The organism is Sinomicrobium pectinilyticum, from assembly GCF_003725735.1.
GTDB lineage: Bacteria > Bacteroidota > Bacteroidia > Flavobacteriales > Flavobacteriaceae > Sinomicrobium > Sinomicrobium pectinilyticum.
Map to the genome: position 1 here is coordinate 1 of NZ_RJTM01000122.1, position 57,671 is coordinate 57,671.

Here is a 57,671-nt window from a genome sequence, read left to right on the forward strand (position 1 = left end):
CGAAACACTGACCATTTTAGAAGCCGGCGATAACGCTAGTCTTAATTATACAGATGAAGATGGTGAAATTACAGCGATAAAAGCCGTTATGCCGAAGTTCTTTTATATGCCGTCGGTAGCAGTACCCACAGAAATTAGAAGCACCCCGCAAACACTTGATTTATACGGTATGTACAACAACCAGTTCGGAAGTCCTATGGCCAAGAACCCGGCATCCGGCACCGCTACTTTGCCGGTATTACCTGCAGGTGAATTGAATTATTATATAACGTATTTCGATGCCAATGTATTTGAAAGTGTTTCTGTAAGTGATGCAGGGATATTGACCTATACTGTTAAGGCAGATGCAGAGATGTCTTTAGCAAGTTTTATGAATATCGTATTTGAAGTGAAATAAGATTGAAAGATGAAAAAAATAACATATATCGCAGCCATTATATGTCTGTGCTTTCTATGGAAAGGGCAGGCCCAGAACACCAAAATAGTTTCTTTGGAAAAGAAGCAAAGTACTTCCGGTAAACAGGAGGGCAAAGATTTGGAATACCTGAAGGCAGGAACACCTTATAAACTATCTTTTACAAAAGAAAGCGGCCCTTTATATGCATGGAATAAGGAAGGAGGGGTTGAAGTAGTGGAATTTGAGGATGTTTCTTTATTACATGAATTGAAGAATGCCAGGCATGCTAAAGATTTCAATGCTGCAAAATTGCTGATCATTAATTGGAACAATAATGGAGATATTGGTATAGCGGAAGACGATCTGGCTATGTTTCAAAACCTGCGCTACATTCTTATCAGGAGTTATCAGCCGTTAAACGAAAATCTCGTGGCCGGTCTCATTCATTCATTACGACCTTCTGAGATAAGAGAGAACAAAATAGAAATCCTGTTTGAAACATTGGAAGCAGCAAACTAACCCCCGATTCTATGAAAACTGATTTTTATAAAATTAAAGCTTTACGGGTTGTTTGCCTCTTGTTTTTGTTCATGGCCGGTTTTTCGGGTTTTGCCCAGGTTATTGTGCCTTTTGAACCCAGGAAATCAGACAAGGCCCCCGCACCGTATACGAATGTGACCAATTATAACCTGCAAGGGGATTTCACTATGATCGGTAATACCAATATGACCCTTGTTAATTACTCTAATACCGCCGGTAACAATGCGGATATGAAATATGTGGACGTAGATGGAGATCAGAGTACACTCAATTCTTCTTCAGCTACACTTACCCTGGAAGGAGAGGATGAATGTTCCGAAATTATTTATGCGGGGTTATATTGGTCGGGAAGAGCACATAATGGAAATAGTCCCAATACATTTACAGTTGGAGAAAAACAATTGGATAAGCGAAAGGTCAGGTTAAAAAAAGCAGGAGATACCTACCAGGAGATCACAGCTGCTGAGGATGATATTTATTATCCTACTACTTCTCATGGCTATATGTATTCTGCTTATGCCGATGTGACCGATTATGTGAGAGAGAATGGAGCGGGAGAATACTTTGTAGCTGATATGGCCCTCCGGGAAGGAAACGGAGGAGGAACCGGTTACTATGGGGGGTGGGGCATGGTCGTAATTTATAAAAATCCCTCTATGAAATGGCGTGATATCACTGTGTTTGACGGACATGGCTATGTCACCGGTTCGGCAACAGTCAGTCATGAATTATCGGTATCCGGTTTCCGGGCCGCACAGAATGGAGATGTAGCGGTAACATTGGGTATGATGGCAGGTGAAGGGGACGTTGGTATTCCGGGAGATTATTTTCAGATCAGGAATGCAGCCAATTCCAACTGGGTGAGTTTAGCTCATGGAGGTAACGCAACCAATAACTTTTTTAACTCTTCCATATATACTGGGGGAAACTCTCGGAATCCAAATCTGGGGAACAATACAGGAATCGATATCAGTATGTTCGATCTGAATAATAATAGCAATCAGATTATTGCTAATAACCAGACATCTTCGCGGTTCCGTTATGGGACCACACAGGATACCTATATCATCTACAACATTGTTTTCGCCGTAGATGCTTACGTCCCCGAGATAGATGGCGTAAATACCCCTACGGATGCGGGAGTGATCCATGATGGTGCTGTAGACCCGGGACAGGAACTGGAGTTTGAACTTTCCATATACAACCGGGGAACCGAAGCGATCAATAATGCCAGAGTTGAGATCCCGCTTCCGCCCAATGTGCATTTTGTGGAAGCTTCAACTGAAACGCTTGGCGGTGCGGTGGTCTGGGAACATCCTGATAGTAACGATCCGGATACGACTCCGGGGGGAAAGATCATATGGGATATCGGTAGTATACCATTGGGAAACAATCCCGATGAACTGCTCGGTAAAATTATATACAGGATACGTGTCACCGACAATTGTACATTGCTTACTACCTCGGCAGGAGGATGTGGCCTTACAATCCCGATCAATGGCCGGATCACGGGTACCGGAGCCACTTCCGGGACAACCCTGGATACCGATTTTATTCGCGAATACGCCACAGGTGATTGTTACGGACCGATATATGGCGATTTCAGGTCAACCATAGATATCACCGGCGTTACATGCCCTGATGTCTCGGAAGATGGTTTTAAGCGCTTCACCGCATTTTGTACGGGAGGAAACATGCCTAGGACATCCGTTACGGACATTTACCCGGCTGGTACGATATTTTACGACGGTATCCCGGGAGAAACAGGTTCGCAGGAAGTAACGGGAGATTTCCCGGCTAATAATGACGGTACTACAGTTACCCGTTTCTATGCGGTTATACCGGGAATGGAACCAGGATGTTACTTGCAATTAGAGACCATCCTCAGGAAATGTATGGTGATTACCAATCCCATGCTCCCCTCAAAAGCAAAACAATAAGGATATGAATAAGGATACATTTATAAACATTATTGGCGTCTTGGTCCTTTTGTTACAGGTATGCCGGGTAACCGCACAAACCGTCAACACCGGAGAACTGTCCGTTGCTTCCGGAACCCAGGTGTCTACGATGGAGGATTTCGACAACAGGGAAAGCGGAACGGTAAGCAACGACGGGGAGTTCTATATCTATGGGAACTTTAACAATGACGGACTGGTCAGCTTTACTCCCGGAACAAAGACAGGGATCACCCTTTTCAAGGGGCTCTACGGGGCACAGTCCATCACAGGCGAAATGCCTTCGGATTTTTTCCATGTATTATTTGATAATCCGGCCACACAACCTGCCTTTCACCTCTCAGGAGACATCAGCATTTACGGAAAAGCACAGTTTCAGGACGGTATATTAGATGGTGATATTTATGGCGGATTGGTCACTTTTCAGCAGGGAGCCTTTCACGAGCTGGTGTCTGACATCAGTTTTGTAGACGGGCAGGTACGTAAAACAGGTAATGAAGCCTTCGATTACCCCGTCGGGGACGGGGGGTATTACCGTAGGGCATCCATGTCTGCACCATCCGATACCGAGGACCATTTTACGTCGCAGTATATCCTGAAAAATTCCAATACCCTCTATCCGCATTCGGATAAGGAAAACAACATAGAGTTGATAGACGATACGGAATACTGGAAGATAAACCGGACCAACGGAACATCCGGTATAGTTCTTACCCTTACGTGGAATGAAGAGACTACACCATCGGGTATTCTGGGTGAAGAAGATGGTAAGGCAATACATATCGTGCGCTGGGACGATGTCAATAAACAATGGAAAGACGAAGGAGGCGTGGAAAACCGCGATGAAAAAACGGTTACTACGGCAGTATCCGGTTACGGTATATTCACCTTTGCCAGAGTAATGACAGAAGAAGAACCCGACAGTGGTCTGGTCATCTATAACGGGGTATCTCCCAACGGAGATGGCAGGAACGACTTTTTCTATATCAAGGGGCTGGAAAAATACCCCGAAAACACTGTGGAGATATACAACCGTTGGGGGGTAAAGATATACGAGGCGAAGGGATACAATAACGCCAATGTCCGCTTTGACGGGTATTCGGACGGACGTGCTACGATAAACAAGGACAGGTTACTACCTTCCGGTACATATTTCTACATCCTCAAATATAACGACAATAACATATCGCGGGATAAATCGGGGTATTTGTATATCAATTAACCCTGTATATACGGCACAGAAAAGAGGGAGGCGAATGTATTTTGTACTCCTTGAAAATGAAGTAGTTAAAAACAAGACAGATGAAGAAGATTTTTTTGATATTGGGATTATTCGGCTCCTGGATAGGTTTTGCACAACAGGAACCCCAATACACGCAGTATATGTACAATACTATAAGCGTCAATCCCGGTTATGCCGGTACCCGGGGAGCTACCAGCATGATGGGTTTGTACAGGCGGCAATGGGTTGGTCTGGAAGGGGCCCCGAAAACCGCACAGTTTTCCATACATTCCCCCATCAGCTACCAGGGGCACGGATTGGGCCTGTCCGTAATTAATGACGAAATAGGACCATCCAGGGATACTTATGTCAATGCCAGTTTCTCCTATAAATTACAACTGGATTACGATACCTGGCTGAATCTCGGGGTTATGGCCGGGGGGAGTTTTCTGGATGTAAACTACGATAAGCTGAATATCCATGATCCGGGAGACCCACAGTTAACCGGAAGGCTGAGTAAGTTTTCGCCCAACATTGGTGCAGGTGCCTACCTGCATTCGAGCAACTGGTATGTAGGATTATCGGTCCCGGCTTTGCTGGAAACGAATTTCTATGACGATATTCAACAGTCAGTAGCCAAGGAAAAAATGCATTTCTATCTTATCGGGGGATATGTTTTTGACCTTAATCCCATGCTGAAATTTAAACCGGCAGCCCTGGTCAAAGCAGTGAGCGGCGCTCCTTTGGGAGTGGATGTGTCGGCCAATTTCCTGTTCACTGACAATTTTACCCTCGGGGCCGCCTATCGCTGGGACGCTGCCGTGAGCTTTCTGGCAGGTTTTAGTATCACCGAAGGGCTGCACCTGGGGTATGCCTATGATTATGACACCACACGACTGGGAAATTACAACTCCGGGACCCATGAGATATTTGTCCGGTTCGAATTTATTTCCTCGTCCAGGAACAGAATGGTTTCCCCGAGATTTTTCTAATCCAAGCAACAGAATACAATGAATAAAATACTATACATAACGTTTTTTCTTATCCTGTGTAACCCTTTGTTGGCACAGGAAGGCAAAAAAGACCGTGCGGACAAGGATTACGATAAGTTCGCCTATATCCGGGCCAGTGAGCTATACGAAAGGCTCCTGAAGAATGGTTATGAATCCAAAGACCTGTATGGTAAACTGGCCGATACTTATTACTTTAACGCCCGTTACACAGAAGCCCTGCCGTATTACAGCAAAATGCTGGATTATGATGGAGAGACGGAACCCGGATATTACTACCGGTATGCCCAATGCCTTAAGGCAGATAAAAAGTATGAAGAGGCAGATAAGGTCCTGGATAAATTTTATACCCTTGTAGGATATCCGAAAAAAGATAACGCCAGCCTGCTTCATGCCGTGGAAACCCTGAAAAACGGGTCACCCCGTTACGTCTTGACCGATGCCGGGATCAATACCGGGTATGCCGATTTCGGAACCGGCTTTTACGGTAAGGACCAGGTAATATTTGCTTCGGCCAGGGATACGGGAATCTTTGTAAAAAGGACCCATAAGTGGAACCAGATGCCCTTTCTCAAGCTATATACGGCAACGATAGACAGTGCCGGAAAACTTGTTTCTCCGGAAAAATTGGGAGGAGAGGTGAACTCAAGGTACCACCAGACTACGGCAGTGGTAACAAAAGACGGGAAAACCATGTATTTTACGAGGAATAATTACCGGAAAGGAAAATTCCGGAAATCCGAAGACGGTACGAACCATTTGAAAATATACAGGGCTACCTATGCAGACGGGAAATGGGGGAATATCGAAGACCTCTCCATAAATAATGATGCTTATTCTACGGCCCACCCGGCGTTGAGCCCGGACGACAGGAACCTCTATTTTGTTTCCGACCGTCCCGGCACCCTCGGAGATACGGATATTTTTATTACCGAAATACTGGATGACGGTAGCCTCGGGCCTGTACAGAACCTGGGAGCGGATATAAACACCCCGGGTAAGGAAACTTTCCCCTTCATAGATGAAAACGGCAGGATATACTTTGCTTCCAACGGGCATGCCGGTTTGGGGGGACTGGATATATTCGCGGCTGTACGGGACCCCTTCGATCAGTACAGGACCGTAAACCTGGGAAGTCCGGTGAACTCCGTAAGAGATGATTTTGCCTTTATTGTACGTGGTGACGGAAAAGGGTTTCTATCCTCAAACAGGGAAGAAGAGACCGGGTTCGATAATATCTATGCCATATCCGAGAAAGAACCCCTTCAGTTGAAAGCTGCCCTTTGCGGACTGGTCAGGGACAGTATAACAAAAGAACCTTTGTCCGATGCAAAAGTGACACTTTATAATCGGGATAATCATGCGTTAAATGAAGTACTGACGGATGCTTCCGGGAATTTCTGTATGTCCGTATGGCCTTTTACCAATTATAATTTAAGGGCGGGCAAGGAAGAATATCAAAGTACGGAACATTGGGTAGATGAGCTCGAAAATGGTGAAAAAAGAGAAGTGGTCATGGAATTGGTGAGAGACGGCGTACAGGTAACCACGGGAGATGATCTTACTGAAAAAATGGGACTGAAACCTATCTATTTCGATTTTGACGGTTCGGGTATACGAAAAATCTCCGAAATAGAGCTTGGCAAGGTTATTGAAGTGATGAAACAGTATCCCCGCCTGGTTATAGAAGTACGTTCCCATACCGATAGCCGCGGAAGTGATGCCTACAATAAGGCACTTTCGGAAAGAAGGGCCCGGGCGACGGTAAATTACATTGTGAATAAAGGTGGCATTTCTCCCGACCGGATCAGTGGTAAGGGGTTTGGGGAAACCGAACTTATTAATTCCTGCGCAGATGGCGTATCGTGTACTGAAGAACAGCATCAGCAGAACAGGAGAAGTGAATTTATATTGATGCAAATGTAATTTTATATTCGTATTTTATACTCCCGGAAGACGGCTTTTCAGGATAATCTTTTATCCTTATGAATCAGCCCCGACGGATAACAATATTTTTTTAAGGGTTTTATGTTTTTTTACAGTCTTTATAATACAATTTGATTGTTCATAAGAATTACAGGAAGCTCCTGTATTACCGGAATGTATGGCACTGGCTGAAAAAATATAAGACAAATAAAATTAAGGCAAACGTACTCTTACAGACTGTTATAGCAAATGAAAAGCTGAAGTGGATTGAAATAAGATTTAATAATATTCGTTAAACTACGAACAAAGGCCCCACCCCTTGATATAGGTTACTGTGCGTAGTACATGCTAAATGAATAGAAAAGATGAAGAGAGAGGAAACAAACAACCGACCCCCAAAAGAAAACGATGTAGTCCCCGGTAAAGAGGCACTCAGTGTAAAAGAAGTATTGAGGAACCTGAAAGAAATCCTGAACCTTCGGACCAATAAGGAATTGTCCGATGTACTCGGGGTAAGAGCCAACACCATCTCGACATGGAAAAAAAGAAACAGTCTGGATTATAGCAGACTGGTTGCCATGGGCAAGCACCATAAACTGGACCTGAACAAATTATTCTCTAATAATGTGTTCGAACCTGATATGGAGAGAGATATTATTGCTGTCCCGAGAGAATTACAATACCAGTATGTTTCGAAAAGGCAGGACAGGAAATTTCTCAACAATCTGCCCAGGTACCGTTTTCCGTTTTCTTCTGCGGAAAATGCCAGGGCTTTTCAAACAACCGATTTATCATCTTCCATGACCTTTAAAGGAATATCTTATGTGGTCGCGGAGCCGTTGGAAGACACGGAGATTTTCGCTAGCGGAAAAACCTACGTGGTTGTCAATCGCGAACAGGGAATATTTATAGGACGGATAGAAAAGGATAAAAAGAACAAATCGCATGTCCACGTAATTACCAATAATCATACGATTATACCCGGAAAAGTGAGCATGATGCACAGGGAGATCATAGAGTTATGGGAAGTGACCAGTATGATCTATCAGGACTTTGTAGAGGGGTAATGAAGCTGACCTGTTACCTGTTTTGGGCCTGATGGCACGGGGCAAGATGCACATTTTAAACAGAAGCCCCGTTCTGTTTAAAATGTGCGATGGAAAAAAATATCCGGAAAATCCGGTAACTGGTTATCAGTTACCTGCTTTGGTTCTAGGGAAAAGGAAAGGTGAAAATCTTTCCTTTTTTATTTGTATTTTAGAATTTATTTCCCGGATATTTCAGTCCCCGGAAATAAAGAGTACGGGTATAATTACAAACCAACAAGTAGCCGATGCACGAATCTTTCTTTATCCATGCTTTTATCTATCTTGCCGGGGCGGTTATCATGGTACCTATAGCCCAGTATTTTAAATTGGGTTCCGTACTGGGATACCTGCTTGCCGGAATAATTATCGGTCCGTCTTTTCTGAAACTGGTTGGAGAAGAAAGCCAGGATGTTATGCATTTTGCCGAATTCGGGGTGGTGATGATGCTTTTTGTTATCGGCCTTGAACTCGAGCCTCTGCGTTTATGGCGGCTGCGCCGCCGTATCGTGGGACTGGGAGGGGCTCAGTTGCTCAGTACCGCCTTACTGGTTTTTATAATTTGCAGCCTGCTCGGACTTTCCTGGCAGGTTTCCCTTACCCTGGGAACGATCATATCCATGTCATCTACCGCCATAGTACTTCAGATACTGGAAGAGAAAGGATGGAACAAGACCATGGCAGGAAGGAGTGCATTTGCCGTACTTTTGTTTCAGGATATGGCCATTATTCCCATTCTGGCCATTTTGCCGTTGTTATCTTTAAACGGGGGAAATACCACTACTGAAGAAACTACTCTCCTGGGGCACCTTCCCGGGTGGGGCCAGACTCTGGCTGTGATTGGTGCCGTAACCATAATAATTGTAGCCGGTAAATACCTGTTGTACCCCGTATTCCGGGCTATGGCACGGACACGTCTGCGCGAAATGTTTACCGCCATCGTACTGCTGCTTGTTGTTGGAATTGCCCTCCTCATGCACCTTGTAGGGCTAAGTCCCGCCCTGGGGGCCTTTCTGGGAGGCGTGCTACTGGCCAACAGCGAATACCGGCATGAACTGGAAAGCGCCATAGACCCGTTTAAAGGGTTGCTGCTCGGCCTGTTTTTTATGACCGTGGGATCCACGATCGATTTTAAACTGGTAGTACAACAGCCCTGGATTATTACCGGGATGGTACTCGGGGTTATTCTCCTGAAGGCGGCGATATTGCTCTTGCTGGGAAAAATATTTAATATCCGCAATGCACAAAATTTTATTTTCAGTCTCGGCCTTGCCCAGATAGGAGAATTTGCTTTTGTACTGCTCAGTTTCAGCCTGGGAGAGGGGATAATTTCTGCGGAATTAAATTCCCTGATGATGGCTACGGTGGCCATATCCATGGCATGTACACCATTGCTTATGATGTTCAACGAAAAATTTATCCTCACCCGTTTGTGTGCTGTTAGCGTCGATGATAAAAATAAAGATTATTCCGATGTAGAGGAGGAGGAGAACCCTGTAATTATTGCAGGATATGGTCATTTTGGAAATACGGTAGGCCGTTTTTTACAGGCCCATAATATTCCCGTTACCGTATTGGACTACGACAGCGATAATGTGGATTTTCTGAGAAAAGTAGGCCTCAAAGTCTATTTCGGAGATGCTACCAGGCACGATCTCCTGGAAATTGCCGGGGCGAACAAAGCGGAAATTTTGATTATAGCTATCGGAGACGAAGAAAAACGGATGGTCCTGATAGAAACCGTTAAAAAACATTTTCCCCACCTCTATCTGCTGGTCCGTGCAAAAGACAGGAATGAAGCCTATAACCAGATGAACGCGGGAATGATGCATATCTACAGGGAAAGCCTGGATACCAGTCTGCGGCTTGGGGTGGATGCCCTCAAGATACTGGGCCATAAAAGGCATGAAGCCGTAAGGGCCGCAAAAACTTTTTTTGTTCATGATGAAAAAACACTCAAATACCTTTCCAGTATCCGGAACAATGAAGAATACATTGTAGCCATCCGCGAAAAAATGCAGGAATTGGATATATTGATGAAAGCAGATAGAGAAGAGTTTCAGGTGGAAGTCGAAGAAGAGGACCGGACAGGGGGTGGCAAAGACTTTCAGGTAAGATGAAAGGTGTTAAAAAAATGGTAAAAGTAACCGTGCCTCATCTTTCGGAAGGGCCGGGGGTTGATTAAGCCGAAAATAAACTATATATTTAGAGCATATAGAATCCCGGATTTCCGTAACTTTCTGTTGTGATTGTGTTTAGTCTGAATATTGCTGCGGGATATTCATACTGTTGTACGTATGGTAATTATCCCTGTATGTAATAGCTTACGGGAACCCGGGATCTTGTTCATATCAGGAAAATTATAACACATGCTCAAAAAACCGGTATATCTGGATTATAATGCGACCACGCCTTGCGACCCCGATGTTGTGGACGCTATGATTCCGTATTTTTCGGAACATTTCGGTAATACGGCCAGTAGGGACCACAGTTACGGCTGGGAAGCGGGTGAAGCGGTAGAGTTGGCCCGGAGAAAAATCGCCCGGCTCATAGGGGCGCCTTCATCCGGGATGGTATTTACTTCAGGGGCCACAGAAGCATTGAACTTTGCGTTAAAAGGAATTTCGGAGACGGGAAAACCTCATAAAAATCACATCATAACCTCCCGGACGGAACATGAAGCCGTATTGGATACCTGCCGGTATCTGGAAAAAAAAGGCTGTACGATAACATATCTCGGAGTAGACACTTTCGGAAATATCGATTTGCAGGAACTGGAAAGGGAGATCAGGCCCGAAACAGTGGCAATAGTATTGATGTATGCCAATAACGAAACGGGACTTGTACACCCGGTAAGGCAAATCGGGAAAATAACAAGAAAATACCGCGTCCTTTTTGTTTGTGATGCAACCCAGGCGGTCGGTAAGATCCCGGTAAATATCCTTGAAAACAATATAGATCTGCTGGCATTTTCATCTCATAAAATGTACGGGCCCAAAGGGGTGGGGGCATTGTATATGGGCGAAGAGGCCAGGAAAAGAATATCCCCGTTGCTTCACGGAGGAAAGCATGAAAAAGGATTTCGCAGCGGTAGCCTGAATGTACCGGGAATTGTGGGGTTCGGGAAAGCTGCGGAAATATGTTACGCACGGATGGATACGGAGTCCAGGCGCCTGGAACGGCTCCGGAATATGATGGAAAACATATTACTTACCGCGGACAGGCTGGCAGTGAATGGCGATACGGGGAACAGGCTTTCACATGTTACCAATATTTCCGTCGACGGGATAGAAGGAGAGACGTTCATACTGTCCCTCGCTATGGATATTGCCGTGAGCTGCGGAAGTGCATGTTCGGGAAATGTACATACCCCTTCCCATGTTCTTCGGGCCATGGGAATGTCGGCAGAGCAGGCGGGAAATTCCCTGCGCCTGAGCCTCGGAAGGTTTACGACGGAAGAAGAGGCCCGTTTCGCCGCAGAAACCATAGTCCGGGCGATTAAGGAGAGAAGGAAAAGACGATTGATAACGACAAACGGCTGATATCGTTCGGTACGAAGCGAAATTAAAAGACAGATCGTTGAGTTTAGCAAAAGAAATACGGCAGATCATTGAAGCCTACGACCAGGCTACAGCGCAGGGAAAGAGGACCGCGCTGGCCACGGTGGTACATGTGGATGGATCGTCCTATCGCCGTCCCGGGGCCCGGATGCTTATTACCGAAGACGGGGAACTTACGGGAGCCATAAGCGGGGGGTGCCTTGAAGGAGATGCCTTGCGAAAATCGTTGTTGGTCATTATGCAGGATTATCCCATGCTGGTAACTTATGATACTTCCGATGAGGATGACGCTCTTCTGGGTGTTGGTCTCGGATGTAACGGTATTATACGGGTGCTGATCGAACCCGTGTCCGGTTCCGTATCTCCGAATCCCGTGGAATTTTTGAAAAAACTGGAAAAAGACAGGTATCCCGCTGTCCTTGTAACCCTTTTTTCCCTGGAAGATCACAGAAGCAGAATGCAGGGGACCTGCCTGTTCCTGAAAGAAAAAGAATCTGCCGGAGAACTGGATGGAAGGCTGCTGCAGGAATCCCTTTTACAGGAAAGTATTACTGTCCTGGAGAACCGGCATTCCGTTTTTAGGAAATACCGGGCGGAACAAGAAGAAATAGTTGCTTTCATACAGTATATCGAGCCGGAAATAAACCTGGTTATTGCAGGGGCGGGGAATGATATTTTTCCCGTAGTAGAGATGGCCGGCATACTCGGATGGAAAGTTACCCTGATAGACGGCCGGCCGAACTACGCCAACAAACAGCGTTTCTCCTCGTGCACTATTGTGATCGGCGAACCCGAAAAAGCATTGAACATGATAGAAACAGATAACCGAACCGCCGTTTTACTAATGACACATAACTATAATTACGATAAAGTCATGATGCGGCAGTTGCTGCAAAAGGACATTCCGTACATTGGAATGCTCGGGCCTGAAAAAAAGCGGGAACGCCTACTGGATGAACTTCGGGAAGAGGGTATGGAGATAAATGCCGCCCCGGCAAATGTCTTTAGTCCGGTGGGACTGGATATAGGAGCGGAGACTTCCGAAGAAATAGCACTGTCCGCGATTTCGGAAATAAAAGCTGTTTTTGCCGGGAAACCGGGAAAATATCTCAGGGATAACAAAGGGAGTATCCATAAAACTAATGACACAGAACTAACAGATAAAATAAATATAAATGCCTAGAGCATTATTTACAATTGCTACAACCGTAATCCTGTTTTCCTGTCAACACGAAAGACCGGAAGGCATTATCATTAATTCTGTTACAGGAAATACACAGATAGACAGTCTGTATATTTCATCGGAGGTACCGGCCGAAGAAAGTAAATATCTGGCAGTTGTTTCCCCCGGAGATAAGGACATCCATATAAACAGTTCTGCGGAACATCCTGTTGCTGTCAGGATATCTACCAAAGACGGGAAGAAAAATTATCATATACTTTTGATGCCGGGTAAAGAACTGGATATCATTATAGAAAAAGATTCCACACTCCACACGAATAATTTAAGTGACTCCCTCCTGAATTATATTACCAGCAGCACGCTTCCGTTTCTCAACGATAACCTCAATATTTTGATGGGGAAAAATACTCCTAAAGATACCGTTGTTAAGATACTGGATGAGTTTCGTTTAAAAAGAGATAGTATCATTAATATTTACACAGATAAGATTACAAAGGAAGAAACAGGTTTGATTAAACTACACAACTCTGTTAGAATAAATAACTTTCTACTTTATTACGGACTTGTTTTTAATGATATAGATCCGGGAGACGCGATCTTTGATTTTACCGAACGAATAGATCATAATGATCCTTTTTTTAAAGAATATCATAATCTCGCATTGCTTAAACTGATGAGAGGATATCTTGCAACAAAAGATTCCTTGGAAAGCATAGAATCGTTTCTTGATTATGTGAATAATATTACCGTTAATAAAGAATTACGGGATTGGTATAAAGTGTGTTATGTCAGAGAATTGATAGAGCATTCCGGGCCGTGGAGAAAATATCAGGATAAATTCAGTGTTTCCGTACTGAAGGATATACTGCAAAAAGAAAAGTCTAATATGTTTTATGATGATCTTCGGGAAATCTCGGAACCCTACCTGTTAACCCGAAACGGAGAGATGGCGTATGATTTTGAAGCAGAGCAAATAAACGGTGAAAAAATAAAATTGTCCGATTTTAAAGGAAGTATTGTGTTTATTGACGTGTGGACAACCTGGTGCGGACCGTGTAAAAAACAAAGGCCGGAAGTCATGGCCCTGGCTGGGAAGTATAAGGATAATCCGGAAGTAAAGGTGTTGATGATCTCCGTAGATAACTTAAAGAAAGCATGGGATGATTATACCCGAAAGCAACCCGGAGATTTCGGGACCGAATTATATGCAGAAGGTGGGTTTCAGGGAGATTTTGGTTATAATTACAATATTCATTATGTGCCGAGATACATGGTAATAGATAAGGACGGAACCATAATAAACTCACACCTGGAGAAAGCTTCGGATGCCATTGATGTTATAGAGGCCCTGGTCTCGGAAAACCAGACATAAATCATATCTTTTGAGTACTGATCATTATGCTATTATCATCCTTGCCGCGGGAAATTCCAGTCGCCTGGGGCAACCGAAACAGTTGCTGGAATATAAAGGCAAAACCCTGTTGCAAAATGCGGTGGATGAAGCCCTGGGCACAGGTGCGGAACATGTGGTGGTTATACTGGGCGCCAATGCCGGTAATATAAAAGCCGGAATAAAGGGAGACGGGATAACATTCCTGGAAAATCCGGATTACAGAAAAGGTATGGCTTCCGGAATATCTCTCGGTACCGGATACCTGGAAAAAAAGACTGGAAACAATACAGATGGAATATTAATTATGTTATGTGACCAGCCTTTTGTAAATTCGGGACTTCTGACGGCCTTGATGAAAAAAAGGGAAGAAACAGGCGCCCCCGTAGTAGCCAGTCGGTACGGGAACCGCAAAGGCGTTCCCGCAGTATTTCACCGGAATGTATTTCCTGAACTCCGGGAATTGACCGGAGATCAGGGTGCAAAAGGGATTATCCGCAACTATGCCGACCGGACGGAGACCGTAGAATTTCCGCAGGGGCATATAGATATCGATACTATGGAAGACTATCACAGGCTGACAGAGGGTGATAAAAATTAATAAAAAGGATCAATGATAAAAGATACATACAACAGAACACACGATTATCTCAGGATATCCCTTACGGATGTATGTAACCTGAGATGTTTCTATTGTATGCCGGATGAAGAATATGACTTTACTCCCGAAACCAGGCTGATGCAGGTAGATGAAATAGAGCATATTGCAAGGACCTTTATTGATCTTGGAATTAAAAAAATAAGACTCACCGGGGGAGAACCCCTCGCCAGAAAAGATGTGGGGGAAATATTAAAAAGGCTGGCCGGGCTTCCCGTAACGCTCACCATGACGACCAATGCTACCCTTCTTCACCGTTATATAGATGTGCTGGAAAAAGCAGGCGTCCGGTCATTGAACATCAGCCTGGACACCCTGAAGACGGAAAAATTCCTGTGGATGACCAGGAGAAAGCAGTTCCGCATGGCACTGGATAATATAAATATGGCCATAGAAAGAGGGTTTCATGTAAAAATCAATGCCGTGGTGATGAAGGGGTTAAATGACAATGAGATAACGGATTTTGTAAAATGGACCAAAGACACCCCGGTGCACGTTCGTTTTATTGAATTTATGCCTTTTAACGGTAATAAGTGGACGAGTAACCAGGTATTTACCTGGCAGGAAATGCTGGAGACAATAGGTTCGGAATACCGCTTTGAGCGCCTGGAAGCAAAACCTAACGATACGGCGAAGAAATACCGGGTTCCCGGCCATAGGGGAACCTTTGCCGTGATAAGTACCATGAGCGCGCCTTTTTGCAGCGGATGCAACCGTATGAGGCTCACTGCCGACGGAAAAATGAAAAACTGCCTGTTCTCGAAAGGAGAAACCGACCTTTTGTCCGCATTGCGCAGGGGAGAGGACCTTGAGCCGCTGATCCGGGAAAATGTATTGCGAAAGGCCAAAGGACTGGGAGGCCAGATGGATGAAGATTTTAAAAAACTCGACGGTGATAAGATAGATAACCGCAGTATGATAAGCATAGGAGGGTAACCGTAGTAAACGTCAAATACATATAGAGTAAACAGTATGATTTCGGTAACCGAAGGCAGAAAAATTATAAGAGACCACACATTGCCCTTACGGCCGGTAACTATAGACACAGACAGGGCCTCGGGATATGTCCTTGCCGAAGATGTACGTGCTGGCTGCGATATCCCTCCTTTTGACCAATCGGCCATGGACGGGTATGCGATTCTTTATACCGGTTGGAAAACCGGGGAAGCATTGCAGGTAGACGGAGAAATACCGGCAGGACAGGCAGGGACATATGAGCTCCCTTCCGGAAAGGCGGCGCGGATATTTACGGGGGCACCGATGCCGGAAGGAGCGGACACCGTGGTCATGCAGGAAAAAACAGAAAGGGAAGGAAACAGGCTTTTTATAAAAGATCCGGAACTGGAAAGAGGAAACAATGTAAGGCAAAAAGGGACCGAAATACGGAAAAGCGAACTGGCACTTGCAAAAGGTACGGTACTTACGCCGGCGGGAATAGGTTTTTTATCCGGGGTGGGGATTACAGAAATAAAAGTATTTCCCAGGCCTTCCGTCGCTGTTATTGTCACCGGGAATGAATTGCAGGCTCCCGGAAATCCCCTTCAACAGGGGCAGATATATGAGTCGAATTCGTTTATGCTGAAAGCTGCACTTCGTGAAATGGGGATTACAGATATATCCGTTGACAGTGCCGGGGATAACCTGGACGAGCTGACAACTGTACTCGGAGAGTATATCGAAAGTCACGATGTGGTATTGCTTACCGGAGGGGTCAGTGTCGGGGATTATGATTTTGTTGTAGAGGCAGCTTCAGGGTGCGGTATAACACAAAGGTTCCATAAACTCAGGCAACGCCCCGGAAAGCCTCTCTATTTCGGGACCAAAGGACAAAAAATTGTTTTCGGACTGCCGGGGAATCCTTCGTCCGTACTTACCTGTTTCTACGAATATGTCTGGATGGCACTGCAAAAACTTTCGGGGCAGGAAAAACAACTGGCAGCACTTAATGTTCCCCTGGGTAATGAGATTTCGAAAAAGAATGCCCTGACACAATTTTTAAAAGGGGTTTACACCGATGGGGAAGTGACGCCGCTTTCCGGCCAGGAATCCTTCAGGATGGGGTCTTTTGCCCATGCCAATTGTCTTATACGGCTGGGAGAAGAAGCAAAAGACTATACAAAGGGAGAAAAAGTAGAAATACACCTGTTGCCGGTATACGGGTAGTATCCCTGAAATTTCAGGACTGCCTTTGCCTTGGAGAAGGAAAGGAAAAAATAACAGGATAACCCTAACAAAAATACAAGATGAAGATATTGGTTTTCGGACAATTGACAGACATTTTCGGGGGCTCTTTTGTACGAATGGAGGATATTCCGGATACGGATACCCTGGTCAGGAAACTGGAAGAGAAATACCCGGTATTGAAACGAATGAAATACCTCATTGCCATAAATAAGGAAATTGTCAGGGAGAATACCCTGTTGGCAGATGGAAATGAAGTATGCCTTCTCCCTCCTTTCTCCGGAGGATAAGACAGGTAATATTCCTTCCGGATGTCTTACTTTAATGATAAATTCTATAATCCGAAAAATGAAACGTACCCCTAAAAACATATTCAGACAAGGAGCCATACCGGCGTCTTTTGTAGGAGAAAGTATAGCAAAACACAGCAGTAAAACCGAAATAGGAGCCCATAGTATTTTTCTGGGACAGGTACGGGCTGATGAAGCAGAAGGAAAAAAAGTAACTGCCATCGAATATACGGCTTATGAAGAAATGGCTCTGGAAAAGATGCACGAAATAAGGGAGTCTGCCTTCGCAAAATATCCTGTTACCTGTATGCACATCTATCACAGCCTGGGAAAAGTGAAAACCGGGGAAATATGCCTTTTCGTGTTTACGTCTTCACCACACCGGAAAGCAGCTATCGAAGCCTGTAATGAAATCGTGGAACGAATAAAGGCGGAACTTCCCATATGGGGAAAAGAATTGTTTGAAGATGAAGGGTATCAATGGAAAGTCAATAACTAAGATTTCCTCCGGTACAGGAAATTAGTTGTTTTTTTGAATTGTCGGAAAGCCCGGTTTTGTCCCTGCCTCTCAAGGGAACCTTACCACATAAAACTCCCTCACGCAGATGATGTGAAACCGAATCACAGGGCGGGTGGTTTACCTTCACCCGGTTATATATTTAAAACCGTCCGTACGGCTGGGTTCCCGGCAAGGTTTTGTTCTATATTAAAAAGATTTCTTCGCATAGAACAGGACCTGAGGAATTTCGGTATTTCCTTCTTCTTATTTATTTTGAACAAATATAAATAGTTATATCGCTGTGTAAAATTTGCCATGCTGATTATCGTAACTGGTATATTATAATTAATTTTAAGCTATTCAGGTTTATCAGTTACAACTTCAAATTTAAAATATGGCACAGTATACACTTCGGATTAATGGTGTGGAACACCAGATAGATGCAATGCCCGACATGCCCCTGTTGTGGGTATTACGGGATGTCCTGGACATGAAAGGAACAAAATTCGGATGCGGAAAGGCCCTGTGCGGTGCCTGTACGGTGCATTTCGATGGTGTTGCTACCAGGTCTTGCAGCCTTCCCGTTTCTGCGGTACAATCCGCAGAGATCACTACTATAGAAGGATTGTCGGAAAACGGCGATCACCCGCTACAGAAAGCCTGGGCGGAGCATGTCGTTCCCCAATGCGGGTATTGCCAGACCGGGCAGATCATGTCGGCTGCGGCCCTTCTCCGGGAAAATCCGTCGCCGTCCGATGAAGAAATAGACAGTGCCATGCAGGGCAATCTTTGCCGCTGTGGTACATACAACAGGATAAAAACGGCCATACGCACCGCTTCGGAAAAATAATCCCTTTTTAAAATACCAGCTTTATGAAATCATCTGTACTTAAATCTCCCGAAAAGGATAAAGAAACTACAATCATATACAAGCCGGGGAGGAGGGATTTTCTCAAACTGGGCTCTCTCGCTGCTACCGGGTTGATACTCGGTGTTAACTTCAGTTGCTCCGACCGTAAGAAGGGGGGAGAAATCACGGAACTTAGGTCCGGTGCTTACCTTACGATTACCTCCGACGGGAAAGTGATTATAACGGCACACCGCTCGGAGATGGGACAGGGGGTCCGTACATCCCTGCCGCTTATTGTAGCCGATGAGCTGGGAGCTGACTGGGAAAAAGCCGAGATCGTCCAGGCAGAGGGAGACGAAGAGAAATACGGCAACCAGAATACCGACGGATCATTTTCCGTACGGATGTTCTATAAACCCATGCGTGAAGCCGGTGCTACGGCAAAATTACTGCTCATCCGTGCCGCTGCCGGAAAGTGGGAAGTAGACGAAAGTGAATGTGATACCGATAACGGAAAAGTAATCCATAAGTCCTCCGGAAAATCTGCAGGCTTCGGAGAACTGGTGGATCTTGCAGCTGCACTGCCCTTACCCAAACCGGAAGAGATTACGCTGAAAGACCCTTCGGAGTTTAAAATAATAGGGAAAGATACTCCTATCATTGACCTTCAGGATATCGTTACCGGTAAAGCAGTATATGGCATTGACGCTAAAGTGCCCGGGATGAAAATAGCTGTTATTCAGCGCTGTCCGGTTGTCGGTGGTAAGGTGAAATCTGTTAATGATAAAGCAGCGCTGGCCATCGAGGGTGTCCTGCAGGTACACACTATCGAGGGAGCGGGAATTCCGCCCCAATTGCATAAGCCTCTGAGCGGAGTAGCCGTGATTGCCGAGAATACCTGGGCGGCGATCCGGGGAAGAAAGGCGCTGGAAATCGAATGGGACCTCGGTCCGAATGCCGGTTACGATTCGGATAAACAACAGCAGGAGTTACTGGAAAAAACGAAAGAAAAAGGCACCGTAAGGAGGCAAAGGGGAGATTTTGACAAGACCCTTAAAAACGCCTCAAAAGTTATAGAAAAAACATACCTGGCACCGTTTTATGCTCACGGTACCATAGAACCCCCTGCTGCTTTGGCCAGGGTGAAAGATGGCAAATGCGAAATATGGGCGCCTTCACAACACCCGCAATGGGCAAGGGATTCCGTGGCGGATGCCCTGGGTATGGACGTAAAAGATGTTAGCGTTAATGTAACCCTGATAGGAGGAGGTTTCGGCCGTAAATCCAAGCCGGATTTTATAGTGGAAGCAGCCTTGTTGTCCCAAAAGTCCGGATTCCCGGTGAAAATTCAATGGACGAGAGAAGATGATATACAGCACGATTTCTATCATGCCCAAAGCGCACAGCGGATACGGGCGGTTATAGATAAGGACAATAAAGTGAGCGGATGGAACCATCATTCCACTTTCCCTTCCATAAGTTCTACTTCCGATGCCGGTGCCGTTCAGCCCTCGGACGGGGAAATGCGGCTCGGGTGCGTGGATTTTCCCTATGACGTACCTTCCGTACGTATTGAAACCCATGATGCCAAAGCCCATGTGCGCATAGGATGGTTGCGTTCGGTGAGTAATATCCACCATGTTTTTGCCGCGGGGAGTATGCTCGATGAAATTGCCGAGGCCCGGCAAATGGACCCTGTAGCCAATGTCCTGGATATGTTGGGCGAGGACCGAAGTATTACATTTAACGAAGAGATGCCACAGGGAGAATACGATAATTATGGAGAGAACATAAAGGATTATCCGTGGGAAACAGGAAGGCTGCGGCAGGTGATCGAACGCGTCGCCGAAAAATCGGGATGGGGAAGGGAGATGCCGGAAGGCCGTGCCCTGGGATTTGCCGCACACCGTAGCTTTCTCACTTACGTAGCATGCGTGGTAGAAGTTGCCATAGACGATCGCAATCATATAACCATACCCAATGTTTATTATGCCCTGGATTGTGGTCAGGCTGTAAATACCGACCGTATCCGCTCCCAGTTCGAAGGGGGGGGGCAGTTTGCAGCCAGTCTTGCGTTGAACAGTGCTGTGACCGTTAAGGACGGGCAGGTGGTACAGGACAATTTCGATACCTATCAGATCGTACGGATGCCTCAGGCCCCTCAGAAAATCCATGTGGATATTGTAGAAAGCGATGCCAAACCTACGGGTGTGGGAGAACCTCCGGAGCCTCCTTTTATTCCCGCTTTGTGCAATGCCATCTATAGAATAACGGGCAAACGGGTACATAAACTGCCGGTGGACCTGGAAGCGTAATAAGCTAAGAGAGCGGATACCTGCCTTTAGGATCAATGATATAAAGGATATTTACAAAGCGCCGGGTGTACAGGGTTCCATGGCCTGTTTTATCCGGACGCTGCCTTTTTTAGGAATTTCCGGTAGTATCGGGAGCGATTAACCGTGGCCCCTCATATTTTTTGGCCGGTAAAGCCCGGTCTGTCCCTCCTTTTTTAAAGAGCTCCGGCTTCTGCTATTTGTTCCTGTTCTGTAAAAGAACACAAAATAGTTTCATAATAAGGGGATAATAATTAATTTCACGCTTTGATTTCAACATGCTCATAACTGTCCTTTCCGGATGGTAACGGTCTTATATATCCTCTCCCGGTAAGTGCCGGAAGACAGGAAAAACTGCGGACCGGACATATGCATTCGAAAAAGATCGAACAATAGTGGAAAAGTACTTACAGGAACTAAATGAAGCACAGCGGGCGCCCGTACTTCACGTGGATGGCCCTTTGATGGTTATTGCAGGAGCGGGATCGGGTAAGACAAGGGTGCTTACATACCGGATAGCCTACCTGATGAGTAAAGGAGTGGATGCGTTCAATATCCTGTCTCTCACCTTTACCAACAAGGCTGCCCGGGAGATGAAGAAGCGGATTGCCGATATTGTGGGGAACAGCGAGGCCAAAAATCTCTGGATGGGAACCTTCCATTCCATCTTTGCAAAGATACTGCGCTTTGAAGCCGACAAATTGGGATATCCCAGCAATTTTACCATTTATGATACGCAGGATTCCCAGCGTCTCATCAATGCTATTATCAAGGAAATGGGGCTGGATAAGGATGTATATAAATACAAACAGGTACAAAGCCGTATTTCATCCTATAAGAACAGTCTTATAACCGTAAAGGCCTATTTTAATAACCCCGATCTGGTTGAGGCCGATGCTATGGCCAAAAGACCCAGAATGGGAGATATTTATGCTGCTTATGTGGAGCGCTGCTTTAAGGCAGGAGCTATGGATTTTGACGACCTGCTGCTAAAGACCAATGAACTGCTTACCCGGTTTCCGGAAGTACTGGCCAAGTACCAGGAACGGTTCCGCTACATCCTGGTGGATGAGTACCAGGATACAAACCATTCTCAGTACCTTATCGTAAGGGCTTTGAGCGACAAATTCCAGAATATTTGTGTGGTAGGGGACGATGCACAGAGCATCTATGCGTTTCGAGGTGCGAACATCAATAATATTATGAACTTCCAGCGCGATTATGACGATGTGAAAGTCTACAGGCTGGAACAGAACTATCGTTCTACAAAAAATATTGTGGAAGCGGCCAACTCCGTGATCGAAAAGAACAAAACAAGGCTGGATAAGGTAGTATGGACGGCCAATGAAGAAGGGGGGAAGATCAAGGTAAACCGGAGCATTACGGATGCCGAAGAGGGCAGGTTTGTTGCCGGGTCGATTTTTGAGACCAAAATGCAACACCAGCTCGCGAATAACCGGTTTGCGGTTCTGTACCGGACAAACTCCCAGTCGAGGGCCATAGAGGATGCTTTGCGGAAACGCGATATTCCGTATCGTATTTACGGAGGCCTGTCCTTTTACCAGCGCAAGGAAATAAAAGATGTACTGTCGTACCTTCGCCTGGTGATAAACCCTAAGGATGAAGAAGCATTGAACAGGGTGATCAATTTCCCGGCAAGGGGAATAGGACAGACCACGCTGGAAAAACTTACCGTAGCGGCCAATCATTATAAGCGTTCCGTTTTTGAAGTGATGGAACACCTCGACAAGATAGATCTGAAGATCAATGCCGGTACACGCCGAAAACTTCAGGATTTTGTGACCATGATCAAGAGTTTCCAGATCACCGCCCAGAGCGCGGATGCTTTTGTACTTGCCGAACATGTTGCCAAGAAGACCGGGATACTGCTCGAATTTAAAAAAGACGGTACCCCAGAGGGGATAGCCCGTATGGAGAATGTGGAGGAATTGCTGAACGGTATCCGAGATTTCGTGGAGGGACAACAGGAAATAGACGATGCTACGGGATCTATTGCCGAGTTCCTGGAGGATGTGGCGCTGGCTACGGACCTGGATAATGATACGTCGGACGATGACCGGGTTGCCCTGATGACGATACACCTGGCAAAGGGACTGGAATTTCCTTATGTATATATTGTGGGAATGGAAGAAGACCTTTTCCCGTCCGCCATGAGTATGAATACCCGGAGCGAACTCGAAGAGGAAAGGCGACTGTTCTATGTGGCGCTGACCAGGGCAGAAAAACAGGCTTACCTGACGTATACCCAAAGCCGTTATCGCTGGGGAAAACTCATCGACGCCGAACCGAGCAGGTTTATAGAAGAGATCGATGAGAAATTCCTGGAATACCTTACCCCGCCAATGGATTCTTCTTACCGGTACAAACCGATGATCGATGCGGATATTTTCGGGGAGGTGGACAAAAGTAAGTTACGGCTTAACAAGCCCGTAAGCAGTACCCCTCCGGATAAAAAAGGGCCCTCGGAGAATCAGCTCCGAAAGCTGCGGAAAATCAAGCCGGACTTGGGGAGTCCCGTGGGCAACGGAAATGCGGCCCCTTCCGATCTGTCCGTAGGTAGCAGGGTAGCACATTCCCGTTTCGGAAATGGCCAGGTCATTAAACTGGAAGGAGCCGGAAACGACCGGAAAGCGGAAATAAAATTTGATAACGGGGAGTTGAAAAAATTACTTCTGCGTTTTGCCAAGCTGGATATTGTTAAATAAATTCTTATGAGTGTAACTAATATCGTAATATCCTTACTTTCGGTTTTTAGCATATTATTACTCTCTGCTACCTTTTTTATTTCGTCCGAATCTGAAATTTACCGCCTGATCTCCTATTTTGATTATGTGCTCTGTTTTATATTTCTTATTGATTTCTTCAATCAATTGGTCAAAGCACGGGATAAGAAGAGCTACTTCATAAGGCTTGATGGTTAGATTTACTGTCGTCCATTCCGGTGGTCCACGAGTTCCGATATATCCGTATATTTCGGGTTTTCAGGATACTCCGGATAATAAAGTCCATAAAACTCTTAGTAGATTTTATACGAAAAAACAAATCGGCTTCGCTATACGGGTTCGTAGTCTTTACTGCTTTTGTTACTCTGGTACTTTGTACTACTGCAGTATTTATGTAGAAAAGGGCATAGATAATATAAAAACGGCTGAAGACGCGCTGTGGTGGAGCTATGTAACGATAACAACGGTGGGTTACGGTGATTTTTATCCGGTGACCAAATGTGGGTAAAGCAATTGCAACGATATTGATATTCTGTGGTATAGGTACGTTTGGGACAGCAGTATCGTTCATAAATGATAAAGTCTCCACATTTAAAAAATAAGCCAGGTAAAATCAAAAAAAAATCCCGGATTCCATATACTGTGGTGGAATCCGGGATTGGAAATTAAGAGTTTAAAAGGTGGTTTCTAGAACAAATACCTTTCAGCTTCGCCGTTTTCGTTCAGGATAATCATAACGTTTCTTTCATTCGGATTGATCTCGGATGCAATCTGCTTAGCATCTTCAACATTTTGTATTTTCTTACTGTTTATCCCTACCAGTATTCTTCCTTCCAGATTAGCATTGTTCAGGTAAGGAGCGGTACGGGTAATTTTTACCCCTCCTTTGATACCGAATTTTTTCCTGTCCTTATCGGAAATGTTTTTTATCTGCATTCCCAGTTCGTTCAAGGTGTATGTATTGATCTTGCTCAGGGTCACCGGAATGGTTTTCATATCGCCTTCCCTGTCTATGGCAACTTTAATGATGTCACCGGGACGTTTGGAATTGAGGTACCCGGTAAGGTCGGCAAATTTGGTCACCTTAATATTATCCACACTTTTTATGACATCTCCTTCCCGGATTCCTGCTTTTTCCGCTCCAGACTCTTCTTCCACACCGGCTATATATAAACCTTCAATGTCATTAAGTCCCTTTTCCACAGCATAAGGGGCATTTTTCGGGAGTATGGATACCCCCAAAAGACCCTTTTGTACATTCCCGTATTCCAGCAGGTCTTCCACTACTTTTTTGGCAATATTACTCGGTACGGCAAAAGCATAACCGATATAGGTCCCGGTCCGGGATGTAATGGCGGTGTTGATACCTATCAGGTCGCCATTTGTGTTTACCAGGGCGCCTCCGCTGTTTCCCGGGTTTACCGCAGCGTCGGTCTGGATAAAGGACTGGCTGTTGCTGCCGCTGAGATCCCGCGATTTGGCACTGATAATACCTGCAGTTACGGTAGAAGTAAGGTTAAAAGGGTTTCCTACCGCAAGTACCCATTCCCCGACCCTGGCATTATTCGAATCCCCGAAAGCCAGATAAGGGAGTTTATCTTCCGTATCTACTTTAATAAGCGCTATATCCGTAGAAGGATCAGAACCTATAAGTTCGGCCGTATACGTTTTATTGTTATTGAGTGTTATGGATAACTCACTGGCCCCGTCAATAACGTGATTATTGGTAACAATATAACCATCGGGAGAGATGATAACCCCGGACCCGGTGCCGACCTGCGTACGTTCTCTGGCATTTCCGAAGAAAAGGTCCTGAAGGCTCATTGGCCCTCTGCTGGTTATTTTATTGGTGACATGCACCACGGCATGTATTGTCTTTTCCGCGGCCTCCGTAAAATCGGTAGCTTCCGCAGCTGCCAGCGGAGACGGGTGATAACTTGCTGTTACAAAATTGGGGGTATTGTCCTTATGCTCAACAATTAACGGGGATTTTTCGAAAAAAGCTTTATAAATCCCCAAAGTAAAAAGTCCTCCCAGGACAGATACCATAAGTAAACCGATAAATTTTTTCATAGGTTTAGGTTTTAATTTTATGATTTCTCAAATGTTGTTAAAAAATTTTTGTTTTTTGCCTCCCGGCATAAGAGAAGAGACTTCAGGATCTTCCCGGCCCTTGCCGGTTGTTTTGCAACGACACAAGGCTCTTTGCCGGAGTAATCAAGTGTTTTTCGTTCGTTTACCATACCGGGACAGATACCCCGGAACGGAAATTTAACATTCAAATTTAAGCGTTTATTATTTTAACATTTCAACTTTAACGGCAGTTTAACAAGCATATAATAACTGTTAAATTGTATATTTGCCATAATTGAAAAACGGTCGGACAGTCGACGTAAACCAGAACGAATGCACTTAATATTTCATAAATATCAGGGGACGGGAAACGATTTTGTGATGATCGATAACCGCCGGCAATACTTTCCCAAAAATGATACCAAACTGGTGGCCAGGCTTTGTGACCGAAAATTTGGCATAGGTGCTGACGGCCTCATACTCCTGGAGAATGACCGGGATGCCGATTTCAGGATGGTCTACTATAATGCGGACGGAGGAGAGAGTACCATGTGCGGTAATGGGGGCAGATGTATTGTAGCTTTTGCGGGTTTCCTGGGAATTGCCGGAGAGCAGACGGATTTTGTTGCGGTTGACGGAATGCACCACGCTGTTTTAAAAGAAGACAGGGTACGCCTGCAAATGTCTGATGTGGATATTATTGAGGTTTTTGACAATTACGTATTCCTCAATACCGGTTCCCCGCATCACGTACAGGAAATAAACGACATCGACAATTTTGATGTTAAGGCCAACGGGGAGAAATTGCGTTATGGCAAGTATGGCAAAGGCGGCAGTAATATTAATTTTGTCAGCCCGTCCGGAAATAATGTTTTCAGGGTAAGGACATATGAAAGGGGAGTGGAAGACGAGACCTTGTCCTGCGGAACGGGAGTTACCGCAGTGGCTATTGCCATGCACCGCACGGGTAAGGCAACGGGGAATACCGTAACACTGGATACTCCCGGAGGAAGACTTACCGTTTCTTTTGAAGAACGGGACGGGAAGTATACGAACGTACATCTCGAAGGCCCGGCAACGCGGGTGTTTCAGGGAGAAGTCGATGTGCTTTAGAAAAGATTCCTGAAAATCCCCGTGAACCATTTGTATTCAAATCGGAAGTAGATCATGATGACCCTTACCGGAAAAAAGATATTTTTAAGAGCCCTGGAACCCGAAGACCTCGATTTCCTGTACCTGCTGGAGAACGATGAAACGATATGGGAAGTAAGCGAGACACAGGTGCCGTATTCAAGGTATATCCTTAAAGAGTACCTTAAAAACAGTCATAAGGATATATACGAGGTAAAGCAGTTACGCATGGCAATAGCGGATTTTGATCAGAAACTCCTGGGATTTATAGACCTTTTCGATTTTTGTCCGAAGAACAAACGGGCCGGGGTAGGTATTGTAATACTGGAAACTTCCCAAAGGAACAGGGGTATCGGTACCGAAGCATTGCAACTGCTTACGGATTATGCTTTTGCTCACCTGGGAGTCCACCAGCTATATGCCAATATAGCAGTAGATAATACCGCCAGTATTAAATTGTTCTCCAATCTCGGTTTTAAGGAAGTGGGAGTAAAGAAAGACTGGAATTTTACCGGGGGAGTGTTCAAAGACGAAATTTTATATCAGAAAATCAATAATTCATAAGTAAAACCGGAGCACAGGCCTCCGGTAGTGTCCAAACGAGAATATCCATATGTATATACGAAAGATAATAGTTGCTGTTTTACTCCTTGGTGTAGTTCTGGGCCTGGTATTTGTATATCGCATCTATACAGCTATTTTCGCCCCTAATACCGGCTTTAATAACGATGAAGCTTATGTCTACGTTTCTACCGGGGCAAACTTTTCGGAAGTCAGGGAACAGCTGGAACCTTTGCTGAAAAATATCCGGACTTTTGAGAAAGTGGCCGAGAGAAAAGGATATGTAGCCAATCCCAGGGCTGGAAAGTATGTCATAAAAAAGGGCATGAGTAATAACGATATTGTGAATACCCTTCGAAGCAGGAACACACCGGTGAACGTGTCTTTTAACAACCAGGAAACCCTGGAGAAACTTGCCGGAAGAATAGCAGCACAGATAGAAGCCGATAGCGTGGAGTTGGTAGACACATTCCGGGACACGGTTTTTCTGGACAGTCTTCGGCTGACGGAAGACCAGGCATTGGGACTTTACATTCCCAATAGCTACGAATTTTTCTGGGATACTTCGGCAAAAGAGTTCAGGCAAAGGATGGTAAAAGAGTACGACAGGTTCTGGAACGAGGAACGCCTGGCCAGGGCCAGGGCACAAAACCTCTCTCGCAAAGATGTGATCACTCTGGCCTCCATTGTGCAGAAAGAAACAGCCAGGGCTGATGAAAGACCAAGAGTGGCCGGTGTATACCTGAACAGGCTCCGCAGTAACATACTGCTACAGGCAGATCCCACGGTGATCTATGCACTTAAGAGGCATACCGGGGATTATGACACTATCATAAAAAGAGTATTATATAAGGATCTGGAAATAGATTCGCCATACAATACCTATAAATATGCCGGATTACCACCGGGCCCCATTGCCATGCCCGATATATCTTCAATAGATGCGGTCCTCAACCCGGAAAAACACGATTATTATTATTTCGTAGCAGACATAAACCAACCCGGATATCACAAATTTTCCAAAACACTGACACAGCATAATGTCAATAAAAGGGAATATGTGAACTGGTTGAACAGGCAAAAGGTGCATCGATAAAAAAAGCTCCGGGTTATGGAATTTTATTGTATATTTAGAACAATAAAATGCTGAAAAAGGGAAAATGAATTTTCAGATTAATTTAACACTTTGATTTTCAGATTAATAAAAAATTTGTATATTTGCACCCGCTAATTTCGAGCGGGGATTTGGTCACTTTTACAGTGACGATCCGGAATTTAATCCGGCCTTGTAAGTCTCGAAGAAATAAAATTCGATGGGAAAGAATATACTGAAATATTCTGTTTTAATTATTCTTTTGACCTTTATTAGTTTAGGGTTTACGTCAACGAAGAAAGTGAAGATCAGTAACAGGTACAAAGTAAACGGACCGTTATTGTCTACCGTTCCTACCGCAGACGAACCACTGAGTACAATCAATCCGCCCTTTCTGGGAAAATCCTTTGTGGGCTTTAAAGAAGCTTTAGGCTTCAAAGAATCCAGGGGAAATTATTTTATTACCAATCATCTGGGATACATGGGGAAATACCAGTTCGGAACTTCTACCCTGAAACTTATAGGAATACATAATTCTTCAGATTTCCTGAATGATCCCGAATTGCAAGAGCGTGCTTTTATAGCCAATACGGCAAGAAATAAATGGGTGCTTCGAAGGGATATACGGCGATGTGTAGGAAAAAATATAGGAGGTGTTTATGTTACGGAGTCAGGAATTCTGGCGGCCGCACACCTGGCGGGACCGGGGAATGTAAAAACCTATCTGCGTTCAGGTGGAGCAAGGGGATTTAAGGATGCCAATGGAGCTTCGATCCGGTACTATATGAAAAAATTCTCCGGTTACGATACTTCATATATCCATCCTGACAGGAGAGCTAGGATTTAATTAATTATGGTTAAACATACGTTTCCAGGACCCCGGCCGTAAAAGGCCGGGGTTTTGGTTTTTAAGCGGGTAAGCCGATAGTAAACAAATAAAGGCTGTCGGATATGTGGTGAGCCCGGCATGCGGAATGTCCTTTGGCACTTTCGGAAAATAAGAGGGCAGGAGCTGTAAACCTGTAAAACTCTTTTTCCGGAGACCAAAAGATAACAGAATTGTATAAGTAACAACTCAATTCCCCTTAAAAGATTTCCCGGCCCTCGCTCTGGTTTAAAAAAAACTGCTTTTGTTGTATGTTCGGGAATCTAACGGGCATGAATGATAAAGATACACGGCCTTTTATGCAGGATTTCCGTATTTTTTCTCCATGCTTTGGCTGTTCTGGTCCGGATAAACTCCGTAGAAAGTGTAATATCACAGGCTACACATATCTGTGTATCGTGTTTCAGGGTAGAGGAGAGGTCGGCCAGTAGTTGTTCGTTGCGGTAGGGAGTTTCGATAAAAATCTGGGATTGCTGTAATTCGGACGAGCGTTTTTCCAGCTTTCTGATCTCCTGCTTCCTTTCTGATTTGTCTATAGGGAGATACCCGTTAAAAGCGAAACTCTGTCCGTTCATACCGCTGGCCATAAGGGCGAGGAATATGGAGGAAGGGCCAACCATGGGGACGACAGTTATTCCTTTTTCATGAGCAATGGCAACAACATCGGCACCGGGATCTGCAATACCCGGGCATCCCGCCTCGGATATAACCCCTATGTTTATACCCTCTGTGCAGGGAAATAAAAAATCGGGGATGTCCTCGGGGGCCGTGTGTTTGTTCAGTAACTGTATGTGTAGTTGGCTTTGCTGTTTTTCCGGGCAGATACTTTTTATGAATCGCCGTGCCGTTTTTTCGTTTTCAACAATGTAATAGTCAATTTCTTCAATAATCTTTTTAACGGACAAAGGAAGTACATGCAGGGGGGCCTGATCCCCCAGTGTGGTGGGTATCAGAAATACGTTGCCGGATGTATTGTTTTCTTGTTTCAAGCTATGGTGTATGAGAAAAATGTGTGCAATTATTCCTTCAGTTCGTTTACCAGCACATCACAGGCACGGTCCAGCATATTGAAAACATCCCGGAAGCCCTGTGCCCCGCCGTAATAGGGGTCGGGAACATCCATATCTTCCCCCGGGTATATCAGGTTGAGGATAAGGTCTACTTTCTTTTTGTCCTGCAAATTTCTCGCCAGGTTTACAACATGCTGGTAATTGGAGTTGTCCATGACATAAATCCTGTCAAAATCGTCAAAATCGGAAACCAGGAATTTCCTGCATTTCTGGTGGCTTATATCGATGTTGTTTTTCCTGGCAATATCTACAGACCTGGGATCGGGAGATTCCCCGATATGATAACCGGCGGTACCGGCCGAATCCACCACGATGATCCCGTCCGGAATTTTGGAACGCAGAATACCTTCCGCGAGAGGGGACCTGCATATGTTGCCCAGGCATACCATGAGTATTTTGGTTTTCATGCTGAAATAAACAATTGTGAGATCTGACTTAGGATTGCAAGATAGAAATTAATAAACAATAAAAAGGGGAGGGGTAGTTTTATGTAAATTTTTCTCTATTGCGAGAGTTTTTTGGTGAGGTCTTCAAGATGTTTCCGGAATTGTTTGTCCGTCTCTGCCAGATTGTCCACAGTTTTGCAGGCATGCAATACGGTGGCATGATCGCGTTTGCCTATCTGTGAACCGATGCTGGCCAGGGATGCCTTGGTGAATTTTTTGGCAAAGAACATGGCGAGTTGCCTGGCCTGTACAATATGCCTTTTCCTGGTCTTGGACTGTAAAGTAGCCACATCCATCTGGAAGTAGTCCGATACGACCTTCTGGATATAATCGATAGAAACTTCCCGTTTGGTATTCTTGACGAACTTTTCTACGATCTGGGTAGCGAGTTCTATAGTTACTTCTCTCTTGTTAAAGGAAGACTGTGCTATGAGTGAAATGATAGCACCTTCCAGTTCCCGTACATTGGACTTGATGTTCTTTGCGACATACTCGATGATATCCTCGGGCATGTCCACACCGTCCCGGTAGAGTTTGTTTTTCAGAATGGATATCCTGGTTTCGTAATCCGGGGTCTGGAGTTCTGCGGAAAGGCCCCATTTAAAACGGGACAGGAGCCGTTGTTCTATATCTTGCATGTCTACCGGGGCTTTATCCGAAGTAAGGATAACCTGTTTTCCGTTCTGATGCAGGTGATTGAAGATGTGAAAGAACACGTCCTGTGTACCGGACTTACCGGAAAAGAATTGTACGTCATCGATAATCAGTACATCGATGAGCTGATAAAAATGAATAAAGTCGTTACGCGTATTCTTTTTAACGGATTCTATATATTGTTGTGTAAATTTCTCTGCGGAAATGTACAAGACAGTCTTTTCGGGATATTTGTCCTTGATGTCCACACCGATAGCATGGGCAAGGTGGGTTTTTCCGAGGCCTACACCACCGAATATAAGAAGAGGGTTAAACGAAGTCCCTCCCGGTTTGTTAGCCACGGCAAGTCCGGCGGACCTGGCAAGACGATTGGAATCACCTTCCAGGAAATTATCGAAATTATAATTCGGATTTAACTGGGATTCTATTTTGATGTTCCGTATCCCGGGTATGACGAACGGATTTTTAAGTTCGGGGTTTTTGTGCTTTACCGGGACATCCAGTTCCTGTGGTTGTAAATTGGACCTGTTACTGCTGGGTATCTTTTCGGTAAAAGGGCGCTGGTTACCATAGGTGTTTTCCATTTTAATAATGTACACCAGTTTGGCACTTTCTCCCAGTTCCTTTGTAAGGGCAACTTTCAGCAGTTTTACGTAATGCTCTTCCAGCCATTCGTAAAAAAACTTACTCGGAACTTGGATACTCAGGGCGTTATCGGTAAGTTTGACAGCTTTTATGGGGTCAAACCAGGTTTTGTAAGCTTGGGGCTGAATGTTATCTTTTATAAATGATAGACAATTGTCCCATACCGATTGCGCAGTCAAATTCATTACCTCGTATAATTTATTCAGTTAGATTAGTGATTATGAAGAAGATTGAAAATACTATATCTTCCCGCCTTAGGTTGAACAAATATGTGAACAAAAAATTGAAAAAAAAAATGAAATAGAGGTTGAATTTTTAGTTTTTTTTTCGCATGCTTGTTAACAATAATGTTACGTTTTCTTAACACCTAAAATATACGACAAATTTTTATGAAAACACATGAAATTCCGATAAGAATTCGCTATGGTGAAACAGACCAGATGGGCGTGGTCTATCACGGAAACTACGCGCAGTTTATGGAAATAGGAAGAGTAGAATGGCTTAGGAATATCGGGGTTTCCTACAGGTCTATGGAGGAGAGCGGTATCATGCTCCCGGTCATTGCTCTCCATCTCGAATTTAAAAAACCGGCAAAGTATGACGACCTTATACGGGTGTCCACAACCCTTGTAAAAATGCCGGGGGTAAAGATTGAATTCGACTACAAAATATGTAATGAAGAAGGGGAGGTTTTAACACTCGGGAACACCGTTCTCGCTTTCATCGATATGAAGACCGGGAAGCCGGTGAAATGCCCCGGTTATATCCTGGAAAAAATTAAAAGTATGGAAGATTCCCTTTAACTGTTTTTTTTGTGTAAAAGGGCCATGTAAAAACCGTCGAACCCGGAAACGGACGCGAGGACGTTACGGTCCTTTTCCAGTTGGAACTGTTTACCGCCTTCACTGCGGAGAAAAGCATCCACCTGCTCCCTGTTTTCGGATGGAAGTACGGAACAGGTCGCGTAAACAAGTTTACCGCCGGGTTTAACCATTTTTGAATAGCTTTGAAGGACCTCCTGCTGTGTTTTCTTGATGTTTTCCACAAATTCAGGCTGTAATTTCCATTTCGCATCCGGATTTCTGCGCAACACGCCGAGTCCGCTGCATGGAGCGTCTATCAATACCCTGTCTGCTTTGTCGTAGAGTTTTTTTATCGTTTTGTTATTTTCGATGATCCTGTATTCTATGTTAAAGACCCCGTTTCTTTTAGCCCGGGTTTTCAGTTGCTTCATTTTGCTTTCGTACAGGTCCATGGCGATGATCTGTCCTTTGTTCTGCATCAGGGAAGCCATATGAAGGGTTTTTCCTCCTGCCCCGGCACAGGCATCTACTACGCGCATTCCCGGTTGTACGTCCAGTAACGGAACTACCAGCTGGGAAGAGGCGTCCTGAACTTCAAAAAGTCCTTCCCGGAAAGCGTCGGTAAGGAAAACATTGGCCCGTTCTTCGAGCACAAGCGCATCCGGATAACCTTTCAGGGTTTTGGCCTGTATCTTCTGTTCAGCCAGAATGGCCTGCAGTTTTTTTACGTTGGTTTTGAGGGTATTTACCCTGAGTACCACCTCGGCCTGCTTGTTTTGTGCAGCAATTTCTTTTTCCCAGACAACTTCTCCGAGTTCGCGGACTCCTGTTTCATCTATCCAGTCGGGAATCGATTCCCGGAATTTCCGTATTGCGGAGAGTTCCTCAAAACGTCCTTTAATACGCCGGGAAGGAGTCCCTTCCAACTGTTTCCATTCCGGAAGCCTGTGCCCGCGAAGAACGGCCCAGACCGCAAACATACGCCAGAAATTATCCCGGTTGAACGGTTCTTTTACCCCGGAAATCTCCGCATAAAAACGTTTCCAGCGAACTATATCATAAATGGTTTCAGCGACAAACCTCCTGTCACTGCTTCCCCAGCGCTTGTCTTTTTTCAAGGCTTTTGCCACAACCTTATCGGCATATTCCCCTTGGTTGAAAATAAAATCAAGAGAATCAATGACGGTAAAAACCAGGTTTCTGTGCAGTCGCATAGGTGAAAAAAATTAGGGGGCAAAGATATTAAGATAATCGGGATTAATGGCCCTGTAAAGCAGATTTCCGGCAAAATACCTCAAAAAACAGTATAATGGCCGGAAATATGTTTATTCTGCCACAGAGGATATGCCTCCGGCCTTATTATTTTAATTTGCGGAAGTTTTGCTCGGGCGTACTTCTATTTTACTGGGTAAGGTACGTGCCGGTATTTTAAGGAGGTCGGCAACCATTTGCCCTATATCTTCCGGTTGTATCTTCCACGCATCGGAAGCGCCCGGGTTATTACCGTTAAAGTACGTAGCTACGGAGCCCGGCATTATAGTGGTTACTTTCACATTATACGGGCGGAGATCGAGCATAATGGCCTGGGAAAAGCCCACAAGCCCGAATTTACTCGCATTATAAGCAGCTCCCTTTGCAAAGAAATTGGTTCCGGCAAGACTGGCGATAGTAATGATATACCCTTTACTTTTCTTTAGTTCCGGAACGGCGGCCTTAACCGTGTTGAAAACACCTGTAAGATTGGTGTTTATGGTCGTGTTCCAGTCATCGGCAGATAATTCGTCTATAGGGGCAAAAACGCCTATTCCGGCGTTGGCGATGACTACGTCAAGCTGACCCCAGGTGTCGGTGACCTGTTTTATGGCGGCCTGTTCGGAGCGGTAATCCGTTACATCGGATTCGATGACCAGGTAAGACTCCTTGTTATCTGAAATACTTTGCATGGCCGTTTCCCCGCGTTTTTTGTCCCGGCAGCTAACGGCTACTTTCATTCCTTCTTTCAGGAGGGCTTCCGCTATTCCGAGCCCTATGCCTTTGGAACCTCCTGTTATATATGCTGTTTTGTTTTTCATGTTATGTCTTATGTATTTGATGATATACGGAATAAGCAGATAGTTATCTCCTTATAAAAAAATCACCTTACAAAGGTATTGCAAGGTGATTTTTTTACTGTTAAGAATATGTTATTTACCGAAAAGGCCACCCAGAAGTCCGCCTCTTTTTTTGTTGCCCAGGGCCATGCCGGCGATATCGTCGATAACACTGCCGTCTCCGTCAGAATCGAGCAGGGAAGTAACGAGGCTCTGATTGTCGGAAGACTGATTTCCCATCAGGTTGCCCAGTAGGCCGGACAGTCCGTCTGTGGAGCTTACGTTCTGTTGACGCGCCTGCTGTCCGAGATATCCCATGAGTATGGGGGCGGCAATTTTAATGATCTTGCTCACTACGCTTGCACTGACACCGGATTTCTGGCTGATGGCATTTTCTACGGTAGATTGTTTGTTACCAAGAATATGGCTGAGGATACCGGCGCCATCCTGTTCATCTTCCTCATTGACCCCTCCACCGAAGAAGCCACCGAGGTTATCGAGAATGCCTCCGGCATGTTTACTTCCGGAAAGAGCTCCAAGCAAGCCCGCTGCTCCTTCCGGAGAAGATGCATTCTTTTGCATGGCGCCCATTAATACGGGCAATGCCATACTCAAAACACTGCTGGTCTCCTGTTGCGAAGTGCCTGCTTCACCGCTCACCCCGTTTATGATCTGCTTGCCCAGATCGCTGTTAAGTAAATCTGTTATACCTGCCATTTTTGTAGTTTTAAGGTTTAAGAAAACCCTAATTTACAAAAAAGTCCTCTCACATTGTGTGAGAAGACCTTAATAAATTACTTAAAATTCGATAATTATACCGTTTCTGACTTTAAAATGCTTATTATTTGCTGCGCCAGCTCCGTTCCTATCCTGTCCTGTGCTTCTTTGGTTGCAGCCCCGATGTGTGGAGTAAGGGAGATCTTAGGGTGCATGAGTATCTTAACAGCCGGAGTAGGCTCGTTCTCAAAAACATCCAGTCCTGCAAAGGCTACTTTTCCGCTGTCCAGGGCATTTACAAGCTCTACCTCATCAATGATCCCGCCCCTGGAAGCATTAATAATGGCCACACCGTCTTTCATTATTTCCAGTTCCTTTTTCCCGATAACATATTCTTTCTGGGCCGGAACATGCAGGGTAATGAAGTCCGATTGCCTGTAAACTTCATCCAGTGGTTGTGTTTTGATCTTCACTTTAACGAACTGCCCGTCAAAGAAGTCAACAACAACATCAACCTTGTCTACGAACGTATCGGCAGCTATAACTTTCATTCCCACGCCCAAAGCTATTTTGGCGACTTCAATACCAATACGTCCGAGGCCTACGATCCCCAGTGTTTTACCACGGAGTTCTATTCCGCCGGCATACGCTTTTTTCAATTGGGCGAATTTAGTCTCTCCTTCAAGAGGCATATTTCTGTTGGCATCATACAAAAATCGTACACCTCCGTAAAGATGGGCGAATACCAACTCCGCTACTGATTGGGAAGAGGAGGCAGGGGTGTTGATAACGCTGAGCCCTTTGGAACGCGCATATTCTACGTCAATATTGTCCATACCTACACCCCCGCGGCCTATAACCTTAATACTGCTGCAGGCGTCAATAATATCTTTTCTTACCTTGGTCGCAGAACGGACAAGGATCACATCTATCTGGTTTTCGTTGATATACGGAATAAGCTGCTCCTGGGCCACTTTGGTAGTGATTACCTCAAAACCTCCTTTTTCCAGGGCCTCAACTCCACTTTTTGAAATTCCGTCATTAGCTAATACTTTCATGTCTCTGTTTTTTGATATGTTCCCGGAAGGGGAACCGAATTATTATGGGTTGTTGCTATATGTTGCGTTATCCGACTTTTTTCTCCAGTTCCTGCATGGTTTCCACGAGTACTTTAGCGCTTTCCACCGAAAGGGCATTGTACATGGAAGCACGGTATCCGCCGACACTTCTGTGACCGTTGAGCCCATTGATGCCCGCTCCTTTCCATAAGGCATCGAAAGCTTCCTTATGTGCTTCATCTGTCAGGTTGAAGGTCACATTCATTGAACTTCTGTCTTCCGTAGCTGCAAAACCTTTGAACAGCGGGTTCCGGTCTATTTCGTTATATACCAGCGAAGCCTTTTCTTCATTGATCTTTTCAATAGCGGCAATACCACCGAGGTCTTTCAGCCATTGCAGGGTAAGCATGGATACGTATACGGCAAATACCGCGGGTGTGTTGAACATACTGTCTTTATCGAGGTGGACTTTATAGTCCAGCATGGAAGGGATGGAACGCGACACTTTTCCCAGGATGTCTTCTTTGATAACAACAAGAGTGGTCCCTGCCGGTCCCATGTTCTTCTGGGCGCCTGCATAGATGAGGCCGAACTTGGAGAAATCCAGTTGCCTGGAAAAAATATCCGAGCTCATATCGCAAACCAGCGGCACGTTTGTTTCCGGGAAATCCTTTATCTGGGTACCGAAAATGGTGTTGTTACTGGTACAGTGAAAATAATCCGCATCTGCGGGAATGGAGTATCCCTTGGGGATGTAATTGAAATTGGCATCTTTCGAGGAAGCTACTTCTACTACCTCTCCCAGAACTTTAGCTTCCTTTATGGCCTTGCTGCTCCACGTACCGGTGTTCAGGTAAGCTGCTTTTTTTTCGAGGAGGTTATAGGGAACCATCAAAAACTCCAGGCTTGCACCTCCCTGGAGAAATAGAGCTTTATACCCTTTTCCTTCCAGCCCCAGCAGTTCTATGGCCAGGGAACGGGCGTTCTCCATGACATCTATAAAATCTTTACTCCTGTGGGATATTTCTATTAATGAAAGGTCCAAACCATTGAAATTAATAACTGCTTCTGAGGCTTTTTTCAATACCTCCTGCGGAAGCACACAGGGACCTGCGCTAAAATTGTGTTTTTTCATCATGTGGATTTGACAATGTTGTGTTGAATGTTCTATGCAAAAATGCTAAAATTACGAGGAAAAACAGTTATAAAAACGATAAATATTTGTTATATTCTTAACAGGAATTCAACCGTATTTACACCGTCCGCATAATCCCATAATTCCGGTTTTTGTGTCTTTCCGAAAGCCACTTCACCGGGAGTAAAATCACTGGCCACAATACATTGTATTTTTTCGGAATCTTTGGTCAATTTCTCTCTTAAGCCGTCCGCGCTTTTATATGTTTCATAGAAAAGGGTGGCAATGGGAGAAGCATAGCTTTCATCTTCCTTCAGCATTAAAAACCCATTTTCCCGGAGTTTATAAAGGCTCATCAGGTAAACCGCTTTGTTGTAGTCGTAGTTATTGGCGTATTTGGGTATTTCTATAATGTCCCTGAAGGGATATACGGCCCCGAAAAACCTGTCGAAATCATAATTTTCCGGGACAAATAGTTTGGAGACATTCCTGCAACCGAGGCCGAAATAACGGAAGATGTCTTCTCCCAGCGCAGCGAGCTGCGCATCGGTTTCTTTTCCTGTAAGAACGGCCACGGAATTCCTGTTCCTGCGAATGATATTGGGCTTTTTTCCGAAATAATATTCGAAGTACCTGGATGTGTTGTCACTGCCGGTGGCAATAACAGCATCGAATGCTTCCAGTTTGTCTTCGGTAAATGTTATCCTGCTTTTCAAGGAAGGTTCCGCATATTGCAGGTATTTGGCCAGGTAGGGGAGCAGGTGCCGGTCGTTTGAGGATTGCTTGACGATAACGGAATGTCCGCAGAGAAGTACGCTCATAAAATCGTGAAAACCTACCAGCGGAATATTACCCGCCATAATCACTGCCACTTTTCGGGAAGATGCGGGTTGAACGCGGTAATCAGAAAGCCATTGCAAAAGGTTCTCCTTCGTGAGGGCAAGGGACCATTGGTCGAGGGCGAATGCCAGGTTTTCTTTGGTGAACCATCCGTTGCTTTCTTCCGCCAGTTTCAACTGGTGCCTGAAACCCTCATAAAACAGCTCATTGTGTAAAATGCCTTCCTTTTTGCTGTGTTGTATCTCACGGAACTGCCCGAGAAATTCTCCTAATTTAACAAAAGCCTCTATGTTTTTTTGCAGTGGATGCATAGTCGTAAGAATAATTTTTTTAAAAGAAAATATCAAAAAACAGGCGTATTCAGGAACTTATAGCGGGTTTTGAATTTCTTCCGGAAAAACAAAGACAATGAAAAGTCTAGTTTTTTTGTATAGAATTCCTTTTCGCCTTATTTTTGCTGGACAAAGTTACACGAAAAAGGAAGAAATCATGGCAATTATCATAACAGATGAATGTATAAATTGTGGCGCTTGCGAACCTGAGTGCCCGAATACGGCTATTTATGAGGGTGCGGATGACTGGAGGTACAGTGATGGCACATCGCTGACGGGTGATGTTGTTTTGCCAAACGGAAAGTCTGTAAACGCCGATGAAGCGCAGGAACCCGTTTCCGACGAGATATATTATATTGTTCCGGACAAATGTACGGAGTGTAAAGGATTTCACGAAGAACCACAGTGTGCCGCGGTATGCCCGGTAGACTGCTGTGTTCCGGATGACGATCATGTGGAAACGGAAGAAGAACTGTTAGGAAAACAGCAATTTATGCACCCGGAATAGCGGGAATGTGTAAAGGAAATATAAAAACGCTGATCTTTACGGGTCAGCGTTTTCTTTTTCTGTTGGTCATGTAATCTTCTATGGCTTCTTTGGTGGTGAGCCAGTTCCTGCCTTCCTTATAGGCATCTATTTTTCCCTGGCGTGCCAGTAAACTGATATATTCCTGCCCGTAAGGCAAACTCTCTTCTTCTACGAGATTGGAAATCTCCTTGTACTCATAATCACTTCCCGGAAGTGCGCTTATGTAAATATTCAGGGTGCGTTCCAGTGCCTGGGATATAAGGAGTATTAATTTATGGTAATTGCCCCGGTTGGCCTGGTTGAGTGCTTCGTAATATTTTTTTCTGTCATTTTTCAGGATAATGGCAGGGGGGAAGCCTTTTCGCATGAGCAAAAGGTTCATGGCAAGACGCACGGTCCTGCCGTTACCATCAAAGAACGGATGTATCCAGACAAATTTATGATGGAACACGGTAGCCAGTTCGATATCGTTCAGGCCGGCAGGATTATTTTGAACGAAATCTATGAGTTCGTCCAGAAGGCCTGATACTTTCTTGGCATTCGGCGGTGTGAAATTGGCTCCTGAAATACGTACGCCACCATTGCGGAGACGCCCGGCAAATTCATCTTCTATACTTCGCAGGATATATCCGTGGAGGGAAAGAATGTCGGAACTTTTCAGGGCGTACGTCGTGTTTTCTACCAATGTATACAAATGGTGTATGGCACTCTCGTGGTTTTTGGCCTCGAAGTGTTCGCGGAGCGATTTGCCCTTGATGGTGATCCCTTCCTGTAAGACCATTTGTGTCTCTCTCAGGCTTAAGGTGTTCCCTTCAATACTGTTGGAATTGTAAGTCCATTCGATCATAAGGCTCTCCTTTATTTTCCGGAGGGCAATGGCGGGCAGGGGGCGTTGATTTTTCAATACTTCCTTTTTATCCAGAAGCCTGTCAAAAACACCCTGTAAATCATTGTGGTATGTCGTATCTATCTCCCACACACCACAAAGTTATAAAATCGTTTGGATTAAAAAAATATTTTATCCGATATTAAGAAATCGTTACCCGTATATTTTTCCGGATGTTTTACCTTATATTTGAGATACCAAATCTTAAATTTTTATATCATGAAAAAACATGCTTTTTACGGGATATTTTTTTTGGCCCTTTTCTTTTCACATGCCGGATTTTCTTCCGGTTTTCCCTCTGCTTATGTGTTTTCTCCGGTTGTTACCGGCAACACGATTGAGGTCCGCATAACCTATGTCGACATTCATGGCAACCCGGCACAGGGGAATGTTATGGTGAGTGGTCTTTATGCCGTTGACCAGGACTCGGGAGAGACTTATTACGCGGACAGGGAGGGGATTTTTCAAATCCCGGAAGGAACTTATCGCTTTGACGCGGAACGTACCGGTCCCTGGGAGGGCATTGTGCCGAAAGTGGAGACGATAGTGGCAGGAGAACCTTATGTTGTGGTGGAACTTACCCATTGGTACGAGTAGATACCGGAAGTAAAAAAGGCCGTGTTGCTTAAAAAAACACGGCCCTGATATTTTTGCGACGGGAATACATTAAAAACCGCGGAACCTACCGCCGCCTCGTCTTCGTCTTCCTCCGGGGCCTTCAGGCCCGCCTTTTCCACCGAACTTGTCCAGTTTACAGCTCAGAGAGAACATCACGTATCGCTTTAATACGGTGTTTTCCACATCCTGTATATAAGAATCCGTAATAGTCCGCATGGTGCCCACATTCTGGTCCAGGAGATCGTATACCTTTACCTTGAACGTCATCTTGTCTTTCATGAAATTATACCCGATACTGCTGTTCCAGAGCCAGAAAGATTTCCGGAACCCGTCTGCGATGTTGGAATTGTAAGTGTATCCGAAATCATTCCCGAAAACAATATTTTTCGGCCAGTAAGATGTGGTCAGTATTTTGAAAGTATGGCGGAAATTCGACGTTTTGTCAATGCTGTAATTGGTATACCTGGATTCGTTGTAATTAAAATTATAGCTCGGTTCTACGGTGAGCAACTCCCCGTATTCCCAGGTAAACGAACCGGAAGGGCTGATAGATATATTATGGGCCTTGAAATTTTCGTTATTGGTAATACCCCGGTTCATGGAAAGGTTGGCATTTAAGCCGAGATTGTATTTGAAGATGTGTTCCTCTTTCTTCCTGGAAGTGTTCCAGTTCATTCCCAGTATTCCGCTGTAGGTGCCGTTCAGGTTCTGGTATGTGGTGGTCCTTTTGAAGTTTTCGTCAAAAGTGGTAACATTTACTATTTTGTTCTCGTCATAACTTATGTTTCCGTATGCGAAAAAACCTGTTCTTTTGGCAAAGTCGTAATTGTTGTAGTTAAAGTAAACGGAATGGCCCCTGGTGGGATCCAGGTCCGGGTTCCCTATGGTGGTATTCAGGGGGTTGGAAAGGTCTTCCACCGGCAGGAGTTGCGTGGCCGAAGGGAGGTTAACCCTGTAGTTATAATTGACAAACAGCGATTTTCCCTTGGACATTTCATATCGCAGGTTAGCGCGTACGGAGGGATAAATATATTGTTCCTTCAGCTTCGTATGTTCTCCCAGGTAGATGGAGGAGTTGTCGTAATCGGTAATATTTGTCCCCAGGTTGAGCCGTCCCTGGAGTTTGCTTTTGCGCATCCGCAATCCTATGGAAGGACTAACGGTATTCCTTTGGGATTCGGTGTAATTAGACAACGGATCGTTCCGGTCGGTATAATCTCCGGTAGCCTCCTGAAAATTGAACGTCTCCCTGCTGGAGGTAGACTTATCGGTGTCGTAGCCTATTCCCCCGGTAAGGCTCAGAGAGTCGGTAATGGGCTCGGTATATCTGAGGTTCAGGGAATAATTGTCTGTTTTGTTTTCATTGATTTCCTTCTGGTCGCGAATATCGTCAGGGTCATCATTCTGGTAAAATACGGTTGAGGACCGGTTGATCCCTTCCGAATCATTGGAGGAATTGTTGTTCCCGAACCGGAAATTCATATATCGCCCTTTTTTGCTGAATCGTCGCACGATAAAGAGGTCTGACCGGAAGCTTTCCCTGTTCGCCGAACTGTTGTTGACCGATTCGCTTTCGTTGAGCAGGTCTCCGTTTTCATCTACGGAAAACTGGGTTTGACTGGAACTGAAGTCTGAATCGGTTTTATTCAGGGTAGGAGAGAACCCTATGGTGGTCAGGGAGTCCAGTTCGTATTCGAGATTGGCATTGAAACTATGGTCCCTCGAGTCGTTGACGGTTGTATTTTCTGAGTTGGAGGTAAATTCTCCTTCCGGGGTAAGGTTTATTTGTTCCGTCCGGTTGTCATTTTCCCTGTTGGTCTGGGTGTAGAAATAACTCGCATCTGTCTCCAGTTTGTCCTTAAAGAAGTCATCGGCGAAGGTCAGCCCCCCCAGATGCGAAGTAGTTATCCCGGAGCCTGTGGAGCCAAAGGACACACCATTGACATTTATTCCTCCCTGGCCATTGCCCCAGACATTTCTTCCGCCTCCCATGGCATCGAATATTTCATCCATGGAAAAACCGATGCTGTTAATGTTGTTGCTCCCGCCCAGGACACTTATTCTTTGTCCTTCATTGAAATAATTTAAAAAGAGGTTTGCCTCATAGCGGTCGTCCGTCCCGTAACCTCCTGTCGCCCGGCCGAAATACCCTTTGTTCTTACCCTGTTTTATGGTGAGGTTAATGGTCTTCTCATCGGAACTGGCATCTTCACCGGAGAGTTCTTCTTCCTTGGTCTTGGTGTCCGAAACCTGGATTTTCTCTATGAGATCCGAAGGCAGGTTTTTAGTGGCGATCTGGCCGTCGTTCCCGAAAAAGGGTTTGCCGTCCACCAGTACCTTGCTTACTTCTTTGCCGTTTACCGTGATCTTTCCGTCGGTACCTACTTCTACTCCGGGGAGTTGTTTCAGTAAGGTTTCTACGTTGGAATCGGGACGTACTTTAAAGGAAGCCGCATTGAATTCCAGCGTATCCTTCTTCACCTGTATCGGCGGGGCTTCTCCCTGTACCACGACTTCGGCGAGTTCATCTGCGCTTTCCTGTAATTCGATAATACCGAGGTCAAGGGGATCATTAAGGGCCTCTATCGATCTGGAATATTGCTGGTAACCGATAAAAGAAACTTTGATATAGGTCGGTTCGTCGGTTTTCCGGACCTCCAGTGAGAAAGAACCGGAGCGGTTGCTTATGGTATAATCCAGTACCGTGGAATCTTTCTGGGAAGACAGGTAAACGGTGGCAGATTCCAGGGGTGACTGATCCAGGGCGTCGACAACCCTTCCTTTGATTTCTACGGTGTTCTGGGAAAATAAAAGTGAGGTCCACAGCAGCACTATGGAGGTGAGTAGGGATCGGTAATACATTCTACGGCATCTGTTGGTTATAAAAAAGCTATATTACTGGTATTATTAGATTTTTCCTATTGTGTTATAATATTTTAATACAATTTAACAGAAGTTTAATGGCTCGGTATCCGGGCATTTAGACCATTAAAGAGAAGATTGGTTTAAAAGAGGAAAAGATTTTTTTCCGTCTTTTAAACTGGAAGGTATGTCTTTTTCTTCTGAAGGAAAAAACAGGAGGGGAGGCTGTGACCGTTAATAACCGGCAGCGGCATCGTCCCCTCTTTTATCGGCGCCGCCTTCCAGTTTTCCGTCAGGAAGGACAAGAATAGCGTCAACTTTACCGAGTATGGGGGTACGGTCTTCGTTAATGAAGTATCCTTTTTGTTTCAGGCTGTCCAGTATTTCCGGGGAGAAAGCACCGGGTTCAAAGGTAATGGTATCAGGTAACCATTGATGGTGAAACCTGGGAGCGTTTACCGCTTCCTGCATTCCCATATCGTATTCGTATACATTGAGGATGGTTTGCAGCACCGATGTTATAATGGTCGAACCTCCCGGCGTACCTACTACCATCCACAGTTTTCCTTCTTTTTCCACAATGGTCGGGGTCATGGAGCTTAGCATACGTTTTTCCGGGGCTATACTGTTGGCTTCGGCACCGGTGAGTCCGAACATATTGGGTACGCCGGGTTTGGCACTGAAATCGTCCATCTCATTATTGAGAAAGAACCCCAGTTCATCACTGTAGAGTTTGGAACCGTAGGCACCGTTCAACGTAGTTGTTACCGAAACAGCATTACCGTAGGCATCTACTATGGAATAATGCGTGGTTTCATTACTTTCTGCCATCTGTATTTTACCATGGGATATATCTGAAGATTTTGTGGCCCTGTCAAAAGAAAAATCCTGCATCCGCTTACGCAGGTAACGTTCGTTTAGCAGTATATTTTGAGGGATATCCGTAAAATCCGGGTCTCCGAGGAAATAGTTTCTGTCTGCATAAGCTCTTCGTTCGGCTTCGGTAATCACCTGTATGCTTTTTACCGAATTATGTCCGTATTCATCCAGGGGATAAGGTGCTATCATCTGCATGATCTGTGCCAGCGTTATGCCTCCGCTGCTTGGGGGAGACATGGAAATTACCTTGAGGTCCCTGTAATTGAAAATTACCGGTATCCGCCACTTGGCATTATAACCGGCCAGGTCTTCCTCGGTTATAATACCTCCTTTACTTTGGATGAAGGCAGCGAGTTTACGGGCAGTTTCACCACGGTAGAAACCGTCTTTTCCCTCTTTTTGTATGCGTTTCAACGTTTGAGCCAGGACAGGGTATTTTATAGTATCGCCTTTGCGGAAAGGGGTAGCGAATAATGTACTGTCCCCGTTTACTTCTATGAAGAGATTGCGGTTGCTTTCCAGCCGTTTTTCCTGTTTTTCCGTAACTACAACTCCTTTTTCCGCAAGGGTTATGACCGGTTCCAGGACTTCATGGAAAGAGAGTAAGCCCAGTTTTCTGTGGGCTTCGAAAATACCGGCTACTGTTCCCGGCACACCTATGGCCATTGCACCGAGCGTGCTTTTTCCCGGGACCACATTGCCCAGGCTGTCCAGGTACATGTCTTTATGGGCGGCAAGAGGGGCTTTCTCGCGGTAATCGAGGGCACCTATTTCCCCATCCGCCTTGCGATATACCATAAAACCGCCGCCGCCGAGATTGCCGGCAAAAGGATAGGCAACGGCAAGTGCAAGTTCCGTAGCGGCCATGGCATCAAAGGCATTTCCTCCTTTTTTCAGGATATCAATACCAATGGCGGAGGCTTCTTTCCGGGCAGATACGACCATGGCCTGATCCGTAATAAGCCCCGAAGAAGAGTTCTTGGTCTTACAACTGTTTATAAAAAGGAAGATACCTAGAAGGCAAATGAAGATTCTGGAGTGTGTGCTCATTGTTTAATTAAGTTTTTCGTTCAACGGGTTTTCTTATTCTTCACACTCTTTTCCCTGTTTCCGTCCACCCATACCCGTTTTTATACCGGCTTCCCGGATTTTTGCCTTTGTAAATATAAACAACTCTTCAAAAAAGGCGGTAAACTCTTTTTCAAAGGACGTATAGTGTTCCCGAAGGTCGTTTATTGCGAGATGCATACCGGATTTATATGCGGTCCTCCGATTCAGCTGTGTAAGTGCCTTATCCAGGCCTTCCAGGGAAGCATAGCTTACCAGCCAGTTGTCTTTTACCATGTGAGGGATCATGTTCAGCGTTCTTTCCGGTAGCAGGTTACGGTGCCTCTGTAGCATCCGGTAAAAATTTTCCGCAAAGACATTCAGAGGAATATCGGAATAGCGTTTCCAGTTGGCAGCCAGGAAATGATCGTAATACATATCCACGATGACGCCGCTGTAGTGACTGTAATTGGTATGGAGCCTTTTGGTGCTTTGCCTTACCAGAGGATGGTGATCGGTATAGAAATCAATCTCCCGGTGAAGTAATATTCCCTGTTGTATACGCTCCGGGAACGCCTGGTATTTCTTTCCCTTGATACCATCGGCAATGAAATTCCCGATCTGTATAAACTCGTCTTCACCGGACAGATAAATATGTGCTAGAAAATTCATTTTCCGAATATACGAAAAAAGCTTTCCCTGTTCCTGGCGGAAATCCTTTTTTTGGATAGGGGCCCGGGGCTCATGGAATAAGGTGCCGGGCCATCCCCTGTATGGCTCCCTATTTTTTCATAGCCTGTACCAGTTCCAGCTGGTCAAGGCTTACATTGGTCGTGAAAAGCCCATAATTTACCACTGCCTTGTTCTTTTCTATAGTTTCTATGCTTCCTACCGCTTTTCCTTCGAGCATACGTACCCTGTCGCCGATTTTCAATACCGGTTTCGGTTTGTTTTTTTCCTGCCGGACAGCCTCTTTTTTCTCTTCTTTTTTCTTTTCACGGATAACCTCTGCTTTTTTCTCCATTTCCCTGGCTACCTGCTCCTTTTTTATTTTTTCCTTTTTCTTTTCCTTAGGGGCCTTGGGTTTCCGTTTGCTGTTCTCGGTTTCCACGATCTTCAGGAATTCGGAGATCAGGGGGCGTTTTTTCTTATCCGTAAAATATTTTTCGGCAATGTCATTGATCTTGTTACCGAGGTATATCATTCGCTGGTTATGGTCAAACAGTTGCTGGTAACTTTCCAGTTTGGACTGTATCCTTTCGTTCAGGGATTCGAGGCGTGTGGCTTCTTCACGGGCCTTTACTTCTTCGTCCTTCAATTGCCGGGAGGTCTTTTCCATACGATTGCGTTCCTTTTGCAGCTTGGCAATAGTAGCATCAAACCGTACTTTTCCACGTTCTATCTTCTTTTTGGCCCGGTTTATCAGGCTGTACGGAATACCGTTCTTCTGGGCGACTTCAAAAGTAAAAGAACTTCCCGCTTCCCCGACGATAAGGCGGAATACGGGCTCCAGGCTCTTACTGTCAAAAAGCATATTGGCGTTGGAAGCGTATGGCAGTTCATTGGCCAGCATTTTCAGGTTGGCGTAATGCGTGGTAATAATACCGAAAGCTTCGCGGTGGTAGAACTCTTCCAGGAAAGTTTCGGCCAGTGCCCCGCCCAGTTCCGGATCACTACCGGTACCGAACTCATCGATCAGGAACAAGGTTTGCGAGTTGCATTTCCGCAGGAAAAAGTTCATGTTCTTCAGCCGGTAACTATATGTACTCAAATGATTCTCGATAGATTGATTATCTCCTATATCCGTCAGTATCCTGTCGAAGAGACACATTTCACTCCTGGGGTGCACGGGTACGAGCATGCCGCTTTGCAGCATTACCTGTAACAGCCCCACGGTTTTCAGGGTTATACTTTTCCCTCCGGCGTTAGGCCCGGAAATCACGATGATCCTGTTATCCTGTTTCAGCGAAATGGTTTGTGGATAGGTCTTTTCTCCTTTTCTCTTATTGGTAAGGTAAAGGAGGGGGTGAAAGGCATCGATCAGGTTCATGGTCTTTTCCCCGGTGATTTCCGGGAGAACGGCATTCATCTCCGCGGCGTATTTTGCCTTTGCCGCAATGACGTCCGTCGCAGCGAGAAAGTCCTGGTAATCCTGTAACAGGGGGGCATAAGGACGAAGAAAGTCGGTAAGCGCTTTGAGTATCCTTTTTATTTCCTCTTTTTCCTCGTATTCCAGGTTGTTCAGTTCCCTGGAATATTTTAGCGTAGTATCCGGTTCTATATAGACAATACTGCCAGTCTTGGAGCTTCCCATGATAGCACCTTTTACCCTTTTACGGTACATGGCCTTTACAGCCAGGACCCTGCGGTTTTCCACTACGGTTTCGCGGATGTCGTCGAGGTACCCGGCCGAATTGCAGGATTGAAGGGCACTGAGGAAACTCTGGTTTATTTTTCCCCGGACCTCGTTTATGGATTTACGGATTGCGGATAATGTTTCTGAAGCATCGTCTTTAATTTCCCCGAAGCGGTCAATAATATTGTTTATTTCCTGCACGATAGCCGTGGTGTATTCTACCTCGTTTGCCATTTCATGCAGGGTGGGATAGTATTCCTTGAACTTCCGGAAAAAGAGGATATGGACGTTTACCGTACCGGATATTCCTGTTATTTTCTTAAAGCCGCCGAGTTCTATAAGTGTATTCTCTATTCCCAGTAATTTGATCTCCTGTGAAATACTGTCAAAATAGTGGCCCGGGATGCTGTTGTTATTATCAAAAGAAGCCACGTATTCCGAAGTTTGCTTCAGGGCGGCAAAGAGTCTTTCTTTTTGGGTATAGGGTAGTATTTGCAGCGCCTTTTCTTTACCGGGTTCCGTAGAGCACAGTTCTTCTACCTGGGAGAGTACGGTAGAAAATTCCAGGTCTTGCAGGGTTTTATGATGGATTTGATGCATAGGTGTTTTTACTGTTGTACCAAAATTAAGTTACAAAGATAAGCAGTATGCCTGAAGTATGCACTCCGGAAGGGGAAAGGAGGTTACAAGTTGCAGATTACAAGTAACAAGTAGCGATTCTGGCCTCTAAACTTAAACTATTTTGGATGTATGAATTTAGTATTTGTAATCACACATCCGTCTGTAACCTGCAACTTGTAACCTGTAATTTATAACCATTTTAACCCCCTCATTCCAATAAAGTTCTGTTTTGTTTTTTCCGGAGCATTGTAAATAAATACCCCGCTCGGAGATAAGTTCGGCAGAAATACGTATTTTTACGGGCGAAATACGTTGGAAAACATGAGTCAAAGAGTTCTGCTTTCTTCCAAAGAAATCCACATTATTCTGCATCGGTTGGCCTGCCAGCTAATTGAAAATCATCTCGATTTTAAAGATACGGTACTGATAGGTATACAACCCCGGGGAAAGTTTCTCGCCGACAGGCTTATTCAGATCCTTCAGGAAGAATATCACGTTAAAGACATACAACTGGGTTACCTGGACATCACATTCTACAGGGATGATTTTCGCCGGGGAGACAAGCCTTTGGAAGCCAACAGGACACAGATAGATTTTCTCGTGGAAGATAAGAAAGTGGTGTTTATAGATGATGTACTGTACACGGGAAGAAGCATCAGGGCAGCCCTTACGGCCATACAGTCTTTCGGAAGGCCCGCAGAAATAGAATTACTGACCCTTATAGACAGAAGGTTCAGCAGGCACCTGCCTATACAGCCCGATTACAGAGGGCGACAGGTAGATGCCATAAATAAGGAAAAAGTAAAGGTAATGTGGAAAGAGAATGAAGGAGAAGATGTCATATACCTGATAGGTAACTGACACAACGCACAGGACTTTTGTTTGCCATTCGGAGCAGCAACAACCTGATTCGAATACCCGGTTTTCAATGCGAAAACCAAAACCGGAAACTACAAATACAACTTTTGAATATGAGCCAGCTAAGTGTAAATCACTTATTAGGAATAAAGTACCTCAACGAAGCGGACATTCAACTCATTTTTGAAACTGCAGGTCATTTTAAAGAAGTAATCAACAGACCTATTAAAAAGGTACCGTCACTTCGGGACATTACCATAGCCAACCTCTTTTTCGAAAACAGTACGCGTACGCGATTGTCCTTTGAACTCGCAGAGAAGCGGCTTTCTGCGGATGTCATCAATTTTTCCGCGGCGCAATCATCCGTTAAGAAAGGGGAGACGCTGATCGATACGGTCAACAATATCCTTTCCATGAAAGTAGATATGGTGGTCATGCGGCACCCCAATCCGGGGGCAGGAGTTTTCCTCTCCAGACATATCACGGCAAGTATTGTAAATGCCGGGGACGGGGCACATGAACATCCTACACAGGCACTTCTGGACTCATATTCCATAAGGGAAAAGCTGGGTGACGTGGCCGGGAAAAATGTGGTTATCGTAGGAGATATTCTTCATTCCAGGGTAGCTTTATCCAATATATTTGCCCTGAAACTTCAGGGAGCGAATGTCAAGGTGTGCGGTCCCAAAACACTTATCCCGAAATATATAGATTCTCTGGGGGTAGAGGTGGAAACCGATCTCCGGAAAGCCCTGCAATGGTGCGATGTAGCCAACATGCTACGGGTACAGAACGAAAGGATGGATATCAGCTATTTTCCTTCCACACGCGAATATACCCAGCAATTCGGGGTCAATAAGGCCATGCTCAATACTCTCGATAAAGAAATTGTGATCATGCACCCCGGCCCGATAAACAGGGGGGTGGAAATTACCAGCGATGTTGCCGATTCCAAACAGGCCATCATACTCAATCAGGTGGAGAACGGAGTGGCTATTCGTATGGCGGTTATATATTTATTAGCATCTAAAATTAAAAACTGAAGCCATGCTTTTTGATAAACAGGAAGACAATCTTACACTAGTAACCCATGAAAAGGGTTCGGTTCGTGCTTTTTGCAGCAAGCTCGGGGAAGCGTATGACAAGATCAGGGGAGACAATGTTATTGTAAACCTGTTTTCCCTGGATGCGGTCTCTACGGAAGACCTGCTTGAGTTTCTGGAAATATCCAACAGGCACAGGGGCGGGAAAAAATCTTTCGTGCTGGTGACCGATAAGGTTAATTTTAACGAGGTGCCGGATGAACTTATCGTAGTACCGACACTAAAAGAGGCCCGCGATGTTATAGAAATGGAAGAGATAGAACGCGATCTTGACTTTTAGACTTTTTATTAACGTCATCATAAATTATATAAAAAACATGAACAGATGACAAAAACTTGTTTTTGACCGGGTCTCCCGGAAAATCGTTTTTTTGTCAGTGCCTGAAAAAGACCCTGTAACTATTTATTCGTACTATAAATCCCGTTAATCCGTAATTACCGTTCTTATGAAGCTTACCATTCTGGGATGCTATTCCGCCACACCCAGGGCTTTTACAAACCCTACTTCACAGGTACTGGATATTAAGAACCACTTGTTTTTGATAGATTGCGGCGAAGGGACACAGGTACAACTCAGAAAACATAAGATAAAATTTGCAAGGATAAAACAGGTATTCATTTCCCATTTGCACGGAGACCATTTTTTCGGGCTTCCCGGGCTTATTTCTACTTTTGTTCTCCTGGGAAGGGAGGCCCCCTTACATATTTATGGCCCCAAAGGTATTAAAGAAGGAATTACCTTATTGCTGAAACTCGGCAATTCCTGGACCAATTTCCCCCTGGTCTTTCACGAACTTTCCTCCGCTTCTTCCGAGCTTATCTATGAAGACGACAAGGTAGAAGTGCATACGATCCCCCTGGAGCACCGGGTATATACCAACGGCTATCTTTTCCGGGAGAAACCGGGGGAAAGAAAGCTGAAAATAGAAGAAGTGCTCAAATATGATATCGACAGGTGCTATTACCGGAATATCAAGAACGGCCGGGATGTACAACTCGATAACGGGGAATGGATACCCAATGAAAAACTCACTGCTGATCCGCCCAAACCCAAAAGTTATGCCTTTTGCAGTGATACGGTATATAAACCGGATATTATTCCGCAAATCGAAAAAGCGGATGTGCTGTATCACGAATCTACTTTCCTGGAGGAACATAAAGACCTTGCCACAAAAACCAAGCATTCCACTGCAAAACAGGCAGCCGAGATAGCATTACAGGCAAAAGTAGGAACACTTGTTCTCGGGCATTATTCCATACGTTACGGAGACCTGGAGGCTTTCCGCCGGGAAGCACAGACCGTTTTTCCTGAAGTGGAACTTGCCGATGATGGCAAGGTATTTGAGTTTTAAAGATCCCCCTGAATTAAAGGAATACTCATCTATCAATAAGTATACTATAGGCACTTTTAGTTTCCTTTTCCACGGTAACAAGATGGGAGAAATCTCATGATTACAAGCTTAATATTTTCTTAATTTCAGAATTTACCCGGCCTTAATATGCTTTCATGGCATTTTTGATATATTTGCGAGAGTGCATATGGAATCGGAAATCCTTAAAATCAAATCACTAGCCGTTCAGGTACAGGCGGGAAATACCCGGGCATTTAACCAGCTTTACACTGTGCTTTGGGAGTCGCTCTATGTCCATGCCCGTGCATTAGTCATGGATGAGGATAAGGCCAAAGACATACTTCAGGAAATATGGGTGGATTACTGGCAAAGGCGTAATAAAATAGATCCTGCCAATATAAGGGCCTACCTGTTCCGGGCGGTAAAATACAAAACCTATAATTATTTGCGCGATCATAAATTCAATCACGTGCAACTGGAAGCCATCCATACCCTGGCCGATGTTGTCCCTGAACAGGATACCGAAGATCATGCCTATCTTTTCGCATCGCTTATAGAGCCTTCTCTGGAGCGGTTGCCCTCCCGGTGTCAATCTATATTTAAGTTAAGCCGTATCGAAGGCTACAGTAATGATGAAATAGCCCGTCTGCTCAATATTTCCAAACGCACGGTAGAAAATCAGATATCCCTGGCCATGAAAAGGTTGCGCACCGATCTTCAGGGACGGGAATGGGCGCTGATACTTTTCTACTTCTACATGCTTTAAGAAAACTTTATAAAAAACCGCCTTTTGTTACCAAATCATTAAGAGTTTTTGTTTTTCCGTGAGTTTATGGCTGTCTATGGTATATATAGATAGAAAACTGTCATATGGAAGAAAAGGCATTCAGAAAATTACTCGGTAAATCCTTAAAAGGAACGCTTACGGATGAAGAAAAAGGGAAACTTCTGGAGTTTGAAAAACACCTGTTATCCGAAAATCAGGACACCATATTTAAAAACAATACCCATAAGGAAGATATACGTATAGATGTGCAGCGGAGAATAGCCCGTAGACTTCGCCATACTACCCGTCGATATCAATGGCTTAAAGTGGCTGCCTCCGTAGTTTTACTGGTAGGGTTGTCCGTATTCGGATATTTCCGGTGGTATACTACCTCTGTCGACCGGTTCCGGACAATAGCCCTCGAGACCGGAATGCCTCCCGAAAAGGTGATTTTGCCTGATAGTTCGGTAGTGTGGATGAACAGCGGGACCATTCTCCGTTATTATAGGGATTTTTCAGCACGGAGAGAAGTTATTCTGGACGGAGAGGCATTTTTTGAGGTAAAAAAAGACAGCCTGCACCCGTTTTCGGTTGCTTTCGGTGATAATCGCCTGGAAGTGACCGGAACCCAGTTCAATATCAAATACTACAGAGATGAACCATCCGATCATACTGTGGGTATAAGAGAAGGAAGAGTGTATGTACGGACAGCTGAAGAAGCAGTTTCTCTGGAACGGGATGAGCACCTGAAATTTGCCGGAGGAAGCAGGATTATAAAGACCACCAGACCTTTTCCGGATAGCGGATACTGGAATGACGGAGAGATGTATTTTGACAGGACACCGCTGAACAATGCCTTGCTGGCTATAGCCAGGCGCTACAACCTGGTACTACAGTATAAAGAAATACCGGTACCGGTACGGGAACAGGACAGTAAGGTCACTGCAAGTTATAAGACAGATGCCGATATACAGGATATACTTAAAGGATTAACCCTCATAACCCCCTATGCCTATGACTTAGATACGGAAAAACACCTGTTACAGGTAAGACCAAAATAGAAAGAGGAGTGTAATCGCTTGCCGGCAATACATCCACTCCCCTTAAAAGTAATCACTAAAAAACTAATATATGAAGATTTTTAATATCCAAAGGTTTTTAATGTGTCTGGCAGTCGTATTCCTGTCACTTCCATTAGCAGCCAAACAAAACATTGATCCCGGGAATTATGAAGTAACCCTGAAAAAAGCGAATTTAGGAGGGATTTTCAATCAGATAGAAGGGCAAACCCCTATTACTTTTGCTTATAATGAAACCATAGATGAAAACACCCTGGTTAATATCCGGGAGGGAAAGCAAAATCTTGAAACCTGCCTGGAACAAATATCTTCCCAGCTAAACATAACCTTTAATTTCGTTGAAAACACAGCTTATGTTGTTCCCAAAGAAAATAAACCTGCAAAACAGCAATCCATACGGGTAAACGGAACGGTAAGAGATGATCAGAATTTGCCACTTGCCGGGGCAACCGTAGTGGAAAAAGGGACAAATAATGGTGTTTCTACGGATTTCGACGGTAATTTTTCCATAGATGTTTCCGGCACCGGAGCAATACTCCGGGTATCTTATATGGGCTTTACCCCTTATGAAGTGGAAGTTTCGCAGAGCGGTAACCTGGAAATCGTTTTAACAGAAGACCGTAATGTACTCGATGAAGTCCTGGTCGTAGGCTATGGTACACAGAAGAAAGCAAACCTTACCGGGGCGGTAAGCCAGGTAAGCGGGGAAGATCTAGATAACCGCCCGATAACCAACCTTAATTCCGGTTTGCAGGGGCTCCTTCCCGGGGTTACCATAACCGGGGCTTCCGGGGCTCCCGGTAACAATGCAGGGAACATTCGTATAAGAGGAGTCGGTACCTGGGGTGACGCTAATCCCCTCGTGGTCATCGATGGCGTACCGGGTGGAGACCTGAATATTCTCAATCCCAAAGATATAGAGAGTGTTTCCGTATTAAAAGATGCTGCTTCTTCTTCCATTTACGGGGTTAGAGGTGCAAACGGGGTTATCCTGGTAACAACCAAAAAAGGGAGTACAGGAAAACCGAGCCTGTCTTATGATTTTTATTACGGCTTTCAAAATCCGACGGCTTTGCCCGATCGCCTCGGCTCCCCCGAGTATATGGAACTTTTAAACGAATCGCAGGTGAATGTGGGGCGAAATCCTACTTATACTGAAGATGAAATAAGGATAGCAAGGGAAGGAACAGATCCGGATAACTATGCCAATACCAATTGGATCAAAGAAGTGTATAAAGACTATGCCCCCCAGGAAAATCATAACCTTGCTATTAATGGCGGTAGCGAGAACCTGAATTACTACCTGTCATACGGATACCTGAAAGAGGGCGGATTGATAACAGGGGATAACTACAATTCCGAACGGAATAATACCCGGGTAAAGATCAATACTACACTTTTTGACCACCTGGATGTCACGGCAAACCTCGGTTATATAGACAGGAATTTTTCCGGTTCTTCACAAAATATGGGACCGTTGTACCAGGCACTTACCATCATACCTTTGGTGCCGGTAAGGAATTCTGCAGGAGGATGGGGATATATCGGGGGGTCGAGCAATCCCGTTGCGGTGGCCAGTGATGCCGGTACCAGCGATTTTTCATCTGAAGAGTTCACAGGAAATATCCAGGCAGTTCTGAATGTATTCGACGGTTTTAAAGTAACAGCCCGTTACGGACTCGTAAAATATAACTCGCGAAAAAATGTTTTCGAGAGAACCATCAATTATTACAGCCCGGAAACCGGGGACCTGTTGTGGCAGACCGGCTATCCCAACAAAATAACCACCAGCAGTTACAAAGGAATTTACCAGACCTTTATCGGAACGGCCGAATACGAAAAGAATTTTTCGGATGTACATCATGTAAAACTTCTTGTCGGGGCTTCGCAGGAAGAAACCATAAATGACGATCTGGGAGCTTCCCGGACAAACCTGGCTTCGTCTTCGACCGGACATATCAACCTGGGGACGGAAAACCAGTTAAACAGCGGGTCTCATAAAGAAAATGCCCTTCAATCCGTTTTCGGAAGGGCAAATTATGCGTTTAAAGATAAGTACCTTGCGGAAATTGATTTCCGGTACGATGGTTCTTCACGTTTTTCAGACAGTGTAAGGTGGGAGCTTTTTTCCGCGGCATCACTGGGCTGGGTATTTACCAAAGAATCCTTTCTGGAAAACCTGGGACCTTTGAATTATGGCAAAATACGTGCTTCTTATGGTACACAGGGGAACGATCGCATAGCCGACCTGGCCTATCTTGATATCCTGGGGCCCATAACCACTATGCCTATCGGAAATGAACTTACCATAGGATACCGTCAGACTATTGTGGGAAACCAGATGCTGACCTGGGAAACTTCCAAAAAGACCGATATCGGTTTGGACCTGGGTTTTTTTAAGAACCGGTTACTCCTGAATTTTGATTATTATATCAATAAAACAGATAATATTTTATTAAGGCTCCCTATCCCTGATATTTTCGGGGGACCGGACTATCCGTATCAGAATGCAGGTTCCGTGGAAAACAAGGGCTGGGAACTTCAACTGGGGTGGCAGGACCAGGTTAAGGATTTTAGCTATAACCTGAATTTCAATTTCTCCGATGTACGGAACAAAGTAGTGGATCTGGGAGGTACAGAACCTACATTGGGCGACAGGATACGTATGATAGGGGAGCCACTCGATGCTTTTTACGGCCTTGTGGCCGACCGTATTGCCCAGGAATCGGACTTTACCTATAATGAGGCAGACGGGACCTATACGCCCAACTTTCCTTATATAGACGGAGACCCGGTGCAACCCGGAGATCTTATTTATAAAGATCTTAACGGGGACGGGGAAGTAGATCTGGTAAATGACCGTAAGGTTATAGGAAGCCATATTCCCCGTTATACTTTCGGGTTCAGGGGGGCAGCAGCATTCCGCGGATGCGATTTCAGCTTTTTCCTCCAGGGTGTGGGTAAGGCAGACGGATTGCTTACCGGCCCGGCAAGACATGCTTTTATATCCGAAAGCGCTATGCCACAGGACATCCACCTGGACCGATGGACCCCGGAAAATACAGATGCGGGTTACCCGAGACTGACCTATCAGCAATCCTATAACCAGCGACTGTCCACATACTGGCTGGAAGATGCTTCCTACATCCGGCTGAAAAACATTCAACTCGGATATACACTTCCCGCTTCCGTTACCGAAAAATTCAGGGCTACCAAACTGAGGATATATTTCTCTGCCGATAACCTGTTCACCATAACCGATTATTTCAAAGGGTATGACCCCGAATCCCCGGTAGATAATGTCAAAGATCCTGTGACTAACGGACAATTCTATCCGCAACTGAAAACTTTTGTC

The 57,671-nt window shown here is 45.0% G+C and carries 49 protein-coding genes and 1 pseudogene (1 of these 50 running past the window's edge); 35 read left to right on the forward strand and 15 right to left on the reverse strand.

Going from position 1 to position 57,671, the window contains the following annotated elements; translation table 11 throughout:
- The 21 genes and pseudogenes from ED312_RS23860 to ED312_RS24310 all read left to right on the forward strand — a co-directional run.
- Positions 1-397, forward strand: a pseudogene (locus tag ED312_RS23860) (hypothetical protein); the annotation flags it as partial.
- 9 nt (positions 398-406) lie between these two features.
- A complete protein-coding gene (locus ED312_RS18265; RefSeq protein WP_123217472.1) occupies positions 407-916 on the forward strand; it encodes a hypothetical protein in 510 nt (169 codons plus the stop codon).
- Between the two features lie 11 nt (positions 917-927).
- Positions 928-2,877 (forward strand): DUF11 domain-containing protein, encoded by a 1,950-nt coding sequence (locus ED312_RS18270; RefSeq protein WP_123217473.1) that lies wholly within the window; start codon positions 928-930, stop codon positions 2,875-2,877.
- Positions 2,878-2,881: 4 nt separating this feature from the next.
- Positions 2,882-4,117: a gliding motility-associated C-terminal domain-containing protein gene (locus tag ED312_RS18275; RefSeq protein ID WP_123217474.1), complete on the forward strand. Its 1,236-nt coding sequence runs from the start codon at positions 2,882-2,884 to the stop codon at positions 4,115-4,117.
- Positions 4,118-4,197: 80 nt separating this feature from the next.
- On the forward strand, positions 4,198-5,109 hold the full coding sequence (locus ED312_RS18280; RefSeq protein WP_123217475.1) for a PorP/SprF family type IX secretion system membrane protein: 912 nt from the start codon (positions 4,198-4,200) through the stop codon (positions 5,107-5,109).
- Between the two features lie 18 nt (positions 5,110-5,127).
- Positions 5,128-7,053, forward strand: a complete 1,926-nt coding sequence (locus tag ED312_RS18285) for an OmpA family protein (protein WP_123217476.1) — start codon at positions 5,128-5,130, stop codon at positions 7,051-7,053.
- A gap of 365 nt (positions 7,054-7,418) precedes the next feature.
- Entirely contained in the window at positions 7,419-8,120 is a 702-nt protein-coding gene (locus ED312_RS18290) for a helix-turn-helix domain-containing protein (protein WP_123217477.1), read from the forward strand.
- A 266-nt stretch (positions 8,121-8,386) separates the two neighbouring features.
- The gene (locus ED312_RS18295; RefSeq protein WP_123217478.1) at positions 8,387-10,258 is read left to right on the forward strand and encodes a monovalent cation:proton antiporter-2 (CPA2) family protein; all 1,872 of its coding nucleotides are present in this window, start codon (positions 8,387-8,389) and stop codon (positions 10,256-10,258) included.
- A 249-nt stretch (positions 10,259-10,507) separates the two neighbouring features.
- The gene (locus ED312_RS18300; RefSeq protein WP_206363283.1) at positions 10,508-11,680 is read left to right on the forward strand and encodes a cysteine desulfurase family protein; all 1,173 of its coding nucleotides are present in this window, start codon (positions 10,508-10,510) and stop codon (positions 11,678-11,680) included.
- Positions 11,681-11,717: 37 nt separating this feature from the next.
- Positions 11,718-12,881, forward strand: coding sequence for an XdhC family protein (locus ED312_RS18305; RefSeq protein ID WP_123217479.1), 1,164 nt, complete (start codon positions 11,718-11,720; stop codon positions 12,879-12,881).
- Positions 12,874-14,253, forward strand: coding sequence for a TlpA family protein disulfide reductase (locus ED312_RS18310; protein ID WP_123217480.1), 1,380 nt, complete (start codon positions 12,874-12,876; stop codon positions 14,251-14,253). The genes ED312_RS18305 and ED312_RS18310 overlap by 8 nt, the downstream gene beginning before the upstream one ends.
- A gap of 10 nt (positions 14,254-14,263) precedes the next feature.
- Positions 14,264-14,872: a nucleotidyltransferase family protein gene (locus ED312_RS18315; protein WP_206363284.1), complete on the forward strand. Its 609-nt coding sequence runs from the start codon at positions 14,264-14,266 to the stop codon at positions 14,870-14,872.
- A gap of 12 nt (positions 14,873-14,884) precedes the next feature.
- Positions 14,885-15,865: a GTP 3',8-cyclase MoaA gene (gene moaA, locus ED312_RS18320; RefSeq protein ID WP_123217481.1), complete on the forward strand. Its 981-nt coding sequence runs from the start codon at positions 14,885-14,887 to the stop codon at positions 15,863-15,865.
- Between the two features lie 36 nt (positions 15,866-15,901).
- The gene (locus tag ED312_RS18325) at positions 15,902-17,092 is read left to right on the forward strand and encodes a molybdopterin molybdotransferase MoeA (RefSeq protein ID WP_123217482.1); all 1,191 of its coding nucleotides are present in this window, start codon (positions 15,902-15,904) and stop codon (positions 17,090-17,092) included.
- Between the two features lie 80 nt (positions 17,093-17,172).
- Positions 17,173-17,400, forward strand: a complete 228-nt coding sequence (locus ED312_RS18330) for a MoaD/ThiS family protein (RefSeq protein WP_123217483.1) — start codon at positions 17,173-17,175, stop codon at positions 17,398-17,400.
- Between the two features lie 58 nt (positions 17,401-17,458).
- Positions 17,459-17,899 carry a molybdenum cofactor biosynthesis protein MoaE gene (locus ED312_RS18335; protein WP_123217484.1) on the forward strand — a complete coding sequence of 147 codons (441 nt, stop codon included), beginning with the start codon at positions 17,459-17,461 and terminating at the stop codon, positions 17,897-17,899.
- Positions 17,900-18,293: 394 nt separating this feature from the next.
- Positions 18,294-18,749, forward strand: a complete 456-nt coding sequence (locus tag ED312_RS18340; protein ID WP_123217485.1) for a (2Fe-2S)-binding protein — start codon at positions 18,294-18,296, stop codon at positions 18,747-18,749.
- A 23-nt stretch (positions 18,750-18,772) separates the two neighbouring features.
- Entirely contained in the window at positions 18,773-21,064 is a 2,292-nt protein-coding gene (locus ED312_RS18345; protein WP_123217486.1) for a xanthine dehydrogenase family protein molybdopterin-binding subunit, read from the forward strand.
- A gap of 413 nt (positions 21,065-21,477) precedes the next feature.
- Positions 21,478-23,808 (forward strand): ATP-dependent helicase, encoded by a 2,331-nt coding sequence (locus ED312_RS18350; RefSeq protein ID WP_123217487.1) that lies wholly within the window; start codon positions 21,478-21,480, stop codon positions 23,806-23,808.
- Between the two features lie 6 nt (positions 23,809-23,814).
- Positions 23,815-24,024 carry a hypothetical protein gene (locus ED312_RS24305; RefSeq protein WP_240643137.1) on the forward strand — a complete coding sequence of 70 codons (210 nt, stop codon included), beginning with the start codon at positions 23,815-23,817 and terminating at the stop codon, positions 24,022-24,024.
- The gene (locus ED312_RS24310; RefSeq protein WP_240643138.1) at positions 24,017-24,334 is read left to right on the forward strand and encodes a potassium channel family protein; all 318 of its coding nucleotides are present in this window, start codon (positions 24,017-24,019) and stop codon (positions 24,332-24,334) included. Before ED312_RS24305 ends, ED312_RS24310 begins: the two co-directional genes overlap by 8 nt.
- 179 nt (positions 24,335-24,513) lie before the next feature.
- Here the strand turns inward: ED312_RS24310 and ED312_RS18360 are convergent, their stop codons facing one another.
- Positions 24,514-25,899, reverse strand: a complete 1,386-nt coding sequence (locus ED312_RS18360) for a trypsin-like peptidase domain-containing protein (protein ID WP_123217488.1) — start codon at positions 25,897-25,899, stop codon at positions 24,514-24,516.
- Positions 25,900-26,232: 333 nt separating this feature from the next.
- On the opposite strand from ED312_RS18360, the gene dapF reads away from it, so the two are divergent.
- The 4 genes from dapF (at position 26,233) to ED312_RS18385 (ending at position 29,531) form a co-directional block, all read left to right on the forward strand.
- Positions 26,233-27,012 carry a diaminopimelate epimerase gene (gene dapF / locus ED312_RS18370; protein WP_123217490.1) on the forward strand — a complete coding sequence of 260 codons (780 nt, stop codon included), beginning with the start codon at positions 26,233-26,235 and terminating at the stop codon, positions 27,010-27,012.
- A 54-nt stretch (positions 27,013-27,066) separates the two neighbouring features.
- Positions 27,067-27,594: a GNAT family N-acetyltransferase gene (locus ED312_RS18375; RefSeq protein ID WP_123217491.1), complete on the forward strand. Its 528-nt coding sequence runs from the start codon at positions 27,067-27,069 to the stop codon at positions 27,592-27,594.
- A 49-nt stretch (positions 27,595-27,643) separates the two neighbouring features.
- Entirely contained in the window at positions 27,644-28,687 is a 1,044-nt protein-coding gene (mltG, locus tag ED312_RS18380) for an endolytic transglycosylase MltG (protein WP_123217492.1), read from the forward strand.
- A gap of 217 nt (positions 28,688-28,904) precedes the next feature.
- A complete protein-coding gene (locus ED312_RS18385) occupies positions 28,905-29,531 on the forward strand; it encodes a peptidoglycan-binding protein LysM (RefSeq protein ID WP_123217493.1) in 627 nt (208 codons plus the stop codon).
- A gap of 302 nt (positions 29,532-29,833) precedes the next feature.
- Here the strand turns inward: ED312_RS18385 and ED312_RS18390 are convergent, their stop codons facing one another.
- The 3 genes from ED312_RS18390 to dnaA all read right to left on the reverse strand — a co-directional run bounded on the left by ED312_RS18390 (position 29,834) and on the right by dnaA (position 32,570).
- Positions 29,834-30,559 carry an SAM-dependent methyltransferase gene (locus ED312_RS18390; RefSeq protein WP_123217494.1) on the reverse strand — a complete coding sequence of 242 codons (726 nt, stop codon included), beginning with the start codon at positions 30,557-30,559 and terminating at the stop codon, positions 29,834-29,836.
- A gap of 29 nt (positions 30,560-30,588) precedes the next feature.
- Positions 30,589-31,047, reverse strand: a complete 459-nt coding sequence (locus ED312_RS18395; RefSeq protein WP_123217495.1) for a low molecular weight protein-tyrosine-phosphatase — start codon at positions 31,045-31,047, stop codon at positions 30,589-30,591.
- A 95-nt stretch (positions 31,048-31,142) separates the two neighbouring features.
- Positions 31,143-32,570, reverse strand: a complete 1,428-nt coding sequence (gene dnaA, locus ED312_RS18400; RefSeq protein ID WP_123217496.1) for a chromosomal replication initiator protein DnaA — start codon at positions 32,568-32,570, stop codon at positions 31,143-31,145.
- 204 nt (positions 32,571-32,774) lie between these two features.
- Between dnaA and ED312_RS18405 the strand changes: the two genes are divergently transcribed.
- Positions 32,775-33,188, forward strand: a complete 414-nt coding sequence (locus ED312_RS18405) for an acyl-CoA thioesterase (protein ID WP_123217497.1) — start codon at positions 32,775-32,777, stop codon at positions 33,186-33,188.
- On the opposite strand, the gene ED312_RS18410 is transcribed toward ED312_RS18405, so the two are convergent.
- The 6 genes from ED312_RS18410 to ED312_RS18435 all read right to left on the reverse strand — a co-directional run bounded on the left by ED312_RS18410 (position 33,185) and on the right by ED312_RS18435 (position 39,339).
- Entirely contained in the window at positions 33,185-34,402 is a 1,218-nt protein-coding gene (locus tag ED312_RS18410; RefSeq protein ID WP_123217498.1) for an RsmB/NOP family class I SAM-dependent RNA methyltransferase, read from the reverse strand. The genes ED312_RS18405 and ED312_RS18410 overlap by 4 nt on opposite strands.
- Positions 34,403-34,552: 150 nt before the next feature.
- On the reverse strand, positions 34,553-35,260 hold the full coding sequence (locus ED312_RS18415) for an SDR family oxidoreductase (protein ID WP_123217499.1): 708 nt from the start codon (positions 35,258-35,260) through the stop codon (positions 34,553-34,555).
- Between the two features lie 111 nt (positions 35,261-35,371).
- Entirely contained in the window at positions 35,372-35,995 is a 624-nt protein-coding gene (locus tag ED312_RS18420) for a DUF937 domain-containing protein (protein WP_123217500.1), read from the reverse strand.
- 95 nt (positions 35,996-36,090) lie between these two features.
- The gene (locus ED312_RS18425) at positions 36,091-37,053 is read right to left on the reverse strand and encodes a D-2-hydroxyacid dehydrogenase (RefSeq protein ID WP_123217501.1); all 963 of its coding nucleotides are present in this window, start codon (positions 37,051-37,053) and stop codon (positions 36,091-36,093) included.
- A 67-nt stretch (positions 37,054-37,120) separates the two neighbouring features.
- Positions 37,121-38,188, reverse strand: coding sequence for a 3-phosphoserine/phosphohydroxythreonine transaminase (gene serC, locus ED312_RS18430; protein ID WP_123217529.1), 1,068 nt, complete (start codon positions 38,186-38,188; stop codon positions 37,121-37,123).
- An 89-nt stretch (positions 38,189-38,277) separates the two neighbouring features.
- The gene (locus ED312_RS18435) at positions 38,278-39,339 is read right to left on the reverse strand and encodes an acyl-CoA reductase (protein WP_123217502.1); all 1,062 of its coding nucleotides are present in this window, start codon (positions 39,337-39,339) and stop codon (positions 38,278-38,280) included.
- 178 nt (positions 39,340-39,517) lie between these two features.
- Between ED312_RS18435 and ED312_RS18440 the strand changes: the two genes are divergently transcribed.
- Positions 39,518-39,868 (forward strand): 4Fe-4S dicluster domain-containing protein, encoded by a 351-nt coding sequence (locus ED312_RS18440; protein WP_123217530.1) that lies wholly within the window; start codon positions 39,518-39,520, stop codon positions 39,866-39,868.
- Between the two features lie 43 nt (positions 39,869-39,911).
- On the opposite strand, the gene ED312_RS18445 is transcribed toward ED312_RS18440, so the two are convergent.
- Positions 39,912-40,868: a Fic family protein gene (locus tag ED312_RS18445; RefSeq protein WP_123217503.1), complete on the reverse strand. Its 957-nt coding sequence runs from the start codon at positions 40,866-40,868 to the stop codon at positions 39,912-39,914.
- Positions 40,869-40,994: 126 nt separating this feature from the next.
- Between ED312_RS18445 and ED312_RS18450 the strand changes: the two genes are divergently transcribed.
- Positions 40,995-41,372, forward strand: a complete 378-nt coding sequence (locus ED312_RS18450; RefSeq protein ID WP_123217504.1) for a hypothetical protein — start codon at positions 40,995-40,997, stop codon at positions 41,370-41,372.
- A gap of 69 nt (positions 41,373-41,441) precedes the next feature.
- Here the strand turns inward: ED312_RS18450 and ED312_RS18455 are convergent, their stop codons facing one another.
- From ED312_RS18455 to ED312_RS18470, 4 genes are all read right to left on the reverse strand, one after another.
- Positions 41,442-44,255 (reverse strand): outer membrane beta-barrel protein, encoded by a 2,814-nt coding sequence (locus tag ED312_RS18455; RefSeq protein WP_123217505.1) that lies wholly within the window; start codon positions 44,253-44,255, stop codon positions 41,442-41,444.
- A 234-nt stretch (positions 44,256-44,489) separates the two neighbouring features.
- Positions 44,490-46,184 (reverse strand): gamma-glutamyltransferase, encoded by a 1,695-nt coding sequence (gene ggt, locus ED312_RS18460; RefSeq protein WP_123217506.1) that lies wholly within the window; start codon positions 46,182-46,184, stop codon positions 44,490-44,492.
- A gap of 33 nt (positions 46,185-46,217) precedes the next feature.
- Positions 46,218-46,853, reverse strand: a complete 636-nt coding sequence (locus ED312_RS18465) for an acyl carrier protein phosphodiesterase (RefSeq protein WP_123217507.1) — start codon at positions 46,851-46,853, stop codon at positions 46,218-46,220.
- A 109-nt stretch (positions 46,854-46,962) separates the two neighbouring features.
- Positions 46,963-49,137, reverse strand: a complete 2,175-nt coding sequence (locus ED312_RS18470) for an endonuclease MutS2 (protein WP_123217508.1) — start codon at positions 49,135-49,137, stop codon at positions 46,963-46,965.
- Positions 49,138-49,479: 342 nt separating this feature from the next.
- On the opposite strand from ED312_RS18470, the gene pyrR reads away from it, so the two are divergent.
- From pyrR to ED312_RS18505, 7 genes are all read left to right on the forward strand, one after another.
- On the forward strand, positions 49,480-50,019 hold the full coding sequence (gene pyrR, locus ED312_RS18475; RefSeq protein WP_123217509.1) for a bifunctional pyr operon transcriptional regulator/uracil phosphoribosyltransferase PyrR: 540 nt from the start codon (positions 49,480-49,482) through the stop codon (positions 50,017-50,019).
- A gap of 110 nt (positions 50,020-50,129) precedes the next feature.
- A complete protein-coding gene (locus ED312_RS18480) occupies positions 50,130-51,059 on the forward strand; it encodes an aspartate carbamoyltransferase catalytic subunit (protein WP_123217510.1) in 930 nt (309 codons plus the stop codon).
- 4 nt (positions 51,060-51,063) lie between these two features.
- Positions 51,064-51,399 carry a ribonuclease Z gene (locus ED312_RS18485; protein ID WP_123217511.1) on the forward strand — a complete coding sequence of 112 codons (336 nt, stop codon included), beginning with the start codon at positions 51,064-51,066 and terminating at the stop codon, positions 51,397-51,399.
- Positions 51,400-51,565: 166 nt separating this feature from the next.
- Positions 51,566-52,471, forward strand: coding sequence for a ribonuclease Z (locus ED312_RS18490; protein WP_123217512.1), 906 nt, complete (start codon positions 51,566-51,568; stop codon positions 52,469-52,471).
- A gap of 187 nt (positions 52,472-52,658) precedes the next feature.
- On the forward strand, positions 52,659-53,237 hold the full coding sequence (locus tag ED312_RS18495; protein WP_148044325.1) for an RNA polymerase sigma-70 factor: 579 nt from the start codon (positions 52,659-52,661) through the stop codon (positions 53,235-53,237).
- 104 nt (positions 53,238-53,341) lie between these two features.
- Positions 53,342-54,298: a FecR family protein gene (locus tag ED312_RS18500; protein ID WP_123217514.1), complete on the forward strand. Its 957-nt coding sequence runs from the start codon at positions 53,342-53,344 to the stop codon at positions 54,296-54,298.
- A 70-nt stretch (positions 54,299-54,368) separates the two neighbouring features.
- Positions 54,369-57,671, forward strand: partial view of a SusC/RagA family TonB-linked outer membrane protein gene (locus tag ED312_RS18505; RefSeq protein ID WP_123217515.1) — the 5' portion only. 27 nt of this gene lie beyond the right edge of the window; the window shows 3,303 of its 3,330 coding nt (coding positions 1-3,303); its start codon is at positions 54,369-54,371; its stop codon lies beyond the right edge, outside the window.

Coding starts and splice junctions, on each gene's coding strand:
- ED312_RS18340 (WP_123217485.1), top strand. CDS start 18,294: ATGGCACAGTATACACTTCGGATTAATGGTGTGGAACACCAGATAGAT.
- mltG (WP_123217492.1), top strand. CDS start 27,644: ATGTATATACGAAAGATAATAGTTGCTGTTTTACTCCTTGGTGTAGTT.
- ED312_RS18455 (WP_123217505.1), bottom strand. CDS start 44,255: ATGTATTACCGATCCCTACTCACCTCCATAGTGCTGCTGTGGACCTCA.
- ED312_RS18300 (WP_206363283.1), top strand. CDS start 10,508: ATGCTCAAAAAACCGGTATATCTGGATTATAATGCGACCACGCCTTGC.
- dnaA (WP_123217496.1), bottom strand. CDS start 32,570: ATGAATTTGACTGCGCAATCGGTATGGGACAATTGTCTATCATTTATA.
- ED312_RS18485 (WP_123217511.1), top strand. CDS start 51,064: ATGCTTTTTGATAAACAGGAAGACAATCTTACACTAGTAACCCATGAA.
- ED312_RS18275 (WP_123217474.1), top strand. CDS start 2,882: ATGAATAAGGATACATTTATAAACATTATTGGCGTCTTGGTCCTTTTG.
- ED312_RS18310 (WP_123217480.1), top strand. CDS start 12,874: ATGCCTAGAGCATTATTTACAATTGCTACAACCGTAATCCTGTTTTCC.
- ED312_RS18415 (WP_123217499.1), bottom strand. CDS start 35,260: ATGAAAAACAAAACAGCATATATAACAGGAGGTTCCAAAGGCATAGGG.
- ED312_RS18410 (WP_123217498.1), bottom strand. CDS start 34,402: ATGCGACTGCACAGAAACCTGGTTTTTACCGTCATTGATTCTCTTGAT.
- ED312_RS18435 (WP_123217502.1), bottom strand. CDS start 39,339: ATGCATCCACTGCAAAAAAACATAGAGGCTTTTGTTAAATTAGGAGAA.
- ED312_RS18330 (WP_123217483.1), top strand. CDS start 17,173: ATGAAGATATTGGTTTTCGGACAATTGACAGACATTTTCGGGGGCTCT.
- dapF (WP_123217490.1), top strand. CDS start 26,233: ATGCACTTAATATTTCATAAATATCAGGGGACGGGAAACGATTTTGTG.
- ED312_RS18480 (WP_123217510.1), top strand. CDS start 50,130: ATGAGCCAGCTAAGTGTAAATCACTTATTAGGAATAAAGTACCTCAAC.
- ED312_RS18395 (WP_123217495.1), bottom strand. CDS start 31,047: ATGAAAACCAAAATACTCATGGTATGCCTGGGCAACATATGCAGGTCC.
- ED312_RS18295 (WP_123217478.1), top strand. CDS start 8,387: ATGCACGAATCTTTCTTTATCCATGCTTTTATCTATCTTGCCGGGGCG.
- serC (WP_123217529.1), bottom strand. CDS start 38,188: ATGAAAAAACACAATTTTAGCGCAGGTCCCTGTGTGCTTCCGCAGGAG.
- ED312_RS18335 (WP_123217484.1), top strand. CDS start 17,459: ATGAAACGTACCCCTAAAAACATATTCAGACAAGGAGCCATACCGGCG.
- ED312_RS18405 (WP_123217497.1), top strand. CDS start 32,775: ATGAAAACACATGAAATTCCGATAAGAATTCGCTATGGTGAAACAGAC.
- ED312_RS18360 (WP_123217488.1), bottom strand. CDS start 25,899: ATGAAAAAATTTATCGGTTTACTTATGGTATCTGTCCTGGGAGGACTT.
- ED312_RS18280 (WP_123217475.1), top strand. CDS start 4,198: ATGAAGAAGATTTTTTTGATATTGGGATTATTCGGCTCCTGGATAGGT.
- ED312_RS18470 (WP_123217508.1), bottom strand. CDS start 49,137: ATGCATCAAATCCATCATAAAACCCTGCAAGACCTGGAATTTTCTACC.
- ED312_RS18495 (WP_148044325.1), top strand. CDS start 52,659: ATGGAATCGGAAATCCTTAAAATCAAATCACTAGCCGTTCAGGTACAG.
- moaA (WP_123217481.1), top strand. CDS start 14,885: ATGATAAAAGATACATACAACAGAACACACGATTATCTCAGGATATCC.
- ED312_RS24310 (WP_240643138.1), top strand. CDS start 24,017: ATGGTTAGATTTACTGTCGTCCATTCCGGTGGTCCACGAGTTCCGATA.
- pyrR (WP_123217509.1), top strand. CDS start 49,480: ATGAGTCAAAGAGTTCTGCTTTCTTCCAAAGAAATCCACATTATTCTG.
- ED312_RS18440 (WP_123217530.1), top strand. CDS start 39,518: ATGGCAATTATCATAACAGATGAATGTATAAATTGTGGCGCTTGCGAA.
- ED312_RS18325 (WP_123217482.1), top strand. CDS start 15,902: ATGATTTCGGTAACCGAAGGCAGAAAAATTATAAGAGACCACACATTG.
- ED312_RS18425 (WP_123217501.1), bottom strand. CDS start 37,053: ATGAAAGTATTAGCTAATGACGGAATTTCAAAAAGTGGAGTTGAGGCC.
- ED312_RS18345 (WP_123217486.1), top strand. CDS start 18,773: ATGAAATCATCTGTACTTAAATCTCCCGAAAAGGATAAAGAAACTACA.
- ED312_RS18375 (WP_123217491.1), top strand. CDS start 27,067: ATGATGACCCTTACCGGAAAAAAGATATTTTTAAGAGCCCTGGAACCC.
- ED312_RS18265 (WP_123217472.1), top strand. CDS start 407: ATGAAAAAAATAACATATATCGCAGCCATTATATGTCTGTGCTTTCTA.
- ED312_RS24305 (WP_240643137.1), top strand. CDS start 23,815: ATGAGTGTAACTAATATCGTAATATCCTTACTTTCGGTTTTTAGCATA.
- ED312_RS18420 (WP_123217500.1), bottom strand. CDS start 35,995: ATGGCAGGTATAACAGATTTACTTAACAGCGATCTGGGCAAGCAGATC.
- ED312_RS18450 (WP_123217504.1), top strand. CDS start 40,995: ATGAAAAAACATGCTTTTTACGGGATATTTTTTTTGGCCCTTTTCTTT.
- ED312_RS18290 (WP_123217477.1), top strand. CDS start 7,419: ATGAAGAGAGAGGAAACAAACAACCGACCCCCAAAAGAAAACGATGTA.
- ED312_RS18490 (WP_123217512.1), top strand. CDS start 51,566: ATGAAGCTTACCATTCTGGGATGCTATTCCGCCACACCCAGGGCTTTT.
- ED312_RS18270 (WP_123217473.1), top strand. CDS start 928: ATGAAAACTGATTTTTATAAAATTAAAGCTTTACGGGTTGTTTGCCTC.
- ED312_RS18465 (WP_123217507.1), bottom strand. CDS start 46,853: ATGAATTTTCTAGCACATATTTATCTGTCCGGTGAAGACGAGTTTATA.
- ED312_RS18285 (WP_123217476.1), top strand. CDS start 5,128: ATGAATAAAATACTATACATAACGTTTTTTCTTATCCTGTGTAACCCT.
- ED312_RS18385 (WP_123217493.1), top strand. CDS start 28,905: ATGGGAAAGAATATACTGAAATATTCTGTTTTAATTATTCTTTTGACC.
- ED312_RS18500 (WP_123217514.1), top strand. CDS start 53,342: ATGGAAGAAAAGGCATTCAGAAAATTACTCGGTAAATCCTTAAAAGGA.
- ggt (WP_123217506.1), bottom strand. CDS start 46,184: ATGAGCACACACTCCAGAATCTTCATTTGCCTTCTAGGTATCTTCCTT.